The 57671-nt window shown below is 52.0% G+C and carries 48 protein-coding genes and 1 pseudogene (1 of these 49 cut by a window edge); 24 read left to right on the plus strand and 25 right to left on the minus strand.

From position 1 onward, the window contains the following. Positions 1-287: 287 nt before the first annotated feature. On the plus strand, positions 288-1658 hold the full coding sequence (locus AL515_RS04540; protein WP_061067147.1) for a tyrosine phenol-lyase: 1371 nt from the start codon (positions 288-290) through the stop codon (positions 1656-1658). A 189-nt stretch (positions 1659-1847) separates the two neighbouring features. Then, positions 1848-3113 (plus strand): aromatic amino acid transporter, encoded by a 1266-nt coding sequence (locus AL515_RS04545; protein WP_061067148.1) that lies wholly within the window; start codon positions 1848-1850, stop codon positions 3111-3113. A 458-nt stretch (positions 3114-3571) separates the two neighbouring features. Here the strand turns inward: AL515_RS04545 and AL515_RS04550 are convergent, their stop codons facing one another. Beyond that, on the minus strand, positions 3572-5125 hold the full coding sequence (locus AL515_RS04550; protein ID WP_061067149.1) for an L-lactate permease: 1554 nt from the start codon (positions 5123-5125) through the stop codon (positions 3572-3574). A gap of 556 nt (positions 5126-5681) precedes the next feature. Between AL515_RS04550 and AL515_RS04555 the strand changes: the two genes are divergently transcribed. From AL515_RS04555 to AL515_RS04565, 3 genes are read left to right on the plus strand one after another with little or no spacing between them, the layout of a single operon-like run. Next, entirely contained in the window at positions 5682-6401 is a 720-nt protein-coding gene (locus tag AL515_RS04555; RefSeq protein ID WP_005134137.1) for a (Fe-S)-binding protein, read from the plus strand. Between the two features lie 10 nt (positions 6402-6411). Beyond that, entirely contained in the window at positions 6412-7839 is a 1428-nt protein-coding gene (locus AL515_RS04560; protein ID WP_061067150.1) for a LutB/LldF family L-lactate oxidation iron-sulfur protein, read from the plus strand. Continuing rightward, positions 7832-8527, plus strand: a complete 696-nt coding sequence (locus AL515_RS04565; RefSeq protein ID WP_061067151.1) for a LutC/YkgG family protein — start codon at positions 7832-7834, stop codon at positions 8525-8527. The genes AL515_RS04560 and AL515_RS04565 overlap by 8 nt, the downstream gene beginning before the upstream one ends. 49 nt (positions 8528-8576) lie before the next feature. Here AL515_RS04565 and gntP read toward each other — a convergent pair whose 3' ends face one another. Beyond that, complete coding sequence (gene gntP / locus AL515_RS04570; RefSeq protein ID WP_003033260.1) at positions 8577-9920, minus strand: gluconate permease GntP; 1344 nt, start codon at positions 9918-9920, stop codon at positions 8577-8579. A gap of 259 nt (positions 9921-10179) precedes the next feature. Between gntP and uxuA the strand changes: the two genes are divergently transcribed. The 5 genes from uxuA (at position 10180) to AL515_RS04600 (ending at position 15781) form a co-directional block, all read left to right on the plus strand. Beyond that, on the plus strand, positions 10180-11364 hold the full coding sequence (gene uxuA / locus AL515_RS04575) for a mannonate dehydratase (RefSeq protein ID WP_003837169.1): 1185 nt from the start codon (positions 10180-10182) through the stop codon (positions 11362-11364). A 79-nt stretch (positions 11365-11443) separates the two neighbouring features. Further along, entirely contained in the window at positions 11444-12919 is a 1476-nt protein-coding gene (locus AL515_RS04580; RefSeq protein ID WP_061067152.1) for a fructuronate reductase, read from the plus strand. Positions 12920-13051: 132 nt separating this feature from the next. Further along, positions 13052-13825, plus strand: coding sequence for a Uxu operon transcriptional regulator (uxuR, locus tag AL515_RS04585; RefSeq protein WP_003033268.1), 774 nt, complete (start codon positions 13052-13054; stop codon positions 13823-13825). Between the two features lie 638 nt (positions 13826-14463). After that, positions 14464-14667 carry a hypothetical protein gene (locus AL515_RS04595; RefSeq protein ID WP_071887314.1) on the plus strand — a complete coding sequence of 68 codons (204 nt, stop codon included), beginning with the start codon at positions 14464-14466 and terminating at the stop codon, positions 14665-14667. Positions 14668-14788: 121 nt separating this feature from the next. Continuing rightward, positions 14789-15781: a porin gene (locus AL515_RS04600; RefSeq protein WP_061067154.1), complete on the plus strand. Its 993-nt coding sequence runs from the start codon at positions 14789-14791 to the stop codon at positions 15779-15781. Positions 15782-16423: 642 nt separating this feature from the next. Here AL515_RS04600 and AL515_RS04610 read toward each other — a convergent pair. From AL515_RS04610 to AL515_RS04635, 6 genes are all read right to left on the minus strand, one after another. Further along, positions 16424-16675 (minus strand): DUF3343 domain-containing protein, encoded by a 252-nt coding sequence (locus AL515_RS04610; protein WP_061067156.1) that lies wholly within the window; start codon positions 16673-16675, stop codon positions 16424-16426. Then, on the minus strand, positions 16672-17439 hold the full coding sequence (gene yjiL, locus AL515_RS04615; RefSeq protein WP_061067157.1) for a putative 2-hydroxyacyl-CoA dehydratase activator YjiL: 768 nt from the start codon (positions 17437-17439) through the stop codon (positions 16672-16674). The genes AL515_RS04610 and yjiL overlap by 4 nt, the downstream gene beginning before the upstream one ends. A 9-nt stretch (positions 17440-17448) precedes the next feature. Further along, positions 17449-18600, minus strand: a complete 1152-nt coding sequence (locus tag AL515_RS04620) for a double-cubane-cluster-containing anaerobic reductase (protein ID WP_061067158.1) — start codon at positions 18598-18600, stop codon at positions 17449-17451. 95 nt (positions 18601-18695) lie between these two features. After that, on the minus strand, positions 18696-19160 hold the full coding sequence (locus AL515_RS04625; RefSeq protein WP_061067159.1) for a GNAT family N-acetyltransferase: 465 nt from the start codon (positions 19158-19160) through the stop codon (positions 18696-18698). A 13-nt stretch (positions 19161-19173) separates the two neighbouring features. Beyond that, complete coding sequence (locus tag AL515_RS04630) at positions 19174-20454, minus strand: DUF445 domain-containing protein (protein WP_061067160.1); 1281 nt, start codon at positions 20452-20454, stop codon at positions 19174-19176. Positions 20455-20529: 75 nt separating this feature from the next. Next, on the minus strand, positions 20530-21456 hold the full coding sequence (locus tag AL515_RS04635) for a LysR family transcriptional regulator (protein ID WP_061067161.1): 927 nt from the start codon (positions 21454-21456) through the stop codon (positions 20530-20532). A gap of 219 nt (positions 21457-21675) precedes the next feature. Between AL515_RS04635 and AL515_RS04640 the strand changes: the two genes are divergently transcribed. Continuing rightward, positions 21676-22908 (plus strand): dicarboxylate/amino acid:cation symporter, encoded by a 1233-nt coding sequence (locus tag AL515_RS04640; protein ID WP_061067162.1) that lies wholly within the window; start codon positions 21676-21678, stop codon positions 22906-22908. 31 nt (positions 22909-22939) lie between these two features. Continuing rightward, positions 22940-24130: a cystathionine beta-lyase gene (metC, locus tag AL515_RS04645; protein WP_048212806.1), complete on the plus strand. Its 1191-nt coding sequence runs from the start codon at positions 22940-22942 to the stop codon at positions 24128-24130. 80 nt (positions 24131-24210) lie between these two features. Here metC and mdtM read toward each other — a convergent pair whose 3' ends face one another. The 3 genes from mdtM to AL515_RS04660 form a co-directional block, all read right to left on the minus strand. After that, positions 24211-25452, minus strand: coding sequence for a multidrug efflux MFS transporter MdtM (gene mdtM, locus AL515_RS04650; RefSeq protein ID WP_105242143.1), 1242 nt, complete (start codon positions 25450-25452; stop codon positions 24211-24213). Positions 25453-25777: 325 nt separating this feature from the next. Next, entirely contained in the window at positions 25778-26428 is a 651-nt protein-coding gene (locus tag AL515_RS04655) for a LysE family translocator (RefSeq protein WP_061067163.1), read from the minus strand. 48 nt (positions 26429-26476) lie between these two features. Then, positions 26477-27292: a helix-turn-helix domain-containing protein gene (locus tag AL515_RS04660; RefSeq protein ID WP_061067164.1), complete on the minus strand. Its 816-nt coding sequence runs from the start codon at positions 27290-27292 to the stop codon at positions 26477-26479. A 188-nt stretch (positions 27293-27480) separates the two neighbouring features. Here AL515_RS04660 and AL515_RS04670 point away from each other — a divergent pair. Next, positions 27481-27855: pseudogene (locus AL515_RS04670) on the plus strand (ISNCY family transposase); the annotation flags it as partial. 51 nt (positions 27856-27906) lie between these two features. Here AL515_RS04670 and AL515_RS04675 read toward each other — a convergent pair. Next, on the minus strand, positions 27907-29319 hold the full coding sequence (locus tag AL515_RS04675; protein ID WP_061067165.1) for an aminotransferase-like domain-containing protein: 1413 nt from the start codon (positions 29317-29319) through the stop codon (positions 27907-27909). A gap of 177 nt (positions 29320-29496) precedes the next feature. Here AL515_RS04675 and AL515_RS04680 point away from each other — a divergent pair, with 177 nt between their 5' ends. From AL515_RS04680 to tssD, 7 genes are all read left to right on the plus strand, one after another. Beyond that, complete coding sequence (locus AL515_RS04680) at positions 29497-29661, plus strand: DUF1127 domain-containing protein (protein WP_071887315.1); 165 nt, start codon at positions 29497-29499, stop codon at positions 29659-29661. A gap of 147 nt (positions 29662-29808) precedes the next feature. Then, complete coding sequence (locus tag AL515_RS04685) at positions 29809-30273, plus strand: MarR family winged helix-turn-helix transcriptional regulator (RefSeq protein ID WP_061067166.1); 465 nt, start codon at positions 29809-29811, stop codon at positions 30271-30273. A 6-nt stretch (positions 30274-30279) separates the two neighbouring features. Next, positions 30280-31347, plus strand: coding sequence for an HlyD family secretion protein (locus tag AL515_RS04690; protein ID WP_061067167.1), 1068 nt, complete (start codon positions 30280-30282; stop codon positions 31345-31347). Further along, positions 31337-32401: a DUF2955 domain-containing protein gene (locus AL515_RS04695; protein WP_061067168.1), complete on the plus strand. Its 1065-nt coding sequence runs from the start codon at positions 31337-31339 to the stop codon at positions 32399-32401. Before AL515_RS04690 ends, AL515_RS04695 begins: the two co-directional genes overlap by 11 nt. Before the next feature lie 278 nt (positions 32402-32679). Beyond that, positions 32680-33042, plus strand: a complete 363-nt coding sequence (locus AL515_RS04700) for a tlde1 domain-containing protein (RefSeq protein WP_061067169.1) — start codon at positions 32680-32682, stop codon at positions 33040-33042. Then, positions 33042-33548 carry a hypothetical protein gene (locus AL515_RS04705; protein WP_061067170.1) on the plus strand — a complete coding sequence of 169 codons (507 nt, stop codon included), beginning with the start codon at positions 33042-33044 and terminating at the stop codon, positions 33546-33548. Before AL515_RS04700 ends, AL515_RS04705 begins: the two co-directional genes overlap by 1 nt. After that, positions 33549-34040 (plus strand): type VI secretion system tube protein TssD, encoded by a 492-nt coding sequence (tssD, locus tag AL515_RS04710; RefSeq protein WP_061067171.1) that lies wholly within the window; start codon positions 33549-33551, stop codon positions 34038-34040. 81 nt (positions 34041-34121) lie between these two features. Here the strand turns inward: tssD and symE are convergent, their stop codons facing one another. The 6 genes from symE to AL515_RS04740 all read right to left on the minus strand — a co-directional run bounded on the left by symE (position 34122) and on the right by AL515_RS04740 (position 44467). Further along, complete coding sequence (gene symE / locus AL515_RS04715) at positions 34122-34466, minus strand: endoribonuclease SymE (RefSeq protein ID WP_061067172.1); 345 nt, start codon at positions 34464-34466, stop codon at positions 34122-34124. Between the two features lie 222 nt (positions 34467-34688). After that, positions 34689-37955, minus strand: a complete 3267-nt coding sequence (locus AL515_RS04720) for a type I restriction endonuclease subunit R (protein WP_061067173.1) — start codon at positions 37953-37955, stop codon at positions 34689-34691. A gap of 94 nt (positions 37956-38049) precedes the next feature. Continuing rightward, positions 38050-39414, minus strand: a complete 1365-nt coding sequence (locus AL515_RS04725; RefSeq protein ID WP_061067174.1) for a restriction endonuclease subunit S — start codon at positions 39412-39414, stop codon at positions 38050-38052. Beyond that, positions 39404-41023 (minus strand): type I restriction-modification system subunit M, encoded by a 1620-nt coding sequence (locus AL515_RS04730; protein WP_061067175.1) that lies wholly within the window; start codon positions 41021-41023, stop codon positions 39404-39406. The genes AL515_RS04725 and AL515_RS04730 overlap by 11 nt, the downstream gene beginning before the upstream one ends. Before the next feature lie 28 nt (positions 41024-41051). Next, a complete protein-coding gene (locus AL515_RS04735; RefSeq protein WP_061067176.1) occupies positions 41052-42401 on the minus strand; it encodes an McrC family protein in 1350 nt (449 codons plus the stop codon). Positions 42402-42406: 5 nt separating this feature from the next. Next, positions 42407-44467, minus strand: coding sequence for an McrB family protein (locus AL515_RS04740; RefSeq protein ID WP_105242144.1), 2061 nt, complete (start codon positions 44465-44467; stop codon positions 42407-42409). 166 nt (positions 44468-44633) lie between these two features. On the opposite strand from AL515_RS04740, the gene AL515_RS04745 reads away from it, so the two are divergent. Next, positions 44634-45026, plus strand: coding sequence for a hypothetical protein (locus AL515_RS04745; RefSeq protein WP_061067177.1), 393 nt, complete (start codon positions 44634-44636; stop codon positions 45024-45026). Between the two features lie 45 nt (positions 45027-45071). Here the strand turns inward: AL515_RS04745 and yjiA are convergent, their stop codons facing one another. The 3 genes from yjiA to btsT form a co-directional block, all read right to left on the minus strand. After that, the gene (gene yjiA / locus AL515_RS04750; protein WP_061067178.1) at positions 45072-46028 is read right to left on the minus strand and encodes a GTPase; all 957 of its coding nucleotides are present in this window, start codon (positions 46026-46028) and stop codon (positions 45072-45074) included. A 12-nt stretch (positions 46029-46040) separates the two neighbouring features. Further along, on the minus strand, positions 46041-46235 hold the full coding sequence (locus AL515_RS04755; RefSeq protein ID WP_003830038.1) for a YbdD/YjiX family protein: 195 nt from the start codon (positions 46233-46235) through the stop codon (positions 46041-46043). Positions 46236-46437: 202 nt separating this feature from the next. Next, positions 46438-48588 (minus strand): pyruvate/proton symporter BtsT, encoded by a 2151-nt coding sequence (gene btsT / locus AL515_RS04765; RefSeq protein WP_060855430.1) that lies wholly within the window; start codon positions 48586-48588, stop codon positions 46438-46440. Positions 48589-48943: 355 nt separating this feature from the next. Here btsT and tsr point away from each other — a divergent pair, with 355 nt between their 5' ends. Further along, the gene (tsr, locus tag AL515_RS04770) at positions 48944-50605 is read left to right on the plus strand and encodes a methyl-accepting chemotaxis protein (protein WP_048212794.1); all 1662 of its coding nucleotides are present in this window, start codon (positions 48944-48946) and stop codon (positions 50603-50605) included. 85 nt (positions 50606-50690) lie between these two features. On the opposite strand, the gene AL515_RS04775 is transcribed toward tsr, so the two are convergent. The 3 genes from AL515_RS04775 to AL515_RS04785 form a co-directional block, all read right to left on the minus strand. Then, positions 50691-51206 carry a GNAT family N-acetyltransferase gene (locus tag AL515_RS04775; RefSeq protein WP_061067179.1) on the minus strand — a complete coding sequence of 172 codons (516 nt, stop codon included), beginning with the start codon at positions 51204-51206 and terminating at the stop codon, positions 50691-50693. A 52-nt stretch (positions 51207-51258) separates the two neighbouring features. Beyond that, a complete protein-coding gene (locus AL515_RS04780; RefSeq protein ID WP_061067180.1) occupies positions 51259-52620 on the minus strand; it encodes an MFS transporter in 1362 nt (453 codons plus the stop codon). A gap of 213 nt (positions 52621-52833) precedes the next feature. Next, positions 52834-53748, minus strand: a complete 915-nt coding sequence (locus AL515_RS04785; protein ID WP_003019148.1) for a GntR family transcriptional regulator — start codon at positions 53746-53748, stop codon at positions 52834-52836. Positions 53749-53885: 137 nt separating this feature from the next. Between AL515_RS04785 and AL515_RS04790 the strand changes: the two genes are divergently transcribed. Both AL515_RS04790 and AL515_RS04795 read left to right on the plus strand, forming a co-directional pair. Next, positions 53886-54908 (plus strand): zinc-binding alcohol dehydrogenase family protein, encoded by a 1023-nt coding sequence (locus tag AL515_RS04790; protein WP_048212792.1) that lies wholly within the window; start codon positions 53886-53888, stop codon positions 54906-54908. A 13-nt stretch (positions 54909-54921) separates the two neighbouring features. Beyond that, positions 54922-56367, plus strand: a complete 1446-nt coding sequence (locus AL515_RS04795; protein ID WP_061067181.1) for a tagaturonate reductase — start codon at positions 54922-54924, stop codon at positions 56365-56367. 43 nt (positions 56368-56410) lie between these two features. Here the strand turns inward: AL515_RS04795 and opgB are convergent, their stop codons facing one another. Then, on the minus strand, positions 56411-57671 hold the 3' portion of the coding sequence (opgB, locus tag AL515_RS04800) for a phosphatidylglycerol--membrane-oligosaccharide glycerophosphotransferase (RefSeq protein WP_061067182.1). The gene runs 1031 nt beyond the window's last position; 1261 of the gene's 2292 nt are visible here — the last part of the coding sequence; its start codon lies off the right edge, out of view — the gene reads right to left on this strand; it ends in the stop codon at positions 56411-56413.

Genomic DNA, 57671 nt, shown 5'->3' on the forward strand with positions numbered 1-57671 from the left:
CCGCGAATGGCAAATCAATACGCAAAAAAAAACTTGTTGAATATGAACGGGTAAAAAAATGACGTGTGATTTGCATCACTCACATTTACAGCTTTTTAAATTATTGCCAGTGATTAATGTTGACCGGACTATTTCCATAATCAATTAAATATTGCATAGTGCCTCCACATTATTTCACCCCCTGTGTCAGGCGGCGAATAGTTATATTTCATCAATCTCTGTTGATGAATACGATATGCTTTACTTCACATTAATACGTACACGACCACTGTTACTGGAGAAACAAAATGAATTATCCGGCAGAACCCTTCCGTATTAAAAGCGTTGAAACTGTATCTATGATCCCGCGTGATGAACGCCTGATAAAAATGCAAGAAGCGGGTTACAATACTTTCCTGTTAAATTCGAAAGATATCTATATTGACCTGCTGACAGACAGCGGCACCAACGCCATGAGCGACAAGCAGTGGGCCGGAATGATGATGGGTGATGAAGCCTACGCGGGCAGCGAAAACTTCTATCATCTGGAAAGAACCGTGCAGGAACTGTTTGGCTTTAAACATATTGTTCCGACTCACCAGGGGCGTGGTGCAGAAAACCTGTTATCGCAGCTGGCTATTAAACCTGGGCAATATGTTGCCGGGAATATGTATTTCACCACCACCCGTTATCACCAGGAAAAAAATGGTGCGGTGTTTGTCGATATCGTTCGTGACGAAGCGCACGATGCCGGTCTGAATATTGCGTTTAAAGGTGATATCGATCTTAAAAAATTACAAAAGCTGATTGATGAAAAAGGCGCAGAGAATATTGCGTATATCTGCCTGGCGGTGACGGTAAACCTCGCGGGCGGCCAGCCGGTCTCCATGGCGAACATGCGTGCGGTGCGTGAACTGACAGAAGCGCATGGCATTAAAGTGTTCTACGACGCTACCCGCTGCGTAGAAAACGCCTACTTTATCAAAGAGCAAGAGCAGGGCTTTGAGAACAAGAGCATCGCCGAGATCGTGCATGAGATGTTCAGCTACGCCGACGGTTGTACCATGAGCGGTAAAAAAGACTGTCTGGTGAACATCGGCGGTTTCCTGTGCATGAACGATGACGAAATGTTCTCTTCTGCCAAAGAGTTAGTCGTGGTCTACGAAGGGATGCCATCTTACGGCGGCCTGGCCGGACGTGATATGGAAGCGATGGCGATTGGCCTGCGCGAAGCCATGCAGTATGAGTACATTGAGCACCGCGTGAAGCAGGTTCGCTACCTGGGCGATAAGCTGAAAGCCGCTGGCGTACCGATTGTTGAACCGGTAGGCGGTCACGCGGTATTCCTCGATGCGCGTCGCTTCTGCGAGCATCTGACGCAGGACGAGTTCCCGGCGCAAAGCCTGGCGGCGAGCATTTATGTGGAAACTGGTGTGCGCAGTATGGAACGCGGAATAATCTCTGCAGGCCGTAATAACGTGACCGGCGAGCACCACAGACCGAAACTGGAAACCGTGCGTCTGACTATTCCACGTCGTGTTTATACCTACGCACATATGGATGTCGTAGCTGACGGTATTATTAAACTTTACCAGCACAAAGAAGATATTCGCGGGTTGAAGTTTATTTACGAGCCGAAGCAGTTGCGTTTCTTTACTGCACGCTTTGATTACATCTAAAAATAGTTATGGCCCCATCACCTGATGGGGCTTTTTTGTATTCCTTTTCCATGAACAGGAAGCCTTTGCGGTGCCCGTTACCGTGACATAACTAAAAAAAAGTAAACCCTGACTCCGACATTTTTATTATCCGCATGATGTACAAATGACAGCTGTAATTATAACGAATAGTCTACAGGAACATTTATCATGGATATTAATGCCATTGAGCGACAGAGTAGTACCCCCGGACTGATTAGCGGAACCATGTTGGTTATCGCGACCGTAGTGGGTGGCGGGATGTTCTCCCTGCCGATTGCGATGGCCGGCGTATGGTTCCCCGGTGCCTCTGTTATTCTTCTGTTTATCGCCATCATGATGTTATTAACCGGTCTGATGCTGGTCGAAGTTAACCTGCATTATGGCGCCGGTGCCAGTTTTAATACCTTTACTCAGGATTTATTAGGCCGGAAGTGGAATATCGTGGTGGGTATCGCTTTCGGCTTTGTGCTGTATATTCTGACCTATGCCTATATCTCCGGTTCGTCGGCGGTGATGGCACAAACTGTGTTCAAATACAGCGGCGTGCGCTTTCCGGCGAATATCTCGGTGGTGATCGTCAGTATGCTGGTAGGGGCGATTGCCTGGTATAGCTCCCTGCTGGTTGGACGCATCACTACCGTGCTGATTATCGGTAAGTTTGTGGCGTTCTTTGCCACGTTCTCCGGGCTGATTGGCCATATCGAAGTGGCAAAACTCATCGACAGCGTGGCGGTTGCGCTGCCCAATTCGCAGTATCTGCCGTATATCCTGATGACGCTGCCGTTCTGCATCATCTCGTTTGGTTTTCACGGTAACGTGCCGAGCCTGGTCAAACTGTATGGCACAAGCGGAGTCTCGAATATTACGCGTTCGATTATCATCGGTACGCTGTTTGCTCTGCTGCTGTATATTTTCTGGCTGGGCGTGACGATGGGTAACATCAGCCGTTCCTCATTCCCGCCGATTATCGCCAAAGGCGGCAATATCGATGTGTTTGTCGAGGCCATCAGCGGGCTGTTCACCAGCCGTTATATGGATCTGATCCTCACCTTTTTCGGCAACTTCGCGGTAGCCAGTTCCCTGCTGGCGGCGACGCTTGGTCTGTTCGATTACATCGCCGACCTGTTTCACTTCCCGGACGACGGCATGGGCCGCCTGAAAACCGCGCTGGTGACCTACTTCCCGCCAGCCGCCGTGTGCTTCTTCTTCCCGAACGGTTTTGTGCACGCGATTGGTTACGCCGGTCTGGCCTTTACCATCTGGAGTGTGATCCTGCCGCCGTTCCTGGTGAAAGCCGCGCGCAAGCGTTTTCCAACCAGCAGCTATACCGCGCCCTGTAATAACACCGTGCTTAACCTGGTGATTATCTGCGGAGCGGTTGTCTATCTGACGGTTGTTCTGGATGTATTTGGTCTGCTGCCAACGTTTCGTTAGCGCGGGGGAGTTATGTTTCTGACATTGCTACGATTTCAGCATCCGCTGGTCTACCGTTTTGCATGGCTTCGTTTGTGGGTCAGGGTGTTAAGGGCGTGCAGGCTGCGTAAGTGAAAGAAGGCGTGCTTTATTCTGCGGTCGCTGCCGGATGCGGCGCTTGCGCCTTATCCGGCCTACAAAAGAGCGTTAAACGTAGGCGGGATAAGCGAAGCGCCATCAGGCATTACACCCGGAAGTAGCGTGGTGGGATCAACGCGGAAAAGGCGTCGAACTTCTTCACCATCTTTTTCCAGAACAACATAACAACAATCCTCGATTTGAAACATCGGCGCTATTTTAGTCAGCGCCGACAAATCGTAAAGCCAGTGACGTCGTTCCGATTCCGGGTCGGTGTAAACCTTTTAGTTCACCATTGCGTCAAATACGATTGCCGCGAATTTGACGGGGTTGACAATGGCTTACGCCATAAACCAGTAATAAAAGAGGCCAACCTTTAAGCCGAGGATCACGATATAGGCGCAGCAGTATTTCATGGTGCCAGACATGATCTGGTTGGCCTGACCGTCCATTTTTGTGGCGGATACCGCGATGGCGATGCTTTGCGGCGAAATCATTTTCCCGCCCGTTGCGCCAGAGGTGTTGGCCGCCGCCAGCCAGTTGGGATCGATATGCAGTTTGCTGGCGGCAATAGTTTGCAGTTTGCCGAACAGAATATTCGAGTTGGTATCGCTGCCGGTAACAAACGTGCCCAGTGCGCCAATCACCGGGGCGAGGAAGACGTATGAGCTGCCGGTCAGATCGACAATCGACTGGGCCAGTGTGGAGATAATCCCGCTGAGATCCATCACCGTGGCTAGTGCGACGATCGCCATAATCGCCACAATGGAATTTTTAAGCTGGAAAATGGTTTTGATAAACACTTCCAGCATCCCGCGCGCGGACGCCCCCTGAATAAAGCCGCCGATAATAGTCGCAAAGATGATCAGCATCCCCGGCGTGGTCACCCATTCAACCTTCAGCGCCAGCGTTTTGCCGTCGGCAAGCGTGAAATGCAGCACCGAGGCCAGTTGTGAGGCTGCGCCTTTTATCGTCGGGAACAGCGGCGAACACAGCAGGATAAAGACAAAAATAAACAGATAAATAGAGCCCACGCGGAACAACACTTTTGCCGAGCGCGGCGTGGTTTCGCGGGTATGGCTGACTTCAATTCGCCACTCGGGATCGGTTTTCCCTTTGCGCAGGCGGCTAACCATCGCCACGGCAAACAGGCTGACCAGGCTACCGGCAAAGGCGGGTAATTCAGCACCGAGATGAATAGCGACAAAATACTGCGGAACCAGCGTGGTAATACCGCAAATCAACGTGATCAGAAATACGCCGCGAATGGCTTTCAGGCCGCCGCCAATAATACAGACAATCACAAACGGCAGCAGGATATTAAACAGCGCGAGCTGCAGAATAATGGTTCCGCCTAAGGTATAAACTGGCAGGTTAACCTGTTCCGCCAGAATAGAAACCGGGATCCCGACCGCGCCGAATGCAGTGGGAACGGTATTTGCCACCAGAGAGGCAATCGCCGCCTTCAGCGGATTGAAACCCAATGCGATAAGAATACCGATCGGAATGGCGACCGCTGTACCATAACCCGCCGCGGCTTCAAGAAATCCACCAAAGCACCATGAAATCAGCAGCACCTGAATACGCTTATCTTCGCTAATACTGGCGAGAATATCGCGCAGAATATCCAGCGCTTTGGTCGCCTGCATAACGTTATAACTGAAGATGGCGCCGAGGATCACAATCACAATCGGCCATAATCCCTTCAGTGCGCCATAGCCTATCGCGGCTTTTAGATTCTGTACGGGCATCTCCCAGAACACAGCCGACAGCGCCGCGGTGAATACTAAAGAGATCAGCACGGAATAATGGATAGGCATTTTCAATTTCAATATTAAAAATACCATAAGTAGTAACGGAGAGAGTGCCAGGGCAAACATAAAGTATTCGTGCATTGCTATTCCTGATTGGTTTATTAAACCTGATTTATATTTATGGCGGGAAGGCTATATTGCCGCGTAAATAAAAGATGCAAACTGAATCGCTTCAGTGAATAAAGTAATTATGATTAATGGTTTTGTAACTATTGTAATCTTTTAATTAAAATTCAATGCCAGGTAAATATACTTAAGAGCAGGCTAAGTACCTATAAATAGTTATTTAATAACCTTTTTATTAATGGTAGTGACAGGAATAGTCAGCACCTGAAACTATTTTTAAGCTGTTCATAACGCGGTGGTTTTCAATATAAAAATGTGAGTGAGGCCGAAAGAAATAAACCAGGGTATTGCATGTACGAGTTGATTGGAGGATTATTTGATTTTGTCATACAAATGAAAATACAGGCATTTAGGATGGTCCTGATATAAGAAGCGGAAATCGACCATCTCAGGAGCATGATCCAACAAACACCATGAACCCAGACATCGGCAAAACCAGCAAACAGAAGACTGGGCGTGATATAGCGATATCAAGCGCAATAAACAGAAATGAAGCAATGGAGTAATTATTGTGAATGTAAATTTCTTTGTTACCTGTATTGGTGACGCCCTGAAATCACGGATGGCACGAGACTCCGTATTGCTGCTGGAAAAACTGGGCTGTCACGTTAATTTCCCCGAGAAGCAAGGGTGTTGCGGTCAGCCAGCCATCAACAGCGGTTACATCAAAGAGGCGATCCCCGGGATGAAAAACCTGATCGCCGCCCTGGAAGACAACGACGATCCAATTATCTCCCCGGCAGGCTCCTGCACCTACGCGGTAAAAAGCTACCCGACGTATCTGGCGGATGAGCCTGAATGGGCGCTGCGCGCCGAGAAGGTTGCCGGACGTATGCAGGATCTCACCTCTTTTATCGTCAACAAACTGGGTGTGGTGGATGTCGGCGCCAGCCTGCAGGGCCGCGCGGTATATCATCCTTCCTGCAGCCTGACCCGCAAGCTGGGAGTGAAGGAAGAGCCGCTGACGCTGCTGAAAAATGTGCGCGGGCTGGAGCTGATGACGTTTGCCGATCAGGATACCTGCTGCGGTTTTGGCGGGACGTTCTCGGTCAAGATGGCCGAGATATCCGGTGAGATGGTGAAAGAAAAAGTCTTACATCTGATGGATGCGAAGCCGGAGTTTTTGATTGGCGCTGACGTCAGCTGCCTGCTGAATATTGGCGGCCGACTGCAACGTGAAGGCCAGCCGGTCAAAGTGATGCATATTGCTGAAGTGCTGATGAGCCGCTGAGGGGAAAGAGATGTCGATAAAAACCAGCGATGTAGAATTTAAACTGCGCATTCGTCAGCAGATCGAAGATCCGATCATGCGCAAAGCCGTGGCCAATGCGCAGGAGCGTATTGGTGCGAATCGGCAGAAAATGGTTGATGAGCTAGGCCACTGGGAAGACTGGCGCGATCGTGCCAGCCAGATCCGCGATCATGTTCTGAGCAACCTCGACGCTTACTTGTATCAACTCTCCGAGAAAGTGACGCAAAACGGCGGCCACGTTTATTTCGCAAAGACCAAAGAAGACGCTACCCGCTACATTTTGCAGGTCGCGCAAAGTAAAAATGCGAAGAAGGTGGTGAAGTCCAAGTCGATGGTGACCGAAGAGATCGGCGTCAACCATGTGCTGCAGGATGCCGGAATTCAGGTGATCGAAACCGATCTCGGCGAATATATCCTGCAGTTGGATCAGGATCCGCCTTCGCACGTTGTGGTCCCGGCTATTCATAAAGATCGCTATCAGATCCGCCGCGTGCTGCATGAGCGTCTGGGGTATGACGGCCCGGAAACGCCAGAGGCGATGACCTTATTCATTCGCCAGAAGATCCGCGAGGATTTCCTCAGTGCCGAAATCGGTATTACCGGCTGTAACTTTGCTGTGGCGGAAACCGGCTCTGTATGCCTGGTGACCAACGAAGGCAACGCGCGGATGTGTACCACGTTGCCGAAAACGCACATTGCGGTGATGGGCATGGAGCGTATCGCACCGACCTTTGCCGATGTGGATGTGCTGATCACCATGCTGGCGCGCAGCGCCGTGGGCGCGCGTCTGACGGGCTACAACACCTGGCTGACCGGCCCACGCGAGGCGGATAACGTCGACGGCCCGGAAGAGTTCCATCTGGTGATTGTCGATAACGGCCGCTCGCAGGTGCTGGGCTCAGAGTTTCGCGATGTGCTGCGCTGCATCCGCTGCGGGGCTTGTATGAACACCTGCCCGGCGTACCGCCACATTGGCGGACACGGTTATGGTTCTATCTATCCCGGCCCTATCGGCGCGGTGATCTCTCCGCTGCTCGGCGGCTATAAAGATTTTAAAGATCTGCCATACGCCTGTTCATTATGCACGGCCTGTGACAGCGTTTGTCCGGTTAAAATTCCGCTGTCAAAACTGATCCTGCGTCATCGCCGGGTGATGGCCGAGGAGGGCATTACGCCGAAAGCCGAGCGGCGGGCGATAAAAATGTTCGCCTACGCCAATAGCCATCCGGGGCTGTGGAAAGTCGGGATGATGGCGGGCGCACATGCGGCGAGCTGGTTTATCAACGGTGGCAAAACCCCGCTCAAGGTTGGGGCGATTGGTGACTGGATGGAGGCGCGCGATCTTCCTGATGCCGACGGTGAGAGCTTCCGCAGCTGGTTTAAGAAACATCAGGCGCAGGAGAAAAAGAATGGATAACCGTACCGCATTTTTAGACACCATCGCCCAGGCGCTGGGCCGCCCGCTGCGTTTTGAGCCGCAAACGGATGCCGCGCCGGTGAACAACTATGCCAATGAACGCCTGACCGAACTTAGCCCGCAGCAGCGCTGCGATGCGTTTGTCCAGTTTGCCAGTGAAGTGATGCTGGCCCGCTGTGAGCTGACTCGCGAAGACCAGGCCGCAGACGCGGCGCTCCGTCTGTGCGAAGAATTGGGTCAGCAGCCAGTGGTCATCAGCGGCGACGGTCGGCTGGCGGCGCTGGGCATCACTGAACGTCTGCAGCAGGGATGTAACGCCGTAGTCTGGGACCCGGCGCGTGGCAGCGAAAATATTACCCAGGCCGAAAAGGCGAAAGTGGGCGTGGTGTATGCCGAGTATGGCCTGACCGAGTCCGGCGGCGTGGTGCTGTTTTCCGCGCCGGAACGCGGGCGTTCCCTGAGCCTGTTGCCGGAATCCTCAATTTTCGTGCTGCGCAAAAGCGCTATCCTGCCGCGCGTGGCGCAACTGGCAGAAAAACTGCATCAGAAGGCGCAGGCCGGCGAGCGTATGCCATCGTGCATTAACATCATCAGTGGACCCAGTTCGACGGCGGATATTGAGCTTATTAAGGTCGTTGGGGTGCATGGCCCGGTGAAGGCGGTGTATCTGATTATTGAGGATTGTTGAGGCAGGATGGAAAACCGCTCTGGCGCTGCGGGCCAGAGCGGTATCGACGTTATGCAATCATGCTGATGATCAATACGATAATCAGGCCAACCACGGAGTTCACCAGCTCCAGCAGACCCCAGGTTTTCAGCGTATCCTTCACCGACAGGTCAAAGTAGCCTTTGAACAGCCAGAACGAGGCATCATTGATATGGGTCAGGGTGTTGGAGCCTGCTGCCGTTGCCAGCACCAGTAACGCCGGGTCAACGCCAACCAATTGACCGGTTGCCGGGTCGAGGATGGCGGCGCTGATAATCCCTGCCGCCGTCATGGCGGAGACCACGCCTTGTCCCGTTGCCAGACGAATAAGCACGGTTATCAACCACGCCATGATGTACGGAGAGATATTGCCGTGCGACATCAGCATGCCGATGGTATCGCCAATGCCAGTATCAATAATGGTCTGCTTCAGTACGCCGCCCGCGCCGATGATCAGGATCACCATGGCGATGCTTTTCACCGCATTTTCAAAGGCGTTCATCACCCACTGCATGTCGTGACCACGCGCGGTACCAAACAGCACGAAGGCGACAACCATGGCGATAAACATCGCAATCGGCGATGAGCCTAAGAAGTTGACCACTTCCCACGCCTGCGTCCCTTTCACCAGCCAGATGTTGGCGATGGTGGTGGAGATCATGATGATTGCCGGGATCAGCGGTACCAGAATAGACACCCCGAAGGAGGGCAGATTGTTCTGGTCAACCGGTACGTCGGCCTTCATGAATGACGGCGTTGGGCGATCGAGGTTGCCGAGGAACTTCGGCAGGATAAGCCCGGCGCAGATCACGCTCGGAATGGTCACCAGAATACCGTAGATGTAGACCATGCCCATGTCCGCGCCGTAGGCGTTAACCAGCGCCACCGGGCCCGGCTGTGGTGGGAACAGCGAGTGAGCGGTGGTGGCGGCGGCAACGGCAGGGATCGCCAGCTTGAGGAACGGGATCTTCGCCTCTGCGGCAATGACGATCACCAGCGGCGCCAGCATAATAAATGCCACTTCATAGAACATCGCCAGGCCGAAGATCAGACCAATAATGATCACCGACAGCTGCACGTAGCGCAGGCCGAGGCGCGCCAGCAGCGTATGGGCAATCTGATGCGCCGCCCCGGAATCAACCATCAGCTTACCGATGACCGCCCCGAATACCACGATAATCGCCAGTTCACCCAGCGTGCTGCCAAAACCGGATTTCATGGTGTGCAGCAGCTCCATTAAATCCATACCCGCCAGCATACCGACCGAGAGCGCCGCCAGCAGCAGGGCGACCATCGAGTTTATTTTGAATCTTAGATTGAGCACCAGCATCAGACCGATGCCGAATACGACCCACAGAATATTGAGAACGTGCATATAACGTCTACCTTTATTGGTTGAACTATTATGATTTTGGTTGAGATGTTACATATATTGGTTAACCATTGATGCGATGAATGTCACATTGCGTTACATGTTTACATTCTTACTGGGCTGCATGGCCGTAAAATGGCGGTATCATCAGCATGAATTGTGATTTGGTTAACCAATTTTGAGCTTCAGGTTGACATGTCATACCAAAAGGAGGAATTTATGTGCCATATCGTCGAGTCCATAACGTAACGAGGAATAAAACATGGAACAGACATGGCGCTGGTATGGTCCTAACGATCCGGTCACCTTAGCGGATGTACGTCAGGCGGGTGCCACAGGTGTTGTCACCGCTTTGCACCATATCCCGAACGGGGAAGTGTGGACAGTTGATGAGATCCTAAAACGCAAAGCCATTATTGAGCAGGCGGGCCTGGTCTGGTCGGTCGTCGAAAGCGTACCGATCCACGAAGACATTAAAACCCGTTCCGGTAACTATCTGCAGTGGATCGCCAACTACCAGCAAAGCCTGCGTAACCTGGCTCAGTGCGGCATTCGCACAGTGTGCTACAACTTCATGCCGGTTCTCGACTGGACCCGTACCGACCTGGAATACGTCCTGCCGGATGGCTCCAAAGCGCTGCGTTTTGACCAGATTGAATTTGCCGCTTTTGAGCTGCATATCCTCCAGCGTCCGGGCGCGGAAGCGGATTACACCGCCGAAGAGATTGCTCAGGCAAATGAACGCTTCGCCACCATGAGCGATGAAGATAAGGCGCGTCTGACCCGCAACATCATCGCCGGTCTGCCGGGTGCGGAAGAAGGCTACACGCTCGACCAGTTCCGCCAACATCTGGCGCGCTATAAAGATATCGATAAAGCCGCGCTGCGTGAGAATTTCGCCGTCTTCCTGAAGGCGATTATTCCAGTGGCGGAAGAAGCTGGCGTACGCATGGCGGTACACCCGGACGATCCGCCGCGCCCGATCCTTGGCCTGCCGCGCATTGTTTCCACCGTGGAAGATATGCAGTGGATGGTCGATACGGTCAACAGCATGGCGAACGGTTTCACCATGTGCACCGGCTCCTACGGCGTGCGGGCAGACAACGATCTGGTCGACATGATCAAACAGTTTGGCCCACGCATTTACTTCACCCATCTGCGCTCCACGCTGCGTGAAGATAACCCGAAAACCTTCCATGAGGCGGCGCATCTGAATGGCGATGTCGACATGTACGAAGTGGTGAAAGCGATCGTTGAAGAAGAACAACGCCGTAAAGCCGAGGGCAAAGAGGATCTGATCCCCATGCGTCCGGACCATGGCCACCAGATGCTGGACGATCTGAAAAAGAAAACCAACCCAGGCTACTCCGCGATTGGTCGCCTGAAAGGGCTGGCGGAAGTGCGCGGCGTTGAGATGGCTATCCAGCGCGCTTTCTTCAGCCGCTAAAGTGAGTTGCCGGCCACCAGTCTGGCCGGCTTTTTTCTTTTCTCATCCGTTGGCCTTTCAACGGGTTCTGGAGTTCACGATGACAACGACAATTGCCAATAGCGACCTGCCGGTTGCGCGCCCTGCATGGGACCGCTCGCGCCTGCAATCCCGCATTGTTCACCTGGGATGCGGCGCTTTTCACCGCGCGCATCAGGCGCTGTATACCCATCATTTGCTGGAAACCACCGACAGCGACTGGGGGATCTGTGAAGTTAACCTGATGCCGGGTAACGACCGCGTACTGATTGAAAATCTGCGCAAGCAGCAACTGCTGTATACCGTGGCGGAAAAAGGCGCGGACAACACCGTGCTGAAAGTGATCGGCTCAATGAAAGAAGCGCTGCACCCGGATCTTGACGGCTGTGACGGTATTTTACAGGCGATGGCGCGCCCGCAGACGGCAATTGTTTCGCTGACGGTCACCGAAAAAGGCTACTGCACCGATGCGGCCAGCGGTCAGTTAGATCTCAATAACCCGCTGATTAAACACGATCTGGCGAATCCGACCGCGCCGAAATCGGCGATTGGTTACATCGTACAAGCGCTGTACCTGCGCCGTGAGCAGGGGCTGGCGGCTTTTACCGTGATGTCCTGCGATAACGTGCGTGAAAATGGGCATGTGGCGAAAGTCGCGGTACTGGGGCTGGCGCAGGCGCGCGACCCGCAGCTGGCGCAGTGGATTGAAGCTAATGCGACTTTCCCGTGCACTATGGTCGACCGCATTGTTCCGGCGGCGACGGCGGAAACGTTGCAGGAGATTGCCGACCAGTTGGGCGTTTACGATCCGTGTGCTATCGCCTGCGAGCCGTTCCGTCAGTGGGTAATTGAAGACAATTTTGTCAACGGTCGTCCTGACTGGGACAAGGTTGGCGCACAGTTCGTAGCCGACGTGGTGCCGTTTGAAATGATGAAACTGCGTATGCTCAACGGCAGCCACTCTTTCCTCGCATATCTGGGCTATCTCGGCGGCTATGAAACCATCGCCGATACCATGACCAATCCGGCGTACCGCAAAGCGGCGTTTGCGCTGATGATGCAGGAGCAAGCGCCGACGCTCTCGATGCCGGAAGGCACCGATCTCAACGCCTACGCCACGCTGCTGATCGAGCGTTTCAGCAACCCGTCTCTGCGCCACCGTACCTGGCAGATTGCGATGGACGGCAGCCAGAAATTACCGCAGCGCCTGCTGGATCCGGTGCGTCTGCACCTGCAAAACGCCAGCGGCTGGCGTCACCTGGCGCTGGGCGTGGCGGGTTGGATGCGCTACACCCACTGTGTGGATGAGCAAGGGCAGGCCATTGATGTTGTCGACCCTATGCTGGCTGAATTCCAGCACATTAACCAACAGTACCAGGGCGCCGAGCGCGTGACGGCGCTGCTGGGGCTGTCTGGCATTTTTGGTCATGACCTGGCGGAAAACGCTGGCTTTGTGGAGACCATTATCGCGACGTATCAACAGCTATGTGAACACGGCGCACGTGAGTGCGTTGCGGCATTAAGCGCTGACGCATAACCTCCGAACTATGACGGGTCAATCAAAATATTGGTTTGGTTGACCCGTTTTCTGTTTTTGGCTTCCCGCAAATGCTATAGTTCGATACCTATTCCCCGTATCTGACTACACGCATCTGACGGACGTAACACGATGAAATCGAACACTTCTCAGCAAAGACCCTACCAGGAAGTGGGTGCCATGATCCGCGATCTGATTGTTCAGACGCCGTACCAGCCCGGTGAGCGCTTGCCGCCAGAGCGTGAAATTGCCGAGATGCTCAATGTCACTCGTACGGTGGTTCGCGAAGCGTTAATCATGCTGGAAATTAAAGGCCTGGTGGACGTGCGCCGCGGGGCCGGGATCTACGTGCTCGACAACGCGGACGCGCAGACTATCGACAGTACGGATGCAAATCATTGCAATGATGCGGGCCCGTTTGAGCTGCTGCAGGCGCGACAACTGCTGGAAAGCAATATCGCCGAATTTGCCGCGCTGCAGGCTACCCGCGAAGATATCGTCAAAATGCGCCAGGCGTTGCAACTGGAAGAGCGGGAGCTGGCGTCCAGTGAGCCGAACGGTTCTGAAAGCGGCGACATGCAGTTCCATCTCGCCATCGCTGAAGCCACGCATAACAGCATGCTGGTGGAGCTGTTTCGCCAGTCATGGCAGTGGCGTGAGAACAACCCGATGTGGATCCAGCTCCATAGCCACCTCGACGATACTCATTACCGAAAAGAGTGGATGGGCGACCACAAGCAGATCCTGGCGGCACTCATTAAAAAAGATGCCCGCGCGGCCAAGCTGGCCATGTGGCAGCATCTGGAAAACGTCAAACAGCGTCTGCTGGAGTTTTCAAATGTTGATGACATTGATTTTGATGGTTATCTGTTTGATTCCTGGCCGCTGGATAAAGTTAACGCCTGATTTTCCTTCCCTTTTACAACGTGGGCCATTCCGGCCCGCGTATCACTTCCCGCTGATTTTCGCTGACTATTTTCCCCGTCTGGACGCGACGTAAAATAATGTTTCCATCAATGCTGATGGCATTTTTTGCAGCGTAATTGCGGAGCGAAAATTGATATATATCAATTAAAAATAACTTATTTTCGCGTGCAAAAAAATGCACCATTTACCTTATTTTTACCTTTTCGTGCTTATTTTTCGACAAAACAGGTCAATGCGAAGTGAGAATCACACTGATTTGCCCAACGGTTAGTGCCGTTAATGTGTACTTAAGGGCGTATAAAAACAGAGGGTTTAGATAAAAGTAGACATTAATCACGCTCTGTAACTTATTGGTCAGAATGATGTTTTGTTTACGCAGGTTGATTACTCGTCCAGCCTCTCCCATTTTAATCAAATGAGTAAGAACAAATATTCGTAAAGTAAAAATTACACATTATTCTACAATCAAGTTATCTTTCATTTGAAATATCGTTCCACTTTTTTTGTGTTTATTAACAGTTTCATTACTATTGTGATTTTTTTTTGCCGTTGACATGTTTTTACACTGACTGCATATTTCATCGCCATAAGCGTGTTATTACGTTCAGGAGTTAAAAATGCCTTCTCGAGATTATCCCGATATCCGAAAAGCCAGAGGAACCCGATCTAAAGATATGGTTCTTTTAAGTGCCCGTGTTGATACTTCTCTTTGGGAATATGTCCGAACACTGGCATTTGAAACGCGTAAAAGTAAACAAGATATTATTGCTGAAGCATTAATGTTGCATCGCTCAGTTAATGAGAGTGAAAGTCTCGAGTAATTATCGCTGTCCGGTTTTGATTGAAAATCCAAAAATGAATTATGTCTTGCCACTTCATTATTACCTTCATTGGTATTTTTTTTGGTGTGTTATTGGTATTGCCCCTTAATCCATAGCTGCAATGGCATTAGGGGTAACCTCCGTTCATGCAGCGGAAATTTATAATAAAGATGGCAACAAGCTGGATCTCTACGGCAAAGTAAAAGCAGCCCATTCCTGGACTGATGGTACTAATGCTGATGAAACCTACACACGTCTGGGTTTTCGCGGTGAGACGCAAATCAACGATCAACTTACCGGTTACGGCCAGTTTGAAAGTCAGTTTGATGCCGCTAAAGCAGAAGGTTCTCAGGATGGCGTTAATACACGTCTGGCGTTTGCTGGCCTGGATTATGGTCATGACGTCAGTTTTGACTACGGTCGTAACTATGGCATCGCTTACGATGTGGGAGCTTATACTGATACTCTTTCAGAGTTCGGCGGCGACTCCTTTGAGGATACTGACCGTTTCCTTACTACACGCACTTCTGGCGTTGCAACACTCCGCACCAAAAATCTGTTTGGTGCCGTTGATGGTCTGAACATCGGCGCGCAATACCAGGGTCAGGATGATACCAATGGAAATCCGGCTAAGCAGCACGGTAACGGCTACGGCTTCTCCCTGGGCTATGACAATATTGCGGATTCCGGTGTTTCTGCCATTGCGACCTACACAAATAGCTCAATTACCGCAGACCAAAAGAAAGGCAATAAAGACGGTAAGTGGGAAGGCAATAACGCTGAGTTCTGGGGCGCTGGCCTGAAATATGACGCGAATGCTATCTACGTTGCGACCCTGTACGGCGAGTCCCATAATCTGATTCAGGGGGTTGATAAAGCACAACATTTTGAAGCGATGGCTGCCTATGTGTTTGATTTTGGCCTGCGTCCGAACGTGGCATACGTGCATACGCGTGACACCAATAACAACACGGATAAGACCGAATACGTTGCGCTGGGTACTGATTACTACTTCAACAAAAACATGGTGGCTGATGTGGGTTACAAAATTAACCTGCTTGATGGCAAAAACGACGATAACCAGGTTGTTGCTGGTCTGACTTACCAGTTCTAAGTTTTTGTAATGATTGAACAAGGTGTCTTTAGTAAGACGCCTTTTTTACATATGATTTTGAGGCTCATATCGGTTGGTTTTGTTCCGACTGCAGATCGCTAAATAGCCATTTCCAGATATCCACTTTTACCCATGCAACGGCACAGAGAATGAGGTAAAAAAGAGGATTATGCGTAATGGAAATACGCATGACTTCCATCGGAAACTTTCCAGAAGCCCATTGCCACAAGAAAACGGTTGTTAACAGAAATATAATCAACAATCCTGCTGCACCAAATAGACCAAAGTTTTTATAATCGCCTACCGTGCTAATTAAACCAGCCAGAATAATCAACCCAAGTATGAGTTTTTTAACCTCGACATGTGCTCTTCCCGCAAGTGTTGTTGCAATTTAAGTAATATGTCCATTTTTACGCATGTACTATCAGCAAATGTATATACATAAAAGTAAATTATAAAGTTTTTAGAGAGGTGTTTGACTGTTATTTACAGGTTATTAAATGCTGACATTTAATTGCAGAACAATCTGATGAAAATATATTTATGGCGTTAGCGGAGTGATGGTCTTTACAGACTATAAGCGGTTGTTTATACCCTGGATAATTCGAGTATATATCAGCGTTTCGCGCTAATCAGGCGTGTTCAGGAGGCGGGGAACGCGGCTATACAGCGCCAGTTTCCGTTTTCCTGGCGGTAGATAGATTCGGTATGCCCAGGGATCACCCATTCTTCTTCCATGCCAGTAGCACAGTCGATGTAGATGCAGAGTCCGCAACCACCGCGTAGCTCGCGGGGAATATCCGCCACCCGAAAGCGGACCCCTGCGGCCTGTAGCGCCTTGCGCATTTTGATGACACCGACAGTGGAATAAAACAAGAACAGCGTTTCCTTCACTGACGTTTCCCCTGACGCTGGCCTATCAACGCCGCTCCGATTGCACCGGCAAACTGTGCGTCGGGATGCGTGTGTACGGGAATGCCTACATGACCTTCGAGCATACGGGCAAAGGCGTGACAGTGGCTGACTCCGCCTGTAAATAACAGCGGTGCTTGTGCTGAAAGCCGCCCGATGAAGTTAGCGCTGCGTCTGGCCATTGCGTTGATCACGCCAGCCAGAATCGCCTCTGGCGCGATGCCCGCAGAGCGCAGGCTAATGACTTCTGACTCGGCAAATACTGTACACATGCTGGTGATAGCATGCGGTTCGACGCCAGCAGTAATCGTATCCAACTGCTCTACGCTGGCTCCGAGGGTGCGTGAGATAACATCCAGAAACCGCCCGGTTCCGGCAGCGCACTTGTCATTCATTAAGAAATCGCTGAGATTGCCATCGTCATCCAACTGGATGACTTTACTGTCCTGACCACCGATATCAATCACTGTGCGGGTGCCGGGAGCCAGCAATCGCGCACCAAGCCCGTGGCAGGAAATTTCAGTGACCTGTTTGTCGGCATAATCGACGAGCTGCCGTCCGTACCCGGTGAGGGTTAAAAATGGTCGGTTCTCCAGCCCAGCCTGCAACGTTTCCCATGCCTGCGCGATCGCGTCCGCGGGGCGAAAAGGCGTTGGGCAAAGGAAGCGGCGTCTGATGACGTTACCTTCCAGCAAAACGCCTTTCGTCGCCGTGGATCCAGAATCAATCCCAATTGAGTATGTCATCTGCGTTTCTCACAACATCTCAATGAATGCGGCGACGCGGGTACTGAGCTGGCCGATATCTGCGCTGGAATAGTCGGTTTCAATCGCGATATAAGGAATGTTGTGCTGTTGGCGTACGTGACGCTTAATAGCGAGTGATTCAACGGCGTAGGTGTGGCAAGCCTGCAAAATAACATCGACGACGCCGTCAGCCTGGTACTCTTCAACCATTTGACTGAGCATTTTCAGGCGTTGATCGTTAGGAGAAATACAGGAGCAGCCGATGGCGAGGTATTTATCAGTCAGCGCGTCGTAGACATCGCCGGTTTCCGCCACGCATTGTTCGGTGGCCTTTGCGCCGGTGCAGTTTTCATAACCCACGACCCAACCACCGTTTTCTTCAATGGCACGAACGACTTTCTCTGCCGCGCCGCCAATGGGGCAGCCGGTTATCAGGATGCGCGGACGTGACGCCAGACGTTTCCCTGCCTGCCATTCCAGATGTACGCGCTCGGCCATGCTATTAAGCTCGTCGATCAACGCTTCTTTATCAAAACGGAAGGTGGCGCCGTAGACGACTTTCAGAATGTCACTGCCGCTAAGCGCGGGTGGGTTAAGTTGGCCAACGCGGTAGAAATTCGCCAGCGCCCGGCGTTCCTGGTTTTTGAGAATAACGGCTTCACGCAGCGCAGCTTCGGTAATGGCTGTGCCAAAACGGGCTTCGACGACCTGCTGCAGACGCCGGATCTCGGCTTTCCATAGCGCACGGGAAGCCGCATCGCTGGCGCTGTTGGGCAGTTGCATTACATGTACCGCTTTAAATTCGGCCATGTACTCGTACATTTTCTTTTTACCATCGCAGGTGGTTTCGCCCACCACCAGGTCAGAGAAATAGAAGTAGGGGCATTTGTCGGTTTTGCCAAACCCGTAGCTGCTTTTGATTAGCGGACACAGGTTCCGCGGCAGATCTTTTTCGGCCTCTTCAATGGTTTCATCAGAGGTCGAGCACAGGGAAACGACGACCGCGCCCGCCGCCATCGCAATCTCCTGCGGCATAAAGGTGCAATAGGTCCCAACGAGCGGAATACCTTGCTCTTTAAGATCCATTACGGTGAGAAAACCTTTCTGACGGGCGTCGGAGAATTGATTGAAAATAGCGGGTAAATCGGTGATTAGCGGCATGATTTTCCTTCCCCGTAACACGGGAGACAGTAAAAAGACGCCGCATTATAACCCTGTAATATGTCAGGTTTTATTGATGTGCAACAATTGCGCGTTTACAGATTACGGCTGTAGACCCGCGAGACTTCCCCCCACGGATGATAGCCTGGCCCGTCAAAGTAAAATCCCGCTTTCTCGTATAAACCTTCCAGGTCAGTACACAGATGGAGCTGCGTAAAACCCAGCTGTCTGGCCTGCTGTGCAATATGTTCGATCAGGCGAAACGCCAGACCGTGACCACGATAGCGAGGATCGATATAGAGCGCGCATAGCCACGGCCACAGTTCGCCGCGACTAATAAAATCATTGGTGATCAATCCAGCGCAGCCAACAATGCTGCCACCATCCTGTAGCCAGTACCACTGCGGTAGCGGGTTCTTTGCGCCAATACAACGGCGCAATGCATCCTCGTATACCGCCATGGAGTCTTCTGAGGCCCATTGTTGCTGAAAGTAAGCGGTGATCTCGTGCAGCTTTTCTGGCGTCTCGCGCAGGGAAAAAAGGCGGATGCTCATCGTCATTGAATCTTTCTCCTTAAAAATTCGCCAGCGTCAGCAGGGACGGAATTTGCGACAACAGATATAACACCAGCCCGATTGAACCGCCAACCAACGTGCCGTTGACGCGAATAAACTGCAAATCTTTACCGATGTTTAACTCAATTTGCTGCGACATATCGCGCGCATCCCAGCTTTTCACCGTGTCGCTAATATGGCGCGTCAGGAAGGTGGCGAACTCCGGGGCAACTTTATGCGCGGCCTGCTCCAGATGCCCATTCAGTGAGGCACGCAGGGCGCTGTCGGCTACCAGCGTTTCGCCGAACCACTGCCCGGCGCTGGCGATGCGCTGCTTCACGCGGGAATCATCTGCGTTAATGTCGGTTTTCACCCATTGACGCAGGTCTGCCCACAGCTCGCCAAGATAACGGTTGAAGGCTTCATCTTCCTTCAGATAGCTTTTCAGGCTTTCGGCCCGCGCGGCCATCTCCGGATCGTGTTTGAGCTTATCGATGAGCTTAAACGTAGCGCGATCGAAGGCATGGCGGATCTGATGCGCGCGATCGTGGCTGATGTCATCCAGCAAGGAGTTAACGGCATCAGACACCAGCTCGGCGCTGTGCTCGCCCAGCCATTCGGTTGGCAGGATCTTCGCTTTCAGCGGATGTTCGGTTTCCAGCCAGTGCACTACCTGTCTGGCGATAAACGCTCGCGAGCTGTCGCGCTGGAGCAGGGCGATCAGTTGGGCGATCAGCGTGTCGAGCAGCACCTGATGGCGATTGTTTTTGGTCATGCTTTCCAGCATCAGCGCGCTGGTTCCGGAGAGATCGACCTTGTCGATGGCCTTGTGCACTGCCCGCTTGATCAGCCGCTGAATGCGCGAGTCGTCGGTCAGCTCGAGAAAACCGCTCATGATCTGCAGCAGATGCTGGCCGATGCGCTGGGCGTTTTCCGGCTGGCTGAACCAGTTGCCGATCAACAGCGCCGGTTCATGGCGGCGGATCAGGGCTATCAGCGACTGGGTATCGAGGAATTTCTCTTGTACAAACTGACCAAGATTTTCGCCGATTCGGTCTTTATTGCGCGGGATAATAGCCGTGTGTTGCGAGATAAACGGGATCGGCACCCGGCGAAAAAGCGCCACCACGGCAAACCAGTCCGCCAGCGCGCCGACCATCGCCGCTTCAGCAATCGCTTTGAGCCCGAGTACCCAGAAGTTAGGCGGCAAAAACAGCGTGATGACGAAGGTCGCGGCAGCGATCAGCAGCAATGAGAGCGCCAGGCGCTTGGCACGTTTGAGTTCAGCAATTTTATTCATAGGCTTAAGGATAGAGCCAGACGGGGGGATCGCGCAAAAATTGTGGCGCGTCTCCCATTTTCAGGTGGGAAGCGTTTATCCTGGGATCCAGTTATCCCACGCCGGTAAGGGACCAAGTTCTGCGACCAGAAAATCGATAAACGAACGCACCTTCGGATTGCTGTACTTGCTGGGAAAGTACAGCGCATACAGGGCATGAGTTTCACAGGTGATGGTGCCGTCGAGCATCAGCGGTGTTATCTCTTCTTTTTGAATATGATCGCCAATCAGATAAGTGGGCAAATACGCCACCCCCTGATCTTCTAGCACCGACTTCAACAGCACCAGACTGCTGTTGGCCTGGATCGGCATATGCAGTTTTAACTGATGCAGTCGATCCTGTTCATCTGCCACCTTCAGTACCGGCGTGAGGCCCGGGTAAACCAGGCAATCATGATCTACCAGATCGCTGCGACGCTGGGGCATGCCTTTTTTGGCGAGGTAGCCGGGTGAGGCACAGTACGCCCAGCGAACAGGCACCAGCTTGCGCATCGCATAGTTTTGCGGCGGCGCGGTGGAAATTCGCAGGGCAATGTCGAAATCCGTTTCGTTCAGATTGACGAAGTTATCGTTGAGATCGATATACAGATTCACATCCGGGAACTGGGAGCGATATTTATCCACCAGGTTTACTAGCCGGGAATAACCAAACGCAATTGAGCAGGTTATGCGTAATTCACCCTGCGGGCTGTGGTAATAACCGGAGGTGGTATTCAGCGTTTCATCGAATTCTTTCAACAGCTTATTAGAGCGGTTGAAGAGATATTGCCCGGCATCGGTCAGGGTAATACTGCGGGTGGTGCGTTTAATTAATGTCGTGCCTAACGTATCTTCCATCGCTGCCAGGCTTTTGCTGACCGCAGACGGCGAGACGTTGAGCTGCGCCGCGGCTTCTGACAATCCTCCGCAGTCGACGATTTTAGTAAAAAACTCCAGATGCTTGAGTGAAATCGGCGTACTCATAATTTCCTTAAATTCACAAGTGATTTGCAAAAACGGTACGAATAGGCCGTTACATTCGCCTTTTAAACATGCAACTATTGAATCACAGGAAACAACTTGCTGGCAAAATGAAAAAATAACAACTTAGGTGAGTTACGTCACAAAATAAAAGGAGGCGAAACGGAAACTCATCACATTGTGAATTTAATCTCATTAATTATTATTCTAAAGGTACCGATTATGTGGTCACGACTCGAACCCTACAGATCGTCGATTATTTTATTAGTTGCTCTGGTGATTGGCGGCTTATTAGGTATTTATGCCCCATCGTTTGCAGGTAAACTCCAGCCGATAGGTCAGATATTCCTGAACCTGTTATTTATGATTATTGTGCCGCTGGTGGGGATCAGCGTCATGTCTTCCATCGCCAGTATGACCGACCTGAAAAGGTTGGGACGTATTATGGCGATTATCTTTATTGTTTCGATCGCAATGGCCTTTATTCCTGCTGCTGGGATCGTCGCGCTGGCGCTATGGTATAACCCGGCACAGGGCGTCACTATCGATCTCTCGCAGTCGGTGCAGGCGGGCAGCGGCAAGATGGATTTTGTCAGCATGATCACCACCAGCGACTTTATCGGACTGTTTTCTAAGTCCAATATTCTGGCGCTGATCGTAATGGCGATCATCGCCGGTGTGGCGATTGGGCAATCGGATCAGGCGGGTAAACGCATTGCGTCGCTGCTGGAAGATGCCAATACCGTGATCATGAAGATCGTCTCGATCATTATGAAGGTGGCACCGGTTGGTCTGGGCTGCTATTTCGCGGCCACCATGGCCAGTCAGGACTCTGCACTACTGTTAACCTTTGCCCGCGCTATCGGCCTGTTTATGGTTGCTACGCTGGTCTACTTCGTTTTTGGCTCGATTCTCTATTCGTATATTGGCGGCGGCGTTCCGGCGGTCAAAGCCTTCTGGCGAAACGCGATTGAACCTTCAGCCACCGCGCTGGGGACCTGCTCTTCACTGGGAACGCTACCTGTAACCCTGCGCGCCGGTAAGGCGATGGGGATTAACCCGGAAATCGTTGATGTTTCCATTCCGCTGCTGGTTAACCTGAACAAGGGCGGTGTGGCGATGATTGCCGCGCTGAAAATCGTCTTTATCTATTCCGTGCTGGGCATGGAGTTCACGACCGAAACCTTCTTCCTGACGATGCTGATTGCGGTGCTCTCCGCCATTATCGTTGGTGGCGTGCCGGGCGGGGCGTTCCTCGGTGAAATCTTTATCGTCACCACGCTGGGCCTGCCAATGGAAGCGATTCCGATGCTGGTGGTGCTGGGCACCATTACCGATGCGCCGGCCACACTGATTAACGTTATCCATGATTTGAATGCGGCGCAGATTGTTGAACGGTTCGCAGGAAAAAAGCAGACCAACACTGAAATAAACTCTACTGCTGCGGTGGTATAGGTATTCACACGGATTAAGAACAGGAGATGTTATGAAAGACGCAATGAAGCTTGAGACGCACCTGGTTGTTGCGGGTCGCGACAAACGTTATACCCAGGGAGCGGTGAATCCGGTTATCCAACGTGCCTCTTCACTGGTGTTTGATACCGTGAAGGACAAGAAATTTGCCACCGCCAATCGTGCGAACGGCGAGCTGTTTTACGGTCGTCGCGGGACTTACACCCACTTTGCTTTCCAGAAGGCCATGAGCGAACTGGAAGGCGGCGTTGGCTGCGCGCTGTACCCGTGCGGCGCGGCGGCGGTGACTAATGCGATTCTGGCGTTTGTTCAGGGTGGCGATCATATCCTGATGACCGGCGCGGCCTATGAACCAACTCAGGATTTTTGCAATAAGATCCTGAGTAAATTCAATGTGGAAACAACGTATTACGATCCGCTGATTGGTGCAGGTATCGTCGATCTTCTGCGTCCGGAAACGAAGGTTGTATTCCTTGAGTCACCAAGTTCTATCACCATGGAAGTCCAGGACGTGCCGGGGATGGTGAAGGCTATCCGCGCGGTGAATCCGGAGATTGTCATTATGATCGACAACACCTGGGCGGCGGGCGTGCTGTTCAAAGCGCTGGATTATGGCGTGGATATTTCCATTCAGGCGGGAACGAAGTACACCATCGGTCATTCGGACGGCATGCTGGGCACGGCGGTGTCTAACGCCCGTTGTTGGGATCGTCTGCGCGAGAACTCCTACCTGATGGGGCAAACGCTGGATGCCGATACCGCCTACAACGGCAGCCGCGGATTGCGCACCCTGGCGGTACGCCTTAAGCAGCATCAGGAGAGCAGTATCCATATTGCCCGCTGGTTGTCGGCCAGACCGGAAGTGGCGCGGGTGAACCATCCGGCGTTACCGGAATGTCCGGGCCACGAGTATTTTCAGCGTGATTTTACCGGAAGCTCAGGCCTGTTCTCATTTGTGCTGAAAAAGAGACTCACCGACGAACAGATGGCGAATTTCCTCGATAATTTCTCGCTGTTCCATATGGCCTATTCGTGGGGTGGATTTGAGTCGCTCATTCTGGCGAACCAGCCGGAAGAGCTGAACAGCATCCGACCGGCTGGAGAGGTGGATTTCAGCGGCACGCTGGTCAGGGTACATATTGGCCTGGAGGATATTGGCGACCTGATTGCCGATCTCGAAGCGGGATTTGCACGCATTGCGTAAGGTGATGTGATTAGTGCCGGATATGGCGCAAGCGCCTTATCCGGCCTACATAGTTGTCGTAGGCCGGATAAGCGGGCAGGTTAGTTTTCAGTGGCTAACGTCGTTGCCTCATGCTGGCGCACTCGTTTGAGCAAGGCTGCCAGCGTGAACACGACAGCGATCCCCGCCACAACCGCCAGCAGATGAAACGAAATCCTGCCGCCGTTAAACCATAGCCAGCGTCCAATTTCGACAGAAACCGCCATCACCGTCAGGATCACCATATTCAGCGACGCGGAAACCGTGCCCTTCGGTAAGTTGTTGGAAAACAGCGTAAAGCGGAACAGCGTCGGGAAGATCATTCCAATGCCAAACGCATACAGGCTCGTTCCCAGCACTGACCACAGCCAGACGTGCGGCCACAGCAAATTACCCGCGATCAGCACCGCTAACCCGCTCAGTTGAACAGGCACGGCGCGCCAGATAAAACTGGGTTGGGTTGGATCCTTCACAAAACGAACCACCACCATATTGGCGACGATCACCGCGCCAAACACCGGCGCCTGCGCCCAGGCAAACTGCGATGTAGTCATGCCGCCCGCATCAATCAGGATCACTGGTGAGACTGCCACCCAGCTCATCATCGGGATATAGCTTAGCGATAGCGTGGCTGCGCCAAACAGGAATACCCGGTTGCGGAAAACGTCGCGGAAATCGCGCAGTACGCCACGCGCGCTAAACGGCAGCGTGCCGCGCTGGACGGTTTCTGGCATGGCTAACGCTAACCCAATCAGGGCGATAAACCCCATGACGGCAATAATGGCAAACAGAAACTTCCAGTGGACAAAGTGCATCAGCGCCGCTCCGGAGAGCGGGCCGATAACCGGTGCAACCAACACAATGGAAGTGATTATCGCCATTAGCTTAATGGCCTTCGTTTGCCCAAACGCCTCCTGCACCGTGACGTAGCCTACGGTTGCGATAAAGCAAATGCTGGTGCCCTGCACAAATCGGGCGATCAGAAATTGCGTCATTGAAGTAGTAAACAGCGTGGCAGCGCAGGCGAGGGTAAAGATTAACGCCCCCGCAATCAGTACGGGTCGGCGGCCAATCCGGTCGGAAAGTGGCCCCAACAGCCATTGCAGCGCCATGCCGCCTGCCAGATAGAGGCTCACCGCAGCGGGAGCCAGGCTGACGTCGGCGTTGAAATCGCGTACGACATTAATGATGCCGGGCTGAATCAGGTCCGTCGACAGATAGGCGGCGAAATCATACAAAATCAACGCAATAGGAAAAAATAGCGTCGTAGCGCGTTGGGAGAAAAACGCGAGAATCCGTTGCATAAAACAGCTCCTTGTCGGGAGAAAACCTTCAACGGGAATAGCGAAATTCAATACCGTCTTTGAGACGTCAGGCCGATGACAGAATAAAAGCAGACTGCAAATGTACTGAATTTCATGTAATCAAAAACGCTGCCTGCGTGAAGCGCAAACAGGAGAAACGCTCACTAACGCGGGGTCAGAAAACGTAACGATTACAGGTAACAATCAGCACATCGCACCTCAGGAAGAATTGGTTGAATGGATAATAGCCACCCAAAGTGTAATGCGGATTGGATATTAATTAAACGAGTTTATCCTGTTTATGTGTAGAAAATCGCAACGCAAATCAGACTACAATGCTCTGCAAAAACCGCAGCGCGATAGCACAACCGAAGATAATCAATACACCGCCAGCGATACGCTCTACCCACAAGATCCCTCTGGTTAACCGCCGCTGGATCTGCGGTAAACCGATGAACATTACGATCAGCAGATCCCAGAACAGCACCACGCTGGTCATCCAGATCCCGCTCACGGCTTGTTGCAGCAGCGTCACCGACGGGCCGAGCAGGGCGGTCATCAGCGCCAGATAAAACAGCGCATTTTTGGGGTTAAGCAGTGACGAACCTAGTCCCAGCAGCAGCTGTTTACTAAATCCTGGACAAGCAGACAGGGCGTCCGCTCCGGTCAGAGTTTGCGGGCGGCTGCGTATCAGCAGGCTGCCTATCCACAATAAATAGAGCGCGCCCAGCAGCTCAATAACCGTAAACAGCAGGGGAAGCTGGCGCAGGATCCCCCAACCGATAATCGCCAGCAGGATATACAGCCCGTTGCCGACGGCGATACCCACACACAGCCCGGCGCTGCCGCGCATCCGGTATCGTACGGCATAACCGACCAGTAAAAAGAAGTCCGGACCGGGGCTTAGCAGAGCAACAAAATGCGCCAGCGCCAGCGCGGGAAAAGCAGACGGAAAAAGTACAGTAAGCAGTGACATAGTGACCTCAGACAATGAATCTGAGAGAACTGTACGCCTGACGCAGCGCTAATTATTGTCTGATATTGATCGTCCCAACGCGTACTGGCGCGGCGTGGCTGCGGTGTAGCGGACAAAGGTGCGATGGAAATGGCTCTGGTCGGCAAACCCGCTCTGATAGCCGACATCGGCAATCTCATCCCCGGCACGAAGCCGCTGGCGGGCATAGTCAACCCGCAAGATGTTCAGATAACTTGCCGGTGTGAGTCCGGTGTCCTGCTTAAAGGTACGGATCAGCGTTTCTTTACGCATGCTGCACTCTTGCGCCAAATCGCCCAGCGAGGGCGGAGCCTGCAGGTTGGTCTGCAACCGCTCGCGCAGATACTGGCTGGCGGCGCTTAGGTTTTCCGGTGCTACCGACTGCAATGGCAGCGAGCGCAGCAATGCTTGTGCGGCATCCGTTACCCGCGTCGTTTGCCGTTGCTGCATAAGTGCCACAAGATCCAAATAGCGCTGGAATAATTGCGGATCGCGGATAACGGGATCGCGCGAACAAAGCAGTTGGTTGTTGTTCTGCGCAGGAAGACTAGCAAGACACCACTGGGTATCAAGATAAAGCATGTGATAGCTGCGAAACTGCCCGTTAACGGGGTTGCAGCTGTGGGGTGCCAGTGGCGGGATCACAATCAGAGCGCCCACTTTCAGACGGTATTCCTTGCCATTGCACTGGCAGCATGTTTCCCCCTCAAGAATTGCCCCGATTGAGAGCTGAGGGTGGTGATGTCGTTTATAGGCCTGCTGGCTTTGCCAGGTGCTGCGCAGCTCCAGCCACGGGAGCTGTTCATCACGCCAGAACGACTGTGGAATATCCCGGGTGTATGTCATATCGCGTCCTCCCTGAAAGTGATGATTTGTTATAGCACAGGCTGCGCGGTCAAAAAGCGGGAATGCGTATTGAGATAGCGATTCTGCGTGACGGGTTCCAGACAAATGCAGACGTTACATAGGGACGTTTTTATCCCGGAAATCGCCTCGCAAACAGAGAAAGTCGGGGGTGAGGGCGAGGCGTACCTATGGGACTGGTTGAGCAAATTGTTTCTCTGTTAGTTACTGGGTCTACTAATGACAGCCAGATGAAGACGCTGTTTAATTATATTTTGCGAACCGGCGATGCACCTCGATTCAATGAGTTTATTCGTGGGGTTGCCGAACGTTCACCGCAGCATAAGGAGCATTTGATGACGATCGCGGACAGATTGCATGAGGCTGGATTTCAAAAAGGGTGGCTCGAAGGTCAGCAAAAAGGTAAGCAGGAAGGTCTAATTCAGGGACGACGTGATGAAGCGCTCCGTATTGCCCGCACTATGCTGACCGACGGTATCGATATCAATACGGTACAACAAATTACCCGGCTTTCCGCCGACGATATTCACGGCTTAAGCCATTAAATATGACTTGAACCGCGCAATCGCCAGCCCGGTAGCACCGGGCGGTCTGATTTACTCCATTGCCGCCTTTACTGCTTCCCCGAGCTTTTGCATCACTTCCTGATGCTTCTCGTTGGGCGGCAACGCGCAGTTGATGCGCACACAGTTACGATACTTTCCGGATGCGGAGAACAGCGATCCCGGTGCGACCTGTATTTTCAACCGACAGAGCTGCTTAGCAACGCAGACCATATCGACCTGCTGCGGCAATTCTACCCACAGCATAAAGCCGCCTTTTGGTCGGGTGACGCAGATCCCGCAGGGGAAGTACTCCCGTACCCAGCAGGTGTAGATCTCCATATTGCGCTGATAAATCTGGCGCATGCGTCGGATATGACGATGGTAATGCCCCTCGCGCACGAAGGTGGCGGCCGCCAGTTGCGTGGCAGGAACGTTGGTGCCAATGACGGCGTACTTCATGTGCAGGAGTTTGTTGTAATAGCGACCGGGAACCACCCAACCCACGCGTAGACCAGGGGCGACGGATTTGGTAAACGAACTGCAGAGTATTACCCGACCGTCGTTATCCCAGGAGTGGATAGTGCGCGGGCGCGGATACTCTGTGGCCAGCTCGCCATACACATCGTCTTCAAAAATAACAATATCGTGACGCTGGGCGAGGGCGAGCACCGCCCGCTTACGCGTATCCGGCATAATGAATCCGAGAGGGTTGTTGCAGTTGGGAACCAGCAGCACGCCTTTGATCGGCCACTGATCCAGCGCCAGCTCCAGCGCTTCAATGCTGATCCCGGTGTCAGGATCGGTTGGGATCTCAATCACCTTGATGCCTAAGCCGCGTAGCAGCTGCATCGTGCCATAGTAGGTGGGTGATTCAACGGCAACAATGTCCCCAGGCTGGCAGACCGTCAGCAGCGCCAGCGACATTCCGCTCTGGCTGCCGCTGGTGATAACAATATCATCCGCATTGACGACTGAACCGCTGTCCAGCATCAGGCGCGCAATCTGACTGCGCAGTTCACGGCACCCGGAGATTTCATCGTAGCCCAAAATCGCTTTCAGATTATGCTGCGCCACGCGGCTTAACTCGCGCCAGAGCGGCTTCAGGCTGGGTTGATTGATATCGGGCACGCCACTGCTGAAAGGCGTGATGGATTTGTCCGCGTTGCCTTTCAGCATATCCAGCACCTGATCCCACTGGGTTATCTCCACTGGACGCTGGACCGGTCGCGACATCAGCGGCACCGGAGGCTGCGCTTTTTGCGGCGCGACAAAGTAGCCGGAACGTGGCTGGGGGGTGATCAACTGACGCTGTTCCAGCGTCTGATACGCCTGCTGAACGGTGCTGATGCTGACCCCGTGCTCCTGGCTCAGGCTGCGTACCGAAGGCAGTTTTTCGCCATGGCGATACAGCCCTTGCTCAATGCGTTCGGCCAGCAGATTGGCCAGATGTTGGTAACGGGTCATGCTGTATCCCTCATGGGTACCATACAGATTAAAAAACCAGTACAGATTGGCGTAATTAATGCGATGCAGAATCCTTTTTAACCAATCTGTATGTTAAATAAAAGTACTTTGTGAGTCTGTATTGTGCCTGGCCAAATCCGTGAAGATAAAGCCTCTGGCAAGACGGGGAGGCAAGGTATGGAATTTCACGAAAATAAAGCAAAGCAGCCGTTTATTGGATTTGTGCAGATCTGGCAGGTGATAAAACGCTGGCATTTGCGGGCGCAAACGCGGCGCTTATTGCAACAGATGAGCGACGAGCGGCTGCGGGACGTCGGGCTGCGACGCGATCAGGTGGAGTGATTTTCTTTCATCGGCAGAGGCTGGGGGTCATCGCCCGGCCTCTTTTGTATTCATGGTATTTATCAATTCATGCTTCTGAATGATGTGTTTCTTGATACTTACCATGATAAGTATTATTTTCTTCATCAGCGATGAGGGGAAGGATACATGACTGAAGATGAACTGTTTGCCCGCCGCCCGATGGGGATGCGCATGGCAATGGTGGTGCGCCAGTGGCGGGCCATTATTGATGCAGCCATTACCGACACTGGTCTGACGCAGTCAAGCTGGACGGTACTGATGCAATTGTATCAACTGGGAGACAACGTCTCGGTCAGTGAACTGGCACAGGTGCAGGGTATTGAACTGCCGCCGCTGATGCGTACCCTCTCACAGCTGGAAAAGCACGGCTATCTGCTGCGTACCACATCGCCTTATGACAAACGCATTCGCCTGCTCACGCTGACCGCGCAAGGCCGCACAAGGCTGGAAGAACTAAACCGGTTGATTGAGAACTATCAACATCGCGTTACGAGTACCATCCCTGAAGCGGAGCTTGCCGCCTTCAGCTCGACCTTAAATCAACTCGCCTGCAATTTGCGGACAATCCGCGAAGAAGACAATCAACACTAAAAAACTATGATGACCCCAGAACAAAAATTTGCCCGTTGGGTAAGGGTGAGTATTGCCGCTTTCCTGGTCATATTCGCCTGGTTTATCGTTGCCGATATCTGGATCCCGCTGACGCCGGACTCCACGGTGATGCGCGTGGTAACGCCCGTTTCCTCACGCGTATCCGGCTACGTCTCGCAGGTGCATGTACATAACAATAGCCAGGTGAAAAAGGGCGACTTGCTGTACGAACTGGATCCGACGCCGTTTATCAATAAGGTCGAGGCTGCGCAAATCGCCCTTAAGCAGGCAAAGCTGAGCAACCAACAGCTGGATGCGCAGATCGCCTCTGCCCGTGCCAACCTGCGCACCGCGCAATTCAACGCCCGGAACGACAAGACCACCTTTGACCGCTATCAGCGCCTGAGCGCCATGCAGAACGTGTCGCAAGCCGATCTCGACAAGGTGCGCACCGCCTGGCAAACCAGCGAGCAGTCGGTGTCGGCGCTCAACGCCAGTATTCAGAACCTGCTGATCCAACGCGGCGAGCGCGATGAAAACCGCAACGTGACGCTGCAAAAATACCGTAATGCGCTGGAAGAGGCGCAACTGAACCTCGGCTGGAGCAAAGTCTATGCACAGACCGACGGTACGGTGAGCAACCTCCAGCTTAGCCCCGGGCTTTACGCCACCGCCGCCACGCCGCTACTGGCGCTGGTCAGCCATCAGACCGATATCGTGGCCGACTTTCGCGAGAAAAGCCTGCGCCACACTAAAGTGGATACCGATGCCGCCGTGGTGTTCGACGCCATGCCGGGCAAGGTTTTCTCTGCCCGCGTTACCAGCAGTGATGCCGGTATTCTGGCAGGACAGGAGCAGGTTAACGGCCAGCTGTCGCAACCGGAACAGTCCACCCGCTGGGTGCGCGATGCCCAGCGTATGCGTATTCACGTCGCGCTGAACGAACCGCTCGACACGCCGTTGCCGACCGGGGCGCGCGCCACGGTACAGCTGTACAACAGCGAGGGGATGTTCGCCCGCACCTTTGCTGGGGCGCAGATCCACCTTGTCAGCTGGCTGCACTATGTCTATTAACACCCTGGCCCACGTCTTTACGCCGCACGGGAATATTGTCTACACCGCCAATGATTTTCGCCAGACCCTGCGTATCTCGGTTGCCGGGACAATCGCGCTGAGTATCTCGACCTTTTACAACGTGCAGTACGGCGTGTTCTTTGTGGTTTATCCGCTGATGCTGCTGTCGCTGGTGCCGGTGTTCAACCGCCATGTGGCCAAACAGTTTGTGTTCAGCGCGGCGGTGAACTGCGTCGAAATGGTACTGATTGTCGGCTATCTCTCGCAATGGCCGCTGATTATGACGCTGGTGGTATTTGGCCTGTACGTGATGCGTTTTCGGTTGATGAGCAAAGGACCGCTGTTTCTGTTCGGCTCAATGGGCGTGGTGTGCCAGAGCACGATGCTCAACTTTATGAGCTATCCCACCACCAACTGGCATACGCTGATGTTCTCCAATATGGAAGCCTGCGTCATGGCGGTGGCGCTGAGCGCGTTGCTGCATTATCTGATCCCGGATGCAGAGCCCCGCCAGCCGCCCCCGCGCATTGAGAAAGATGACGCCCGGGTTCGTCACGAATCGCTGCTTTCCGGTTCGGTGGCGACAATGACTTTTGTGGTCTTTCAGGTTTGTGACCTGAGCGATTCGCTGTCGGCGCTGATGGCGGGCATTTTGATCCTCTTTCCGATGCATTATCGCGGCGCGGTGTTGAGCTCTCTCTGGCGTGTGGTCGGCGTGGTGCTGGCTTGTCTGTACATTCTGCTGGTGCAACTGCTGGTGTATGATTTCAGCAACCATATGCTGCTGATGATGCCGCTGATTGGCCTCGGGCTGGCGTTCAGCGCCCGCCTGCATGTAATGGAAAAAGTCGGTGCGGGCGTGGGTTTTGCTAGTATCACCACCATCGGCATTATGTTCGGCCAGAACCTGCATCCGGACAGCGATCTGGTGTTCAGCGATCTCTACCGCATCACCTCCGTTACCGTCGCGCTGCTGGCCACGCTCACCCTGGTATTTCTGGTGCACCGGATATTGAACTGCTTTGCGGCGACACTATTTGTGATCACCGAGTGAGTGGGGTTGTGAGTGCAGGATGGCGGCGTAAACGCCTTATGCTACCTACGAGAAAACGCTATTTCCAGGCCCGGTCACATCGCGTCACCGGGCAATTCAGATTGCCTGCTGCTTCACCGTTATCTAATTATTCAGAATAAGAGTTATTTGTTCGAAAAATAAAAATATATGAGTTATAAGTATTCTGAATTTTAATAATTGTGACCTTATGAACAAATTTAATTTTACGATTAAATATGATAAGTGTGATTATTATATTTTAAAGGGGGTAAAATCATATGACATGGGAATATAAAGTATCGACAGGTATACTGAGCCATAACGGTGAGTTAATTGCTTATTGCTACAGTGGTGCCGGTGAATCAAAGGATAAACCAAACTGTGAACACATACGTAACAAGGGCCCCATTCCTCGAGGTATTTATTTTATTGCGGGATGGAATAATCACAAAAGCCCCTCCGCTATCATCCTTGAACCTATTGCAGGGACCAATACTTTTGGCAGAGATCATTTCGAAATTCATGGCGATAAAAAAGGGCTGCCACCTGGAACGGCATCTGCAGGGTGTATCATTATGAATGGACAAGATAAGCGCCAAACCATTTACGATTCGGGTGATACAATTTTGGTGGTAAGATAATGAAATTTATTATTATCTTCTTTCTGTTTATGCTTTCGGGTGCCTCCTGCGCTGCAGAGCATACTGCACCTCAGCTTCTGCAGATGATAAATGAAAAAGGAGCAAATGCTGTTGTACACACACTTTATAATGACAATGAATCAGAATGGTGGAACCATATTATTCCTGAAATTAGCAAAGGTAATAATGACTGGTTAACGGTGGCCAGTGCTCTGGAATCAGGAGTAGATGCTAGCACTGCGGAAGATTTGCAGGGGGCTGTATCTGAAGCCATTCCACATAACCCCGCCGGTGTTTTGGCTATTCTGAACGATAAGAGACCATTGCTGACTATTGAGCAGATATGTGCATTTGCCTCTTTCACTGAGTCAGAAGAAGAAATGAATAAGCTATTTGTTAATTCCATCAGGGAAATGTATAAGATCAAAACGGCAGAAGGGAAACGGTGTATTGCGGTTATGATCAATACTGTCGAAAATTCTGTTCCATTTAATAAGGATTCATAAATGGCTATCCCTGGATATATGTCACTAATCGATGATGCTGGTAATGTTATCAAAGGTAGTGTGATGGTAAAAGACCGTGAAAATCAGATCGAGGTTTTAGGTTTGTATCATAATGTGAGTTACAACTCTGACTTGCATAATGGAAGGGTGTTGAGTAAACGTCAACATCGTCCATTTTTAATTGAAAAGGAAATTGATGCTTCTAGTGTGCTTTTGTATAAAGCATTAAGTACCGGAGAAACATTAAGGAAAGCGGCTATTGATCTCTATCGAATAAATGATGCTGGTCAGGAAGAGGTCTATTTCACGATAATCCTGGAAGATGTGAAAGTCGTTACGATTTTTTCACTGATGCACGATGTTAAAGATCCTTATTACGAAAAACAGACCCATCTTGAACTTGCTCAGTTCCGCTACAAGAAGATTACCTGGCACTATCATGATGGGAATATAGTCCACTCTGATGATTGGGATTATCGCTTAGGGTCTTGAGTAAATGGCTGTGGATAAAATGATGTCACGCAATCAATACACGGCGCTTATACTCCTGAGCGCCGTCTGGCATCTTAGAAGTTATCCCTGCTTGCGCGACTTCGCCGAAATTACGTCGATAAACTCCTGCACCTGCCGTTGCTTACGCGCGGACAGCTTGCACACCCGACGCAGCGACTGCAGTAACGCGGGCTCTTCCGGCTCCGGCAGTTTTGCCGTCAGCACAATGCAGCCTGGCATCACTCTGACATCGAATGGGGTTCCGGTGGTAAAACCGGCGGCGGCCAGCCACTGGCCTTTCATAATAATTGCCGGAACATGCGTGTAATCCGGATAACGACTCGCATAAGTCACGGTGCCCGGGCGATTATTTGCCGGCGAGACTTCTGGATCGCACGGATCTGCAATAGAATGGACGGTAGTCATAATGGCTATTCCCTAAAATAGTGATTGTGATTAGCGAGGCGCTCGTGTTCCACCACGGGCACCTTGCGTTAAATAACACCTGTAAATCTACCCAGTAAATAAAACTAAAGCCAGCTGAAAATAGACAAAAATAAAGACGTTACTGGAAACATTGATGGGGTAATTAAATTGAAGGGAAATATAAAACAGGCCGGATAAACACAGCGTCATCCGGCCATAAAATTAGTGCACGGTATTAATATGGTGCTGCTTAAAATTCTCCGCCTGCGCCAGCACACCCATATACACATCGTCATTCGCCACCGGCGGGAACTTGTGTTTATGCAGCAGCAGAATCAGCTCTACCTTCAATTTCGCTTTAATATCATCACGCTTGCTCCAGTCGGGGTACTTCGACGTGTTATCGACTACTGCCTTCATCTCTTTCGCCAGCGCCAGCATCTTGTCTTCTTCGTAGGTGAACTGATACTTATCGCGCATATGCGCCAGAATGTCGTAAAAGGCTTTCTCTTCAATATCAATCCCCATCTCGGCATAGGTGCCCATTTCGGTTTTAATATCGTAGATAATATCGGTCATCTCCTGGCTGAAGGTATCAAACTCTTCACCGTTGAGGACGTCATCTTCCCGGCGCTCGTTGTATTTATCCATAATCGACTGGAAACGACGGGTGAAATTAACCCCCTGTAACTGGTTAACCTTTTTAAAGTCGCTGATGGCTTTTTCCAGCAGTTTTTGCAGCAGCTGGATTTTGGTAGCCGGCAGCTTGATCTTATTAATACGCGCCAGATAATCGTCGTCGAAAATATCGATCGATTCCGCTTTCTTGTCGCCAAGGAAAAACAGCTCTTCCACGCCGTCGGCTTTCAGCGCCTCGGCGATCATCTCGCGCACGCGGGCGTTCATCTGCGTGACGTCCGGCGCATCGCCTTTGGTCAGCTTGAAGACAATGGAGCGCACGGCAATATAGAAATGGATATGGTCGCGCTCGGCCTGCGACAGCGCCTCGCTGCCGCAGCAAACGTCATACGCCGCTTTCAGACGCTTCACCAGCCCCATAAAGCGGCGTTCCATCTTCTGGGTGCGCATCACAAATTCTGCCGCGTTGTTCAGGCAGGCTAACTGCGCTTGCGGCTCGCCGCTGAAATAGGCGCGACTGTCGAAATCGTGGAACACCTGTGTGAGCAGATCGAGATGATTTTTCACCTCAATCACCGATTGCTGAATATCTTCAAAGTTGGTGGCATCGATGCGGGAATACATCGCCAGCGCCTGGTTCATCTGGCGTTTAATGCCGATATAGTCGACGACCAGCCCTTTGCTTTTGCCTTCCAGCTTGCGGTTAACGCGGGAGATGGTCTGGATCAGGTTATGCTTTTGCAATGGCTTATCGATATAAATGGTGTCCAGCTCCGGCACGTCAAAACCGGTCAGCCACATGTCCACCACGATGGCGATTTTGAAATTCGACTTTGCGTTTTTGAACTGTTTATCCAGCTCTTTGCGGTACTCTTTACTGCCCAGCAGATCGTATAGCTTGCCGTCATCGTCTTTGCCACGTGTCATCACCATCTTGACCATTTCGGACGGCGGCAGCTCTTTCTCTTCCTGCTCGGTCAGCTCAACTCCATCCGGGGCCTGTTTCACCTCAAACCATGCCGGACGAAAGTCTTTCAGCTGACGATAGAAATCCCAGGCAATTTCGCGGCTGGCGCAGACAAACATCGCTTTGCCTTTCACCGTTGAGCCTTCGGCGACACGTTTTTCATAGTGTTTCGCGAAGTCTTCCGCCAGCGCCTTCAGGCGATCGTCATCACCGAGGATGGCGTTCATGGTGGCGCTGGCTTTTTTACTCTCGTCGATTTGCCACTCGTTGGTGCCCGCGTCAGCGCACTCTGCGTAATACTTTTCCACCTCTTCCAGCTTGCGGGCATCGAGGATGACCTTTGCCGCGCGGCCTTCGTAGACGATGCGTACCGTGATCTCATCCTGCACGGATTCGGTCATGGTGTAGCTGTCGACGATGTGGCCAAAGACTTCCATCGTGGCGTCGATAGGCGTGCCGGTAAAACCAACGTAAGTGGCCTGCGGCAGCGAGTCGTGCAGATATTTAGCGAAACCGTAGGTCTTGCGCACCTTGCCGCTCTCTTTATCGACGATCACTTTCTGATCGAGGTTGACCTGGCTGCGGTGCGCTTCGTCGGAAATACAGATGATGTTGCTGCGCTCGGAGAGCAGTTCGGTATCTTCGGTAAATTTATGGATGGTGGTCAGGAAGACGCCGCCGCTGTTGCGACCGGCCAGTTTCTCCCGCAGATCCTCGCGGCTGGTGACGGGTACTACGGTGTCGTCGCCGATATAGTTTTTGGCATTGCACATCTGCGCTGAGAGCTGATCGTCGAGATCGGTGCGGTCGGTGATCAGCACGATCGTCGGGCTAGCGAACTCGACGCTTTTCATCAGCAGGCGGGTTAAGAACTGCATGGTGTAGCTCTTGCCGCAGCCGGTCGCGCCAAAGTAGGTGCCGCCCTTGCCGTCGCCGAAAGGTTTACGCGCCCGTTCGATGCTGTAGTACAGCTTGCGCGCTGCGTAATACTGCGGGTAGCGGCAGCAAATTTTCACTTCATGTTTGGCTTTATCCGGGAAGCAGATAAAGTTTTTGATCACGTCCAGCAGGCGGACCGGATGAAACAGCCCCTGAATCATCGAGTGCAGGGAAGGGATGCCGTCCTGCTCGCGGTTTTCATTACCGGTGACTTTACGCCAGGAGTAGAAATATTCGTACGGTGCAAACAGGTTGCCCATGCGATTATTGACGCCGTCGCTGATAATGCACAGCGCGTTATAGACAAACAGCTGGGGAATATCGCGGCGATAGCGAGTACAGAGCTGTTTATACGCATCGCCAATATTGGCTTCCTGCTCGCGCACCGCGCTTTTAAATTCAAATACCACTAACGGCAGGCCGTTGATATACAGGATGGCATCCGGAATGCGCGGCTGGTTTTCTTTGCCGGTGATAGTCAGCTGATTGACGATTTTCACCCGGTTCAGCGGCTGGGTAAGATGATAACTGGCCGGTGTTTCCGCGGCCTGTTGCAGCGGAACCTCTTCGGTATCGAACAGTTCGCGCAGCGCGGCGGGCAGGTGCCGGGTATCGAGCAGTTCGATATAGAGATCTTTTTGCTGGCGATCGTCGCGTTTAAACAGAAAACCGTTGGCCAGCCAGGCGCAGAAGGTTTTATTGCTTTCATAGAGATCGGAAGCGGGCAGAGTAGTGAACTGCTTGATCAGCCGCTGGATCTCTTCTTCGGTGATACCGTCAGCCTGATAGCGCGCGGCGAGGTAATGACGAAGATCGTCTTCGATAATCACCTGATCGAGGCTGGAACGCGGCACATTGTCGCCGATCAGGTGCTGATAGCCCTGATCCTGTAACAGTTCAATTATCGCCTGTTCTAACTTCGCTTCACTGAATGAGAGATGCATATCCCGCTCCGGCCCTGGCTGAGTTTCTGGTAAGGGTTCCTGTAACAGAGAAAACCTTAACAGAAAGCCCCTGATTTTTCAGGGGCAAAATGCGTTATGCGGGTTCGGTTTGAGCTACTAAGTTTGGCAGATCCTCCAGGGACAGCTCGCCGGAGATGAGTTTTGGGAGCAGGGTGTCGCGGAGATTGATCAAATCGCTTAATTGTTCTTTTGTTGCACGCATTTTTTGGAAAAAAGGAATAATTATTTCATTAAATGCGGTATTAATATTATCTGGCGCTTTTAAAAACTGTATTGATCCCATATTTTTTTGATTTATCTTCATTTGTACTGCCCCTGTTACAAATGCAGATACATTGCACTGAGACATAAACAACATTAGCTGCTCTGTGGATATTTTATCTTTGCCTTTTAATACATGAGCATGATTATTTACCCAGGATTTCCCCCATATATATTGAATAAATGGAGTATTATCATCTTTTATTACAGAACCATCCTCTCCAACTAAAAGGAGGATATCATCAAAGATATATTCATTAATATAGTCCATGACTGATGTTGCCCCATAATAGGGTATATTGCCAGGTTGTTTTTGACACCTTTCTTGTTTTGAAAGCGGTATTCTTTTTGAATCAAGACATAAATAGACACTACTAAGGTTTTTAAAGCACCATGCCTTTGGCACCCAACCCAACTCTGTTTCTTCAAATTCAGATGGGAACAGTGCACGAATATCCGCCGGAAGTGGTTTGAAATCTGCACTATTGCGGACTTTTTGACGCAGTTCGGCGCGAGATTGCAGCGCTTCCGGGATTGGGTTTCCCGCATCCAGCGCGTTATCAATCACCGGGTCGAAATCCACAAACCAGGATTTGAACAGGGTTTGGGACATTTGTTCGAGGGTTTGGTTGATTTTATTACTGCTTTCTATCTTTTTATCAAAACTCTCTAATACATTTGCGATAGATATTTGTGTATGCAAAGGAGGTTTAGGAACTTGTAAGTCTTCAATCATCCCTTTCGTTAATGCATTTCTCGTTGCACCAGCGCTAGCAAGTGTTAACAGCAGGGCTTGCTGGTAGGGACTTGATAAATAATATCTAAGAAAACGAGGGTCAAATGCATCATTTTTAGGACGAATTATAGCGACATGTTGGTTAACTCGAGCAGGTAGGAATGCTCTTGGAGCGATACATACACGCGCAACCGAGTCGCCAGTGATGTTTAATAAAACATCACTTTCCTGAACATCTACATTTTTAAGTTTAAACGCAGCTTCATCAGTAATAAAAACTAATCCATTAGTATTAAAACCATCGTTATAAACATTCTGGCTGCGAATAAAATATGTATTGCCGGTATCAGTGTAAACACTATTACCGCCTTTAGGGGTAGCCCCACTGCCAATTTTTATACAGTAGTCACCAAGACGCACTGTTTTCCACTTACTCCCCATAACCCAACGCCTCCAGGTTCTGGCGAATGGCTTTATCCAGTTCTTCCGCCTGCTTCATCTGCGCAAACAACGTCTGCGACAACTCGCGCATTTTGGTTTCAAACGCCACGCCGTCGTCTTCCTGCTCGGCGGCACCGACGTAGCGGCCCGGCGTCAGCACATAGTCGTTAGCCTTGATCTCTGCAATGGTGGCAACCTTGCAGAACCCGGCCTGATCTTCGTACTGCGCCAGCTTGCTGTCGCCGCGCTTCACACGTTCTGCCAGCTCTTCCGGCGTGCTGCGCCAGGCGTGGTAGGTGTCGGCGATGGTGGCGATATCGTCTGCCGTCAGCTCTTTGGTGGTGCGATCAATCATACTGCCGAGGTTACGCGCATCGATAAACAGCGTTTCGCCCTGACGGTTGCGGTAGCCTTTGGCCGGATCGGCGGCTTTCGATTTGGTCATAAACCACAGGCACACCGGGATCTGGGTGGTGTAGAACAGCTGACCGGGCAGGGCGATCATGCAGTCGATCAGATCGTTTTCGATCATCTGCGCGCGGATCTCGCCTTCGCCGCTGGTGTTGGAACTCATTGAGCCGTTCGCCAGCACAAAACCGGCGGTGCCGCTGGCCGACAGCTTGGAGAGCATATGCAAAATCCAGCCGTAGTTGGCGTTGCCGGTTGGCGGCGTGCGGTAGCCGGCAAAGCGCGGATCTTTGGTCAGCTCGGCGTCGTTGCGCCAGTCTTTCAGGTTAAACGGCGGGTTGGCCAGGATATAGTCGGCTTTCAGGTCCGGGTGCTGGTCGCTGAAGAAGGTATCCGCCGGGCGCTCGCCGAGGTTGGCGGAGAGGCCGCGAATGGCGAGGTTCATCTTCGCCAGCTTGTAGGTGGTGGCCGTCAGCTCCTGGCCGTACAGAGCAATATCGCGGCTTTTCCCCTGATGGCTTTCAACGAACTTCACCGACTGGACAAACATCCCCGCCGAGCCACAGCAGGGGTCATAAATTTTGCCCTGAAACGGTTCGAGCATTTCGGTCAGCAGTGTGACCACGCATTTTGGCGTATAGAACTCACCGCCGCCTTTGCCTTCGGTGGCGGCAAACTTGCCGAGGAAGTATTCGTAGACGCGACCGACCAGGTCTTCTTTCGACAGCGCTTCCACGTCGGTTTCATGGGCCAGCGTTTCGATGTTGTCGATGGTATCGATCAGCGACGCCAGCTTCTTGGTTTCCAGATTCTGACGGCTGAAATAGTTGTCCGGCAGCGCGCCTTTCAGAGTCGGGTTGCGCTTCTCAATGGTCGAGAGCGCGGTATCGATGCGCACGGCAATATCATCCTGCTTGGCGTGCTGCTTGATGAACGACCAGCGCGCCTCTTCCGGCAGATAGAAGATGTTGTCCTGCTGATAAAAGACTTCCATTTCAAGGAAATCGCCCTGGCCTTCGTCTTTCATCTTCTGACGGCGGGCTTCAAACTTATCGCTGATAAATTTGAGGAACACGAGGCTTAATACCACGTGTTTGTACTCGGAGGATTCAACGCTGCCGCGAAGCTGGTTCGCGGTATCCCATAATGTGTCTTCAAAGCCTTTCTTTGCTTTGGCTTTTTTAGTTGGTGCTTTGGCCATGATGAACTCAATCAGGAAAAATTTGGGGCTATTGTAACGATAAAGAAGGTGAATTTCCGCTTTCTGTGAGACTTAACTTCGCGGGCATCAGTAAGCGAGAATTCAGCAGATGGGTTCCTGTTTCAAAGGGAACAACCCACAACCGCAGTATTTTACCGCCAGAGTGGTGATACTCAAACGGGCTTTCCAGTGGGGCAGAAAACCCCTCATGCTTCGGATAAATGAGTACCATATCGCCTTCCCCCTGCAGATGATTCACCCCATAGGCCAGCATCTGGTACAAATCACTTTGTGACAGGTTGTATTGCGCTTTCTCCGTTTTGATGAGCTTCCATTTCATATCACAGATGACGGGTGACTTGTCCGACTCCTCTCCCGGAATAAGCCAGATATCCGGTCTGAGCTGGAACAGAGGAGATGCGCCTTGATGCACAAGATAATGCGATCTGGACTGCGCTTTAACCTGCCAGAAAGGCTGGCAATGCTGACGCAACCAGGCGGTGACGAACGCTTCAAAGACTGCTTCCATCGGGAAAAGAAGCGAGAGCGCTTCTGCGTTGCCCTGCATACAATGCGGTGACTGCCCCGTCAGAATAAGCCGCGCCCACTCCAGCGCATTGTTGTAATACGCCATGTTTCTGTCCAGGCGGATTTGTTTGAAAGCGATTTCGACGTTATGTACTTCAGGAATAGGTTCGAAAAGTGCCTGCAGGCGACTGAGTGATTGCAGCAGTACCGGGTTATTCGTATAGCTATACACTTTTTCAATCGCCGTTTTAAGCAACCTGTTTTCTGGGCGCTCCACGCGATATTCATCGTATTCCACAAAAAAACGATCACGACGGACGCTGTTTTTTTTGAGTTGCTCGCTGATAAGCAGTTTACCCTTTAGCCATGCGAGGTTTTCCCGCTGACGCAGATAATCGTGTTTAAGCCCTTTCTGCACGACGACGTCCAGGCTGGAAATAAACTGCTGAATGAAAATATCCATCAAGGTCATCCGTGATGTCATGACGCCTGCAGATGAGGAAATGACATGGCGGAATGTTTTTAATGTTTTCAGCATCATCAATAATTGCTGTCGGGCGACGTTTTTATCGCCTTGCTGCCCACAGGTTTTAGGCAGCACTTCAATAAATCGTTTATGGGGAAGGGCAATCACCCCAACATAGTTTTTGACCTGAATGACTTTCACGCCGGACATTGTTCGCAGAGAAAGCAGCCGCTGATCGTCACTCTCTTTGTCCTTCAGGCATCGTTGTTCGAGCCAGAGGAATGCGGCCGGGGGGACAGGCTCTGCATCGCAGAGCTTTGCTTTGTCTGCGTCGCTGACCAGATAGCCATATTCAAACACGGTGTATGCATTGCCATCGGACATTTGTGTTACTCCGTCGCGCTGGCCTGAACATCATAAATTTGCCGGTATGCCAGAGGGTTGTCCCAGACGCTATCGCTGTCTTTGCATAACTGATAATTGACGCCAGCCTCTTGTAAATCATCTGTCGCGGTTTTGCCAAACAATGTGGCTAAATCATTCTGGTTTTCAATTGAGCGAACAAAACGCAGCGCTTCGTCTGTTTTTTGGTTATCGCCAAGGACCAGACGGATTTTTTGCCAGTCGTTATAGAAATATTCTTCCAGTAGCGGGAGCACTTTATTCTTCATGACACGCTTCAATTTCTTAAATGCTTCCGCAGGGGAATCTTTTTCCTGAACAACAGGAATAAAAAAAGCATGTCCCAGCGTATGTTCGCTGTCATAGAGTGCCTGGATACGGGCATTTAGCGTTGAAAGGAGTGCTTTGATATCAATGCCCTGAACCTCTGTGTCGTTTAACACTGAGATATCAGGCATGAGTGCTTCGAATTCAAATCGGCGGCGAAGCGCGGTATCCAGCGCCGTGAGAGAACGGTCCGCTGTGTTCATTGTACCAATCAGGAAGAGATTATTGGGAACCGAGAACGGTTTGGGAGAATAGGGGAGGCTGACGCTCAGTGCCTCGCTCTCACCCGCACGCTTTGAGGTTTCAATCAGAGTGATTAGCTCACCAAAAATTTTAGAAATATTGCCACGGTTAATTTCGTCAATAATTAAGACATAGTTTTGTCTTTTCTTCGATGATGATACTTCTGGTGAAGCCGGGAGATGCCATGTCTGGAGCAGATGGTTCAAAATGCCGCGAACGTAAGAAATATTATAGATATTCTCTTTTTCTCCTTGATACAGACGACGAATATTTTCAATCGAGGCGAGATACCCACTGCCTAGCTGGTTATTTTTCGACTGCGCCGGGAATACGCGGAAGGTGCTATTGTTGGCATACGTTACGCGAAACAGACTGCCGTTGGTGGTTTTCAGCATGATGCCATCTTGCTCGGCGCATTGAGCTTTGAGCTGCTCTATAGCGTCATCCAGCGCTAATTGTACGGTAGCATCACCAAAGGCTGCATCTTCACATATTTGTTTAAATACGCCGGGTTTGACGTCATAGCGAATGCTTCCATCATCGTTGGTTTCTGCCCGCAATCCTTCTATAAACTCTTCATAGCCAAAGCTCTGATGGAATGTGATAAATCGAACACGTTTTTTCTCTACAAGCGTATCGTAGATTTTTTTTAATTCTCTTCGGCGCTCCGATTTTTCTTTCCCATCCAACCGGGTAAAGGCTTCCGGTTCACAGGCTCGTACGGCGATTTCAATGGTTTTGTAGGTTTTACCCGTTCCGGGCGGACCGTACAGGATCAGGTTTCTGGGGGGAAGAATATCGTCTGGTGCGGAGTCTTGCTCTTCATCTGCTGAAGGCGCGATTTCGGTTACCGCGTTACTGTTATCTTCTATTTCCGTTTCGTACAAATGCCAAAGAGACATGTTGAGTTCGATGTCATCGGGAGTGTTATCCAGTGTTCGGGCGAAGACGGCTTTCAGTAACAGGTTTAATTTAAACCACTTCAGCGGCGACCATTCCCCATCTTCTGGTAACCCGAGCTGGAAACGGTTGTTACAGTAGTTATAAACCCGAAAGAAAACGCCTTCATTGATAATGCTGGTAACCTGTGAGGGGTAGAAGGCTGCAAAAGTGCGGCTACAAAGTGCACGATAGAATTTCTTCAGTTTTCCTTGCTCTTTTAGGGTTTGTAAGCGTTGGTGAGCTTGCTCAAACACCTCAACAGAACAACCAGAAGCAATGAGTTTAGTGAGTTCGCGAAGATCATCTTTGGCATGAACAAACTCTTCATGGGACATCCCGCCCTGGCGCAGGCTGGCAACTTTATTGTCGCGGGTATACCAAAGATCCTGAATGGTTTGATCGGTAAAATCAGGTTTTTCGCGTTGCACCCTTGCGATAATTTCCCGATATCCCGGCCCCCATTCACTGTTGTTATCATTATTCTTTTGTGCGAACAGCCGAAAGAAAGGCGCTAAAGACTGCAGATCCTCTACCATATTCTCAGTTCCTTTTATCATTATTTATATGATGTAGTGATGTTTTATACTATGTTTCAAAGAGTTAAATTAGTCTGTTTCTATTTTTTGAGAAGTATATCTAAATTTCATCAGTCATTGCTTGCAATAATTCATGAGGTAAAACTGAACGAACAAGGAGGGATTAATGCGCGATTTTAGCTCTGGTGATATTAACGGAGATGTGACCATTAATGATCATTCGAATCAAACAAATTATAAGTTATTGATTCATTGTGATAATGAAGAACTTCTGGCAGAAGAAATGCACCGAATAAAAGTCTTACGAAAGGAGCGCAGAAGGAAATCGAAGGTAATGTTCAAAATTCTCTCAGGGTGCGGGCTGTTGTTACTGTTTGCAGGGGGTTGGTACTTGCTTAAGGGGCAATTAGACATGGTTTCGGCATTGAGCGGGTTAGGTGGGGTAATTTTAACTTTTGCCACATTATCTGGCGCAGATACTCCAAATGCTTTCGAGAAAAGACAAATAGATGCTCTTGATGAAATTAATACTCTTTTGAGAGAAAGAGATGTCAGATAGATAAGCATAGCCCTGCTTACAGAGGGCTATACAAGTAAGCATTGATTACTTCTTCAACCCCGCAAATGCCGCTCTGATCTCGTCTTCCGGCAGATTAATGCCGATAAACACAAGCGTGCTGTACGGTTGTTCGTCGCCCCACGGGCGGTCCCAGTCGGCGCTGTACAGGCGCTGGACGCCCTGGAACAGCAGGCGGTTTGGTTCGCCTTCAATCCACAGCATACCTTTGTAGCGCAGCAGTTTCTCGGCAGATTCCAGCAGCAGGTTTTCCATCACCCGGGATACGTCGCTGATGTTGACCGGGTAATCCAGCTCGACGACGATCGAGGAGATATCGTTTTGCTTGTCGGCGATAAAGTGGAAGCGCGGTTTGGTGCTGACCACGTTCTCTTCCAGCATAAAACCGTTGGTGTCGAACAGCAGGGAGAGGTCGATATCGCCATGCGTGACGGTATACACCGGGGCGCGGGCATTGATGCGCGCCAGGCGCTCACGCAGTTTTTCGCTTTCACCTGCTACGTCGGTTTTGGTCAGCAGGATGCGGTCGGCGTAGCCCACCTGCGACTGAGCGATGGTGAACTGGTTCATCTGTTCGTCGGCATGTACCGCATCAACCAGAGCAATTACGCCGTCCAGCAGGTAGCGTTCGCAAATGACTTCGTGGGAGAAAAAGGTCTGAATAATCGGGCCGGGATCGGCCATGCCGGTGCATTCGATCACCAGACGGTCGAAATTGATGGTGCCTTTGTCGAGGTTGTCGAGCAGATCGAGCAACGCGTCTTCCAGTTCGCTCGAACGGGTGCAGCAGATGCAGCCGTTGGTCAGGGTTTTGATCTGTGTTGCGCGATCGCCAATCAGCTGATCGTCCACCGAGACTTCGCCAAATTCGTTTTCGATAACGGCAATTTTGTAACCGTGCTGCTCGTTGAGAATATGGCGCAGCAGGGTGGTTTTACCCGCGCCAAGAAAGCCGGTGAGTAGGGTAACTGCAATCGGGGTCATTCATTTCTCCTTCTAACAGCAACTGCTTCCGCCGCTACCGTAGCGGGCTTCCTGGCGCTCGCGGAAGAATTCTTCGTAGGTCATGTACGGCTTATCGGGATGGTTGGTCTTCATGTGCTCGACGTAGTTGTCGTAGTCCGGAATGCCAATCAGCATCTTCGCCGCCTGACCGAGATACTTTTTTGCCTGACCTAAAGTACCAAACATAAAACGCCCCGGATATATGTTGAGCTCGTAGATGCAGGCTATTTCACTTGCCATTTTGACCGCGGGCAGTGCTCGCAATCCTCACGTACAGCGTGTACGCTCCGGTTGCTGCGCGCTGTCCGCGGCCAAACTGACTGCGCCAATTACGCCTGCGGCACTAAGTGATGTAGGCCGGGAGCGCAGCGCGCCACCCGGCTTCAGGTTAGTGATGTGAAGAGGTTTTCACGCCGCCTTCTGGCACCGGTACATACGGTGTTTCTTTATCAGAGCGACCGTTGATGGTGCGGGCTTTCTGCCAGGTACGGAACCCGTAGAAAATGATGCTGTACACTACCACCAGGAACAGAATACTCAGGCCTGCGTTGGTGTAGTTGTTGATGACAATATGGTTCATATTGGCAATCTGCTGTGCGGTCAGTTCGCCGCCGTTAGCAATCTTCTCTTTGTACTGATTCGCCATGAAGAAGAAGCCTTCCATCTGCGGGTTGGTGCTGAACAGTTTCAGACCCAGCGCCCAGGTGGTGCAGATAAGCAGCCATACTGCCGGAACCACGGTAACCCAGATGTATTTGGTGCGCTGCATTTTAACCAGCACCACGGTGCCCAGAACCAGCGCCACGGCAGCCAGCATCTGGTTAGAGATACCGAACAGCGGCCACAGGCTCTTCACGCCGCCCAGCGGGTCAACCACGCCTTGATACAGCAGGTAACCCCACAGACCTACGCAGCCCGCAGTACCCACGACGCCAGCAACCAGGGAGTCGGTTTTCTTCAGGAATGGGACGAAGTTACCCAGTAAATCCTGCAGCATAAAGCGGCCAGAACGGGTACCCGCATCCAGTGCGGTCAGGATGAACAGTGCTTCGAACAGGATACCGAAGTGGTACCAGAAGCCCATGTCAGCCATCGGCAGCACTTTGTGGAACACGTGGGCGATACCAACGGCCAGCGTCGGTGCGCCACCTGCGCGGTTCAGAACGGACGGCTCGCCGATGTCTTTCGCGGTTTGCAGGATCTGCTCAGGCGAAATCACAAAGCCCCAGGAGCTGACGGTTGCCGCTGCGTGTGCGGTAACGTCTTTCAACTGCGCCATAATCAGCGGAGCGTTCTCACCGCTCATTTCATGCAGGTTCGGCATGGTGATGCCAAGGCCCGCAGGCGGGGTGTTCATTGCGAAGTACAGACCCGGTTCGATGATGGAGGCTGCAACCAGCGCCATAATCGCCACGAAGGATTCCATCAGCATCGCGCCGTAACCAATGAAACGCGCGTCGGTTTCACAAGCCAGCAGCTTCGGTGTGGTACCGGAAGCGATCAGCGCGTGGAAGCCAGATACCGCACCACACGCGATGGTGATGAACAGGAACGGGAACAGTGCGCCTTTCCACAGTGGGCCAGTACCATCAACATACTGAGTCATTGCTGGCATTTTCAGTTCCGGGTTGAGGATAACAATCCCCACCGCCAGACCGACGATAACGCCGATTTTCAGGAAGGTCGCCAGATAGTCGCGCGGGGCGAGGATCAGCCATACCGGCAGCAGCGCAGAGATAAACGCGTAACCGATCAGGGTAAAGGTAATGGTGGTGTCTTTAAAGGTCAGCGCCGGGCCCCAGTACGGGTCGTGCGCAATCACGCCGCCGAAGTAGATAGAAGCAACCAGCAACACAATACCAATCACCGACACTTCGCCCACGCGTCCAGGGCGCAGGAATCGCATGTAGATCCCCATGAACAGCGCGATAGGTACGGTTGAGCAGACGGTGAACACACCCCACGGGCTTTCAGCCAGTGCTTTCACCACGATCAGTGCCAGTACCGCGAGGATGATGATCATGATTAAGAAGCAGCCAAACAGCGCAATGGTTCCCGGCACCGGGCCCATCTCTTCTTTGATCATCTCACCCAGAGAGGCGCCGTTACGGCGAGAAGAGATAAACAGCACCATGAAGTCCTGCACCGCACCGGCCAACACTACGCCAGCCAGCAGCCACAGCGTACCGGGCAGGTAGCCCATCTGCGCGGCCAGTACCGGCCCAACCAGCGGACCCGCACCGGCGATAGCGGCAAAGTGGTGACCAAACAATACGTTACGGTTGGTTGGAACGTAGTTCAGACCATCATTGTTGATGACCGCCGGCGTGGCGCGCGTCGGGTCAAGTTTCATCACCTTTTGGGCGATGTAGAGACTGTAGTAACGATAGGCCACCAGATAAACGGAGACAGAGGCGACCACGATCCACAGGGCGCTGATGTGTTCACCCCGACGTAATGCCACTACCGAGAGGCAGAATGCACCGATGATTCCGAGAATGACCCAGGGTATGTGCTTGAATATCTTTTTCGTATCCATAGTAAAACCTAATAATTGGCCGAGGCCGCTGGGGGGTTGATTGTGTGTTTGAGGAGATAAGTTGACTGCTATGTTGGGAGGATCTTGCCAGAGAGTTACGCGCGTAAAGTAAGGTAAATAAGTGAGTGGTTGTATGTCAGCTTAAGCGGTCCCAAGTGTCAGTGAGCGGTTCCTGGTGCCGGTGAGTGGGGATAATTATGTGATTGAGATCACTGATAAACGCCTTTAGATCCTGGGCTGACTGCGGGGATCGACGAATCGTCGATGCTGAGATCGATTCAGTTAGCACGAATTCCATAAAGTTTTCCCTTTCCAGGCCGAAAATTCTGACATCTGTCTAGCGGAAAGAGAAAACATGTTAAAACGAATGAAGATTGTTACCAGCTTACTGCTGGTATTGGCGCTATTTGGCGTTTTACAACTGGCCTCGGGCGGGTTGTTCTTTAACTCACTAAAGAATGACAAAGAGAACTTTACCGTTCTGCAAACCATTCGCCAGCAGCAGTCTGCGCTGAATGCCACCTGGGTTGAACTGCTGCAAACGCGAAACACCCTTAACCGGGCGGGTATTCGTTACATGATGGATCAGAACAATATCGGCAGCGGTGCGACCGTTGCTGAACTGATGCAGGTAGCGAGCACAGCGCTGAAACTGACGGAAAAAAACTGGGCGGTTTATGAATCTCTCCCGCGTGACCCGCGTCAAAGTGAAGCCGCTTTCCAGGAGATCAACCGCACCTATGACATCTATCATGGTGCGCTGGCGGAGCTGATCCAACTGTTGGGTGAAGGGAAGATCAACGCATTCTTTGATCAACCGACGCAAAGCTATCAGGATGGTTTTGAGAAGCAGTATGTCAATTACATGCAGCAGAATGACCGCCTGTATGACATTGCGGTTGAAGATAACAACAGCTCTTACAGCCAGGCGATGTGGGTACTGGCGTGCGTGCTGATTACCGTGCTGGCGGCGATTGTTGCGGTCTGGTTCGGTATCAAACTTTCTCTTATCTCTCCGATGAACCGTCTGATTGACAGCATTCGCCATATCGCCAGCGGCGATCTGGTAAAGCGCATTGATGTAGAAGGCTCCAACGAGATTGGGCAACTGGCAGAAAGCCTGCGTCACATGCAGGGTGAACTGATGAACACCGTGGGTGATGTGCGTAATGGTGCTAACGCTATCTATAGCGGTGCCAGCGAGATTGCGATGGGCAATAACGATCTCTCTTCACGCACTGAGCAACAGGCGGCTTCTCTGGAAGAAACCGCGGCCAGTATGGAACAGCTGACGGCGACCGTGAAGCAGAACGCCGAAAACGCCCGTCAGGCCAGCCATCTTGCGCTGAGTGCCTCAGAAACGGCGCAGAAAGGCGGAAAAGTGGTGGATAACGTAGTGCAAACTATGCGTGATATCGCTTCCAGTTCGCAGAAAATCGCCGACATTATTAGCGTCATCGACGGCATTGCCTTCCAGACCAACATTTTGGCACTCAACGCCGCTGTAGAAGCCGCACGTGCGGGCGAGCAGGGCCGTGGATTTGCGGTGGTTGCGGGTGAAGTACGTAACCTGGCCCAGCGTAGTGCGCAGGCCGCGCGCGAGATCAAGAGCCTGATTGAAGACTCGGTCAGCCGCGTGGATGTCGGTTCAACGCTGGTTGAAAGCGCCGGTGAAACCATGGATGAGATCGTCAATGCGGTGACCCGCGTGACCGATATCATGGGTGAAATCGCCTCCGCTTCTGACGAGCAGAGCCGCGGGATCGACCAGGTCGGTCTGGCCGTCGCCGAGATGGATCGCGTGACGCAGCAGAACGCCTCGCTGGTGGAAGAATCCGCCGCTGCCGCTGCCGCGCTGGAAGAGCAGGCCAGCCGCCTGACTCAAGCCGTTGCGGTGTTCCGTATTCAGCATGACCAACAGCGCGCGCGTGACGTTGCGGCCGCTAAACCGGTTTCAACGGTCCAGCCGCGTAAAGCCGCGGTAGCGGATGCCGGGGATAACTGGGAAACGTTCTAAGACTGTGATGCCGGATGGCGCTATCGCTTATCCGGCCTACGGGAAAGTTATGTCGACCCGATAAGGCGTAGCCGCCATCGGGCAATTAGCGCAACATCAGGCGCATGGCGCAGCGTGATTCATATGCCAGGCCATGCGCCGCTTCCTCTTCTCTTTTCTGGCGCAACTTTGCAGGAAGTGTCTCGTCAGCCAGCAGTTCAAAACCCAGTCGCGCGTACAATGGCGCATTCCACGGCACATCGCGGAAGGTGGTCAGCGTAAGCGACGTATAACCTTTTGCGCGCGCCTGTTCGGCAACATAGTCAAGCAATCTGCGGCCAATGCCTTTTCCCTGCCACGCCTGATGCAGCGACAGTTCTGCAATAAACAGCGATGAATCCAGCGTTTCGGCGACTAAAAAGCCGACTGGATGCTCATCGGCCTGCGCCAGCCAGCTCAAGCCAGCGGCGGCAAATGCCTGATGCTGAGCAACTGATATAATCTGGTCGTCAGCAATCCACGCCAGTTCCGGGATCTGTAAAAAACGTTGGCTCGCCGATCGTTCGATGGCGGGAAGCGCGGCAGTGTCTGCCAGCGTGGTGGCGCGTAAGATGATGTTCATTTGTCGAGCATAACATGCCCGATAAGCGCGGTGTTATCGGGCATTGTGAGGATTAATCTTTACGCGGATCGCTGATGGGCTGGCGCACCAGGAAGATGTAGGCGAGAGCGCCCACCATGGTGACGCAGCCGCAGATGATCAGCGCCAGACGGAAAGAGTTGGTGGTATCAACAATAAATCCGGTGACGATCGGGGCGAATGACGCGCAGATGAAGCTGGCGAAGTTCTGGATGCTTCCCACGGAGGCGGTCATGCGTGAAGCCACCGCAACATGGATCAGACCCCAACAGGACGTTCCGGCGAAGTGGATGCAGAACAGCGCCATGCCGATCAGTAACACCGCGGCCATCGACGTTGTGGCCTGCGGCACAACGAAGGTGAAGGCCGCAGAACAGAACATCCCGGCAATAATACAAATCTTACGGCTCTTAATCGGCGCCATACCGCCTTTCACCAGCCAGTCGGTGACAAAACCGTTGATCAACATGCCGGCTGCGCCAAACAGGAACGGGATCGCTGCCATTAATCCGGTGCTTTTTAAATCCAGGTTATAGGAGGTTTGCAGGTAGCCTGGCAGCCAGGCCAGATATAACCATGCGGTGTAGTTGATGCCGCTAAAGCCCAGCATCATGCCCCACATCGTGCGATTGCGAAACAGGCTGCGCCATTCGGCAAAGCTCAGGGGATCGCGACGGGCATTGACGCTACCGGCGTTCAGGTACGCCTGTTCGGTGGCGCTCAACTCAATTTGCTCGCGGTTGCGATACAGCATGTACCAGCCGATGGCGAGGAAAATGCCCAGCACGCCGATGGTAATAAACATCCAGCGCCAGCCCATTACCAGCATCATGGCAGCCAGAATCGGCGGGCTAATGGCTACACCGATGGTGGAAGCGGCGTTGAATAACCCCATCGGGCGACCGCGCTCTTTGATGTTAAACCAGTCGTTGATGACCTTTACGCCGCACGGGTTCATCGGCGCTTCGCCGATCCCCATCCCGATACGCACCAGCACAAACTGAGTGAAGCTGTGTACCATGCCGGACATCGCCTGAAACAGCGACCAGAAGAACATCCCCAGCCCAAGCATAATGCGCGGACCTTTGCGATCCAGCAGCGGGCCGCAGGGGAGCTGGGCAATACCGTAAGCGAGAGAAAAAACCGACAGCAGCACGCCGATTTGCGTGGCGCTCAGCCCCAGTTCTTCACGAATCGTTAAGTTAGCGACCGACAGAGAACTGCGGTCGAGATAATTAATTACCGCAGCAAGAAATAATAAAATCATTGCCGTGGTCTGAATACGTTTTATTCGGCTACTGCGTTGCACCATGCCTTCAGGCGGAACATTAATATCCGCAGATGACGACGTGCCAAACGAAGAACTCGGGTCGAGGGTAATATTATTTTTTTCCACGCCGGACTCCTGAACCTCAATAATTTATTATTCACACAGCCGGGCTGTGCAGTATTGAAAAAATACCAGTGATGAAACAATTTACTCATCACCGCTCACAAAAGTTTTTAATGCAGTCGACTTAGCGTGAGCATAGGCAAGAGGTATTTTTCCGGCGTTTTTATTTTTATAAAATCGTGCTCCCGGTAATAGTTTGCTGTTTTTTATCGGTACTTAATGTGCTGCGCTATGACTTTGGTTGATGGAGCGAATCATCGATTGTTTGGCTGAATTCAAATGGTTACACAGCGCCAGAGTGGCATCCAGGTCGCTGCGGCAAATCAGCGCGCTGAGGATGGTCATATGCTCATCGATGGCAATGATGTTGCGCTGCTTAAGGTCGCTTTCGTCCCATTGATAGTGGAAGTGGAAAATCACGGAGATGATTTCAAGTGATTGATTGAAAAATATATTATCGGCAGCAGAGAGCAGTAAAGCATGAAACTCGCGGTCTAACTGCGAGAACATACGAAAGCTGCTGCCGATGCTGTCGCGCAGGATCCGGTGGCGCTCGAGTAGCGTTTTTGCCTGCAGCCAGCGTGGGTCATCGTCGGGCAGATTGAGAAAATGCTGCAGGGAATGGGTTTCCAGCATTTCTCTGAGTTCAAACAGTTGTTCCGCATAGGCCTGATCGAACTGCTTCATGCTCCACTGACCGCGTTTTTCGTTTTTTATCAGGTTGTAACGTTCGAATTTTAAAAGATATTCCCGTACCACTACCGGGCTTACCCCCGCGGCTCTGGCAAGCTGCAGTTCGGAGAAACTCTCGCCCGCGCGCAGCTGGCGCTGGTTGATCATGGTGAAAAACGCCTGCTCAAAAATCCGGTTTTGCTCGGTCATGGAGGCGGTGGTGCAGGCAAAACCGTCGTCATGGTCAGGTTTACGCACGATGACATAGTGGCTACCGACCTGGGTCAGCACCCCGCACTCGCCTAAGTGGCTCAGCATATGGCGCACGGTGGTGCGGCTGATGTTGTACATCTCCGCCAGCGCGCTTTGCGAAGGAAGTGGGGAAGGGATATGACCCCGCGCCATATCATCGATTATCTGGTTAATCACGTTGTGGCGTAAGTTTTGTGAACGGCTCATGGCTTCTCCTTTTTGGCTATTAAAACCCGATTTAAAACATTTTTATGCGCTGGAATTCACAGATTGTGTTTCTGCTTTCTCCGGCTTTTTTATTTTCGTTGATATCTGAGGCAACAGAAAAAAAGGAGAGCAGAATCATGTCTACGATGAATACGTTGATTTGCCAGGAACCTAAAAAATTAGTCTGGAAAGAGCGCGAAATACCTATTCCGGGTGAGGGTGAAGCACTCATTAAAATTAAGTCGGTAGGAATTTGTGGTACCGATATTCATGCCTGGGGCGGCAATCAACCTTTTTTCAGTTACCCACGAGTGTTAGGTCATGAAATATGTGGGGAAATTGTCGGGCTGGGAAAAAATATCCAGAATATGAAAAATGGACAGCAGGTGGCGGTTATTCCTTACGTGGCCTGCCAGCAGTGTCCGGCATGCCTGAGCGGGCGTACCAACTGCTGCGAGAAGATTTCGGTGATTGGCGTCCATCAGGATGGCGGTTTCAGTGAATATCTTTCTGTTCCGGTTACCAATCTGCTGGATGCGCAGGGGATTGACCCACAGGCGGCGGCGCTGATTGAGCCTTATGCCATCAGCGCGCATGCGGTACGCCGGGCGGCGGTGGCACCAGGTGAGCAGGTGCTTGTGGTTGGCGCCGGTCCGATTGGCCTGGGGGCTGCAGCGATTGCCAAAGCCGATGGCGCACAGGTGGTGGTCGCCGATACCAGTCCCGCGCGCCGGGAGCATGTGGTTTCCCGGTTGGGACTTCCGGTTATCGACCCATCCGCTGACGATTTTGATACGCAGCTGCGAAACCAGTTTGGCGGTTCGCTGGCGCAAAAGGTGATTGATGCCACGGGGAATCAGCATGCGATGAATAACACGGTGAATTTGATTCGCCATGGCGGCAGCATCGTTTTTGTTGGGTTGTTTAAAGGCGATTTGCAGTTCTCAGACCCTGAGTTCCACAAGAAAGAGACCACCATGATGGGCAGTCGCAACGCCACACCGGAAGATTTCGCCAAAGTGGGCCGCCTGATGTCGGAAGGCAAATTGACCGCCGACATGATGCTTACGCACCGTTACGCATTTGCCACACTGGCAGAAATTTACGAGCGGGATGTGATCAACAACCGTGAACTGATTAAAGGCGTGATCACGTTCTGAGAGGGAAAACAGGATGAAGACATTGAATCGATGTGATTTTCCGGGAGCCAGCTACCCAACGCGCGTGATCCAGTTTGGAGAAGGTAACTTTCTGCGGGCGTTTGTCGACTGGCAACTGGATATCCTCAACGAGCATACCAGTCTGAACGCGGGCGTGACCATCGTTCGGCCAATTAATACCGATTTTCCGCCGTCGCTGAATACCCAGGACGGGCTGTATACCACACTGATTCGCGGGCTAAACGAGCAGGGTGAGGCGGTAAGCGAGGCGCGGCTGATCCGCTCGGTAAATAACGAAATCAATCCCTATCAGGACTTCGCGGCGTATCTGGCGCTGGCGCACAATGCGGATATCCGCTTTGTGTTTTCAAATACTACCGAAGCTGGAATTAGCTATCACGCGGCAGACAGTGTGGATGATGCGCCGCCGGTGAGCTTCCCAGCCAAACTGACACGCCTGCTGCTCGAACGCTTTAATCACTTTGCCGGGGCAGCGGATAAGGGCTGGGTGATTATCCCGTGCGAGCTTATCGACTATAACGGTGAGGCGCTCAAAACGCTGGTGCTGCAGTATGCGCAGGAATGGCAGCTTCCCCCGGCGTTTGCCGACTGGGTGGAGACGGCAAACACGTTCTGTTCCACGCTGGTCGACCGTATTGTCACCGGCTACCCGCGTGAAGAAGCTGCCGCGCTGGAAGCTACGCTTGGTTATCACGATGCGTTTCTCGATACCGCGGAGCATTTTTATCTGTTTGTTATTCAGGGGCCGCAGTGGCTGGCAGAGGAGCTGAAGCTGGCGCAGTGTCCGCTGAATATCCGTGTGGTGAGCGATATCAAACCGTACAAAGAGCGTAAGGTCGCTATTCTCAATGGGGCGCATACGGCGCTGGTGCCGGTGGCGTGGCTGTGCGGACTGGAGACCGTCGGTGAGGCGATGCAGGATGCCGATGTCCGCCGCTTTGTCGAACAGGCGATTAGCGAGGAAATCATACCGGCATTGGATCTCCCGGCGGATGAACTGCATGAATTTGCCGACGCGGTAAGCGGGCGTTTTCAGAACCCTTACATCCGTCACCAGTTGCTTTCCATTGCGCTTAACGGGATGACTAAATTTCGTACCCGAATTTTGCCGCAACTGCTGGTGGGTGAGCAAAATGGGCGCTGGCCCGTGCGGTTAACGTTTGCCCTCGCTGCGCTGCTGGCATTTTATAGTGCAGAGCGCGACGGGGAACGCTATCCGATCCAGGATGATGAACAGTGGGTAAGCCTGTATGCCAGCCTGTGGCCGCGAGTAGGTAATGATTTAACGCTGCGTGAACTGGTGGATACCGTGCTCGGCGATACGGCGCACTGGGGTGAAGATTTAACGTTGCGGCCAGGGCTTGCCGGACAGGTGACGGCTAACCTGGAGATGATTCTGGTGCAGGGTATGCGCCAGGCGGTGAACGGTCTGGAATAAGGTTGCCATGCAGCGCCCGGTGTGGTGTTGGGCGCTGTTTTTTTTATCCCTGAGCAGCCACTACTTTGATTTCAACCATCCCGATCCCCAGCTTACGCGGCGAGTGGCCGAGAATGTTGCCCTCGTTAGTGGCAACCGGATCGGGCGGGACAATCACCAGCGTATTGGCGTCCGTCGGATTATCAAAATGCAAGGTGGTCGTGCTGACCTCCTGGCTTAATACCAGCGTTTGTTCTTGGCCACCGACGCGTACGGGAATAGGGCGATTCGCGTTGTCACCAAAAGCTTTCGCGGTGATAACCAGATCGAATTTCTTCGGTAGCGGAGTTTTGTATTCGATTTTGACTTCTTCACTCAACTGGGCGTTAGACCAGCGTCCCCAGGACTCAGGGCGTGAAATTCCGCTAAACTGTTTCACCTCTTCCGGCGCGCCCGCTACGTTGAAAATGAAGCTGTCAGCTTTGTAGCGAATATCGTTATCGACAATTTTTAGCGTATCGACGTTACCTTTATAGCGTTCGATGTCGATCACCGTGTCTTTAAATGTCGTCTTCCCTTTCCAGTTGGCTTTATCGACATGCTGCACGATCTGCTGCCCGCCCAGTTGCCCCTGTGATACGCACCAGTCGGTAGAGAGTGCCAGTTCTGGCGCCCACAGTTGCGCCATTTTGTAACAGCGGTCTATCCAGACGAAGTTATCGCGTGGGGCGAAATCCGCCAGCTGGAAGCGCAGCGGGGCTGAGTACTCACTTTCCGGCAGCGGTTCGACGCGTTGATCCGAGACCCGGAGCAGCAGCGGCAGACGGAAATGGCTCCCTGAGAAAGAGATCATCTCTTTGTCCCGATCGATGGTGAATGCTTTCATCTCTTTCGGGAAATTCCACAAACGGATGATATTGGGCTTCCACGCCAGCATTTTCTCTTTGATGTTCAGGAACACTTCCGATACGGATTCGCTAGACAGGCTGCTGCGTCCAAGGCCGATAAAGTTATCGCCGCCGAGAATATCCAGTACGGTAGCACCGTTATCCATGGTGTTACGCTTCACCGCCAGCGTATCCTGCTGTGGCTGGTCGCCGCGCAGCACGAAGAACAGGTTGTTGCGATCCTGCTTGTTCAAGTACTTCCATGCGGTGTTGTTCATCGCCAGATGATCGGAAGATACCACGATCACGGTGTCTTTGAACCACGGTGAGGCTTTGATTTTATTGATAAATTCGGCGATATTTTCCTGGCTGCAGCTGACCGCGCTGAACGACTGGTTGGCCTTCCCGTCGATGTCATAACGTTTACGGTTGCAGCTA

Origin of the sequence: Citrobacter sp. FDAARGOS_156 (assembly GCF_001559235.2) — a bacterium.
GTDB classification, from domain to species: domain Bacteria; phylum Pseudomonadota; class Gammaproteobacteria; order Enterobacterales; family Enterobacteriaceae; genus Citrobacter; species Citrobacter youngae.

Coding starts and splice junctions, on each gene's coding strand:
- AL515_RS04540 (WP_061067147.1), top strand. CDS start 288: ATGAATTATCCGGCAGAACCCTTCCGTATTAAAAGCGTTGAAACTGTA.
- AL515_RS04545 (WP_061067148.1), top strand. CDS start 1,848: ATGGATATTAATGCCATTGAGCGACAGAGTAGTACCCCCGGACTGATT.
- AL515_RS04550 (WP_061067149.1), bottom strand. CDS start 5,125: ATGCACGAATACTTTATGTTTGCCCTGGCACTCTCTCCGTTACTACTT.
- AL515_RS04560 (WP_061067150.1), top strand. CDS start 6,412: ATGTCGATAAAAACCAGCGATGTAGAATTTAAACTGCGCATTCGTCAG.
- AL515_RS04565 (WP_061067151.1), top strand. CDS start 7,832: ATGGATAACCGTACCGCATTTTTAGACACCATCGCCCAGGCGCTGGGC.
- gntP (WP_003033260.1), bottom strand. CDS start 9,920: ATGCACGTTCTCAATATTCTGTGGGTCGTATTCGGCATCGGTCTGATG.
- uxuA (WP_003837169.1), top strand. CDS start 10,180: ATGGAACAGACATGGCGCTGGTATGGTCCTAACGATCCGGTCACCTTA.
- AL515_RS04580 (WP_061067152.1), top strand. CDS start 11,444: ATGACAACGACAATTGCCAATAGCGACCTGCCGGTTGCGCGCCCTGCA.
- uxuR (WP_003033268.1), top strand. CDS start 13,052: ATGAAATCGAACACTTCTCAGCAAAGACCCTACCAGGAAGTGGGTGCC.
- AL515_RS04595 (WP_071887314.1), top strand. CDS start 14,464: ATGCCTTCTCGAGATTATCCCGATATCCGAAAAGCCAGAGGAACCCGA.
- AL515_RS04600 (WP_061067154.1), top strand. CDS start 14,789: ATGGCATTAGGGGTAACCTCCGTTCATGCAGCGGAAATTTATAATAAA.
- yjiL (WP_061067157.1), bottom strand. CDS start 17,439: ATGACATACTCAATTGGGATTGATTCTGGATCCACGGCGACGAAAGGC.
- AL515_RS04620 (WP_061067158.1), bottom strand. CDS start 18,600: ATGCCGCTAATCACCGATTTACCCGCTATTTTCAATCAATTCTCCGAC.
- AL515_RS04625 (WP_061067159.1), bottom strand. CDS start 19,160: ATGACGATGAGCATCCGCCTTTTTTCCCTGCGCGAGACGCCAGAAAAG.
- AL515_RS04630 (WP_061067160.1), bottom strand. CDS start 20,454: ATGAATAAAATTGCTGAACTCAAACGTGCCAAGCGCCTGGCGCTCTCA.
- AL515_RS04635 (WP_061067161.1), bottom strand. CDS start 21,456: ATGAGTACGCCGATTTCACTCAAGCATCTGGAGTTTTTTACTAAAATC.
- AL515_RS04640 (WP_061067162.1), top strand. CDS start 21,676: ATGTGGTCACGACTCGAACCCTACAGATCGTCGATTATTTTATTAGTT.
- metC (WP_048212806.1), top strand. CDS start 22,940: ATGAAAGACGCAATGAAGCTTGAGACGCACCTGGTTGTTGCGGGTCGC.
- mdtM (WP_105242143.1), bottom strand. CDS start 25,452: ATGCAACGGATTCTCGCGTTTTTCTCCCAACGCGCTACGACGCTATTT.
- AL515_RS04655 (WP_061067163.1), bottom strand. CDS start 26,428: ATGTCACTGCTTACTGTACTTTTTCCGTCTGCTTTTCCCGCGCTGGCG.
- AL515_RS04660 (WP_061067164.1), bottom strand. CDS start 27,292: ATGACATACACCCGGGATATTCCACAGTCGTTCTGGCGTGATGAACAG.
- AL515_RS04675 (WP_061067165.1), bottom strand. CDS start 29,319: ATGACCCGTTACCAACATCTGGCCAATCTGCTGGCCGAACGCATTGAG.
- AL515_RS04680 (WP_071887315.1), top strand. CDS start 29,497: ATGGAATTTCACGAAAATAAAGCAAAGCAGCCGTTTATTGGATTTGTG.
- AL515_RS04685 (WP_061067166.1), top strand. CDS start 29,809: ATGACTGAAGATGAACTGTTTGCCCGCCGCCCGATGGGGATGCGCATG.
- AL515_RS04690 (WP_061067167.1), top strand. CDS start 30,280: ATGATGACCCCAGAACAAAAATTTGCCCGTTGGGTAAGGGTGAGTATT.
- AL515_RS04695 (WP_061067168.1), top strand. CDS start 31,337: ATGTCTATTAACACCCTGGCCCACGTCTTTACGCCGCACGGGAATATT.
- AL515_RS04700 (WP_061067169.1), top strand. CDS start 32,680: ATGACATGGGAATATAAAGTATCGACAGGTATACTGAGCCATAACGGT.
- AL515_RS04705 (WP_061067170.1), top strand. CDS start 33,042: ATGAAATTTATTATTATCTTCTTTCTGTTTATGCTTTCGGGTGCCTCC.
- tssD (WP_061067171.1), top strand. CDS start 33,549: ATGGCTATCCCTGGATATATGTCACTAATCGATGATGCTGGTAATGTT.
- symE (WP_061067172.1), bottom strand. CDS start 34,466: ATGACTACCGTCCATTCTATTGCAGATCCGTGCGATCCAGAAGTCTCG.
- AL515_RS04720 (WP_061067173.1), bottom strand. CDS start 37,955: ATGCATCTCTCATTCAGTGAAGCGAAGTTAGAACAGGCGATAATTGAA.
- AL515_RS04725 (WP_061067174.1), bottom strand. CDS start 39,414: ATGGGGAGTAAGTGGAAAACAGTGCGTCTTGGTGACTACTGTATAAAA.
- AL515_RS04730 (WP_061067175.1), bottom strand. CDS start 41,023: ATGGCCAAAGCACCAACTAAAAAAGCCAAAGCAAAGAAAGGCTTTGAA.
- AL515_RS04735 (WP_061067176.1), bottom strand. CDS start 42,401: ATGTCCGATGGCAATGCATACACCGTGTTTGAATATGGCTATCTGGTC.
- AL515_RS04740 (WP_105242144.1), bottom strand. CDS start 44,467: ATGGTAGAGGATCTGCAGTCTTTAGCGCCTTTCTTTCGGCTGTTCGCA.
- AL515_RS04745 (WP_061067177.1), top strand. CDS start 44,634: ATGCGCGATTTTAGCTCTGGTGATATTAACGGAGATGTGACCATTAAT.
- yjiA (WP_061067178.1), bottom strand. CDS start 46,028: ATGACCCCGATTGCAGTTACCCTACTCACCGGCTTTCTTGGCGCGGGT.
- AL515_RS04755 (WP_003830038.1), bottom strand. CDS start 46,235: ATGTTTGGTACTTTAGGTCAGGCAAAAAAGTATCTCGGTCAGGCGGCG.
- btsT (WP_060855430.1), bottom strand. CDS start 48,588: ATGGATACGAAAAAGATATTCAAGCACATACCCTGGGTCATTCTCGGA.
- tsr (WP_048212794.1), top strand. CDS start 48,944: ATGTTAAAACGAATGAAGATTGTTACCAGCTTACTGCTGGTATTGGCG.
- AL515_RS04775 (WP_061067179.1), bottom strand. CDS start 51,206: ATGAACATCATCTTACGCGCCACCACGCTGGCAGACACTGCCGCGCTT.
- AL515_RS04785 (WP_003019148.1), bottom strand. CDS start 53,748: ATGAGCCGTTCACAAAACTTACGCCACAACGTGATTAACCAGATAATC.
- AL515_RS04790 (WP_048212792.1), top strand. CDS start 53,886: ATGTCTACGATGAATACGTTGATTTGCCAGGAACCTAAAAAATTAGTC.
- AL515_RS04795 (WP_061067181.1), top strand. CDS start 54,922: ATGAAGACATTGAATCGATGTGATTTTCCGGGAGCCAGCTACCCAACG.